Source organism: Streptococcus gingivalis (assembly GCF_035544715.1).
Lineage (GTDB): Bacteria > Bacillota > Bacilli > Lactobacillales > Streptococcaceae > Streptococcus > Streptococcus gingivalis.
The window spans coordinates 173,015-230,685 of sequence record NZ_JAYKTO010000002.1; the positions used below are offsets into that span (position 1 = coordinate 173,015).

Below are 57,671 nucleotides of genomic sequence, written 5' to 3' on the forward strand. Positions count from 1 at the left end.
AATTTCAGGGCACGACCACCAGGTGTGGTTTCAGGGTTCCCAAACATGACCCCAACTTTTTCACGCAATTGGTTGATAAAGATAGCAATGGTCTTGGTCTTGTTAATAGAAGCTCCAAGCTTACGCATCGCTTGGCTCATCATCCGCGCTTGCAAACCAACGTGGCTATCCCCGATATCGCCATCGATTTCTGCGCGTGGGACCAAGGCCGCAACAGAGTCGATAACGACCAAATCAACGGCACCAGAGTCAATCAATTTACCAGCAATTTCAAGTCCTTGTTCTCCTGAGTCTGGTTGAGACAAGAGGAGTTCATCAATATTAACCCCAAGAGCTGCAGCATAAGATGGGTCCAAGGCATGCTCGGCATCGATAAAGGCAGCAATGCCTCCTTCTTTCTGTGCTTGCGCTACTGCATGGAGGGCAACGGTTGTTTTACCAGATGATTCTGGACCATAGATTTCGATGATCCGACCTTTTGGATAACCACCAGCACCCAAGGCAATATCAAGCGCCAAGGAACCAGAGCTCATGACTTGAACTTTTTGCTCTGCGCGTTCACCCAAACGCATGATGGATCCTTTACCAAAGTCTTTTTCGATTAACTTCAGGGCATCGTTGAGCGCTTTTTCACGCTCGTCTCCAAATTTCTTAGAGATATCATCTAATTTTTTCTGTTTTTTCGCCATTCTTTTCTCCTATGTTTTTGCTATACAGGAAATACATGCAACTCACTGACGTTTTCCGTCCTTTGAAAGGCACATTTCCTATCCATCTTTAGAATTATTCTTCATTTGGCACAAGCTTCATTATACCAAATTTTCACCATTTAATACAGCCAAGCGCACCAAATTAAAGGCATGAAGGACTGCAATTTCGCGGACATCAGCTCGGCTACGTCCGGCGATATTGACTTGGACACTATCCACTCCATTTGGAGTCGCAAGTCCGATAAAGACGGTCCCTGCTGGGTGCCCTTCTAGACTATCTGGCCCCGCAACTCCGGTCAGGCTAACACCATAATCGGATCCTGTTAACTTACGGGCCTGTGAAGCCATGGCTTGAGCTGTAAAATGAGACACCACTCCATGTTGCTCTAACTCTTGAGCTGGAATAGACAACATCTTGCTTTTTTCTTCCAAACTATAGGTGACAAAACCACCCGCGAAGATGCTGGACGCCCCTGAAAAATCTGCCAAAGTCGCTTGGAACAGGCCAGCCGTCAGGCTTTCTGCAGCTGTAATGGTCTTACCAGTCCCTTTCAAGAGATCAAAGGCAACCTTGGCCATCGAATTGTCATCTCCATAACCGTAAAACAACTCTTGCAAGGGTTGATGATCCAGAGTATGACGGGATAAGATTTCCTTTTCTAAGACATCGAGCTTCGCATCCGCTGAGGCTTGATCCTTCGCCTTTGTAGATAGACGCAAGGTTACTTCTCCCGTCTTGGCATAAGGGGCAACCGTCGGATCACTCTGCTTTTCAATGATATCTGCTAGGATCGTAACTAGCTGGCTTTCCCCAATCCCAAAGAAGCGCAAGACTCTTGAAAAAAGCTCTTCCCCTGTTGTCAAATGAGGCACCAATTGTTCATTGACCATGGGTTTTAACTCACTTGGTGGACCAGGTAGAACGACATAGGTCACACCATTGACTTCAATCAAACCTCCAACCGCGAGACCTGTACGGTTTTGAAGGGGGATTGAACCGGCAATCAATTGTGCTTGTCGCTCATTATTGGGCGTCCGGACATAATCAGGGCGACTGGCAAAGAAGGTGTCGAGTTTGGCAAGCGCTGTTGGATCAAAAACCAGTTCTTTCCCTAAGAACTTAGCAAGGGTTTGCTTGGTCAAATCATCCTCTGTTGGCCCAAGTCCACCACATAAAATCACCAAATCACTGCGTTTTGAAGCTGTCTCAATGGTCGAGAAGAGACGACCTTCATTGTCTCCTACCGCCACATGATAATAGACATCAATCCCTAAACTAGCCAATTTTTCAGACAAGAGCTGAGCATTGGTGTTGACAATTTGTCCTGTTAGAATTTCCGTTCCAACTGCAATAATTTCCGCCTTCATGGTGCCTCCTACTTATACTATTCGTAATTTTCATTTCATTTTAACACAATTTCCTAAATTATTAAAAAAACAGATTGAAGATAAAGTCCATTTTGGACAACTTTCTTCAATCCTTTTCTTTTAGTGTATAAAGTAAAAACTCTTAGAAATACCATTACATCAGCATTCCTAAGAATTTTAACTATGTGGCAATCAACTTCTAAAGGGCTATTTCTATTGTTGATAGAGCTTATCCATATTCTGAAGCAACCATATCGAGTGGTTGCTTTTTTACTACTTTCTTGATCTGAAAGCCTTCTTCTGACTCTAATTCTTGTTGTTTCCCCTCATCTTTTGTGATACAATAGCATCAATTTTTTCTAGGAGGATGAGATATGGTTTCTACTATTGGTATTATAAGTTTATCTAGTGGGATTATCAGAGAGGACTTTGTCAAGCACGAAGTGGACTTGGGGGTCCAACGACTCAAAGACCTCGGACTCAATCCTATCTTTTTACCTCATTCACTAAAAGGCTTAGACTTTATCAAAGAACATCCTGAAGCTCGTGCAGAGGATTTGATTCAGGCCTTTTCCGATGATAGCATCGACATGATCTTATGCGCCATCGGTGGAAACGATACCTATCGCTTGCTACCTTATCTTTTTGAAAATGACCAACTACAAAAGGTTATCAAGCAAAAGATTTTTCTTGGCTTCTCGGATACGACCATGAACCATCTCATGTTGCATAAACTAGGAATCAAGACTTTTTATGGGCAATCCTTTTTTGCAGACATTTGTGAGTTAGACAAAGAAATGTTGCCATATAGCTGCCACTACTTTAAAGAATTGATTGAGACTGGTAGAATCTCAGAAATTCGCCCTAGTAACGTTTGGTATGAGGAACGGACTGATTTTAGTCCCGAGGCTCTGGGAACACCTCGTGTCAGCCATGAAAATACAGGTTTTGACTTGTTACAAGGCAATGCTCAGTTTGAGGGAGAAATCCTCGGTGGTTGTCTTGAGTCTCTCTATGATATTTTTGACAACTCTCTACACGCGGATAGCATAGACCTCTGCCAAAAATACAAACTTTTCCCTGACTTATCCGACTGGGAAGGAAAAATCCTCTTGCTAGAAACCAGCCAAGAAAAGCCTAATCCTGAAGACTTCAAAAAGATGTTGAGGACTTTAAAGGAAACTGGTATATTCGAGGTCATCAGTGGACTCTTGGTCGGAAAACCTATGGATGAAACTTTCTATGACGACTATAAAGAAGCACTATTGGATATCATTGATAGCAATATCCCAATTGTCTATAATCTGAATGTTGGACACGCAACTCCAAGAGCAATTGTCCCCTTCGGAGTCCATGCCCATGTAGATGCAACGGAGCAAGTCATTCGCTTTGACTATAACAAATAAGAGGCTGGGACAAAAGTCCTAGCCTCTTATTTATCTTTGGATTGTCGAGCAAGACGCAGTGGTTGAGTGGGCTCTACTACGCTGATTTCATCAGCTTTTACAGCCCTACTCAACTGTGCGGAGGTGGGACGACGAAATCGAATTCTAACGAATTACCGATTTCTGTCCCACTCTCTTTTTCTATATTCTCTGATGTTCTAGTCATCTAAAGTTACTTATTTCCACTTTTCCATTCACAATCATTCTCATGGTCATCAACCAATCCTGCTGCTTGTAGGTAGGATAAAACTGCGACTGGTCCGGTGAACTTAAAACCACGCTTTTTGAGGTCCTTGGCTAGCTTCTCAGAAAGAGCTGTCTTCGCTGGTGCTTGACTGTAATCTGGAACATCATTGACGATGGTTTTCCCATCGACAAAAGACCAAAGATAGGCATCAAAGGTGCCAAATTCTGCCTGGACTTGTAAAAAGGCCTGAGCATTGGCCCGTGTCGCAAAGATCTTGGCACGATTTCGGATGATGGCTGGATTGTCTAACAAAGTTTCCAACTCCTCATCCGACATCTCTGCAACAGCTTGAAGGTGGTAACCATGAAAAGATTCTCGGAAAGCCTGCCGTTTATTGAGCACCGTTTCCCAAGATAGACCGGCCTGATAAGTCTCCATACAAAGCAACTCAAAAAGGGCCTGGTCATCATGGAGGGGTCGTCCCCATTCTTCATCATGGTAGGCTACATAGAGAGGGTTGCTCATTTTGACCCAGCCACAGCGTTTTGGCATAGACTTCTCCTATTTCACCAACATCTTAAGGGCAGACTTGATGTAGTTTTCAGCAGTATCAGAAGTTCCTTCAAAGAATTTCTTAATTTTCTTAAGTTCCGTTGCCTTGTAGCCCAATGCCAACATGGCTTCCATAGCTTCTTCAAGGGCTTGGTTTTCTTCTGCAACTTTGGCTTTGGACTGAGCCGGTGCATCTTCTAGATCAAGATTGATCTTACCTTCCAGATCCAAGACCATCTGTTGGGCTGTTTTCTTGCCGATCTTTGGAAACTTGGTCAAGTAGGTAATGTTCTTGCTTTCGATGGCTTGGACAAGGCCTGCATTATCGTCTGCAGCAATGATGGCCAAAGCTGAGACAGGTCCAATCCCAGAGACTGAGATCAAGTTCAAAAAGAGCTTTTTCTCTTCTTCTGTCGCAAAGCCATAGAGCAGGTGAGCGTCTTCACGGACTACTTGATGGAGATAGACTTGCACCTCTTGATTCATTTTACCAGAGTAGGCATAGGGATTGGCCACATGCAAGAGATAGCCCATCCCAGCTGTTTCTACCACAATGTATTTAGCGGTGATTTTCGTTAAAATTCCTTTAATGTATTCGTACATAATCTTCCTTTATTGTTTGATTAATATTTGCCCAATTCCCGTAAACTGGTGTGATTTTCCTGAATGCGTCGGAACATCTTTTCCATATCTGACTTGGTAAAGTTAACCAAGACCGGACGGCCATGAGGGCAGTTATAAGGGTTGTCACATTGGGACAGTTGGTAGATCAGATCCCGTGCAGAGTAATCATCCAGTGTATGATTGGCCTTGATAGAGCGTTTGCAGGACATCATGATGGCCAACTCAGCTCGGTATTTCTTGATGGACACTTCCTTGGTCAAGAGGAGCATGTCACACATCTCATAGATGCCTGACTCGATCTCTTCTTCCTTCATCCAGATCGGATGCTCCCGCAAGATCAACTGGTTAGCTCCGTATTCTTCTAAGTAAACGCCCACTTCTTCTAGAAGGTGCTTGCGCTGTTGCAGGCGGATCAGATCGTCTGTAGGGAACTCAAAGATATAAGGCACCAGCAGTTGTTGCTGACTGCCGTCTACGTCCCCGATGCTCTCCCGGTATTCTTCGTATTTGACCCGCTCTTGGGCCGCGTGCTGGTCAATGATATATAGGCCCCCATTTCCTTGGGCAAAGAGATAGGTTCCATGCATCTGACCAAAATATTCCAATTCTGGGAAGGTCGAATGTTCTTCCCCATCCAACTTATCATAGGCCTTGTCTAGACTAGCCAGATCCAACTCTGGGTGGTCCAGTTCATCATAAACCACAGCCTTTCTTTCCGCAAACTTGATCGCGCTTGTCGGTTTTTCTACTGGGTTTTCTTGGATTCTAGCTTCAGTAGCAGTCTCATCTGCTAGAGGCCGTTGAGGATCTGCCACCTCTGGTCGAAGCTTGAAATCTTGACTCTCTCGGTCATAATAGAGGCGGTTTTCTTTTAAAGGCAGGGTCGTCTGTACTGGCTTTTCTGTTCGACGAATAGTCGACTTGGCTAGATTTTCTAGAGCATCCGGAATCAGGTCCTGCTCTTTCAAAGCGTTCGCAATCGCCTGGGAGATCAAGGCCATTAGTTCTCGTTCTTTGGAGATGCGAACCTCTTGTTTAGTGGGATGAACATTGACATCCGCTAAGTAAGGATCGATCTGGATATTAATGATCGCAAGTGGAAAGCGACCCACCATGAGTTTACTGCCGTAGCCGTCTAAAATAGCTCGATTGAGCAAGAAATTCTTGATGTAACGGCCGTTGATAAAGAGACTGATGTAATTGCGATTTGCACGAGTCAATTCAGGCAAAGACACAAAGCCCGTAACTTCAAAATCTAGGTCGCGATTTTCAATAGCCACCATCTTCTTGGCAGACGCGAGGCCATAGACACCCGCAATCGCTTGCCGGAGATTACCAGTCCCAGCTGTTTTGGTCATTTCTTTTCCATCATTGATCAAGGTAAAGGCAATCTCAGGATGGGCCAAGCTCAAGCGGTTGAGAATATCCACGATATGGGACAACTCTGCCTGCTGGCTCTTTAAATACTTGAGACGAGCAGGGGTATTAAAAAAGAGATCTTCCACTGTGATCTTGGTCCCGACAGGGCTTGTCGCTGGCTCCAATTCCTCAATTTCGCCACCCTTTGCGACCAATTTGGTCCCGTGGGCAGCTCCTTCTTGCGCCGTTAGAAGGGTTAGAATACTGACAGAAGCAATGGAAGGCATGGCCTCACCACGAAAACCAAGCGTTCGAATACGAAAGAGATCCGCTTGACTCTTGATCTTACTGGTCGCATGTCGACGGAGGGCCAAAGCGACCTCATCGTGCGCAATTCCTTCCCCATTGTCTGTGATTCGAATCGACTTCAATCCTGCTTCTTCGATTTCGACAACAATCTGGCTTGCTCCAGCATCGATCGAGTTTTCAACCAATTCCTTGACCACGCTAGCAGGTCGTTCAATCACTTCACCTGCCGCTATCTGATTGGCTAGGACTTCTGGCAATTCAATAATCTGTGACATGTCTGCTCCTTTACCTATTTTTTCACCGATACATGTAGCTCTATTATACCACAGATCCACAAGACTCCCTTTCTTAAAAAATAGAGGCCAGTCCCATCTTCTTCCTAAAAAACCGCATAGGCAAAGAAAATGACCACATAGACAAATCCCCTTGTCTTCCCTTTGGAAAAAGTGTTTAATAGTAGTGTAAAGAAGGGGCCGGGCTAGCAGGCCAACCGACTTTACCCAAAGGAGGGAGAAACGATCTTATGAAAGTTGAAGTACAAATTGATTCCCACTTCCAAGAAGAAGCGGTGATGATCACAGCACCTGCACTGTCTGCGCGTGTAGAGAAAATCCGTGACTTTGTGGAAGAATTGGATCAAAAAGGGCGCTTACGTGCCAAAAAGGATGGGGAAGCTTACCTGATCGAAAGCCAGCTATTCCAACGTTTTTACATTGAAAATCGGCAAGTAATTGGCGAGACTATGACAGATCAATTTATTCTGACTGGGCCACTCTATCAGTTATCTGAAGACTTACCGACCTTCTTTCTCAAAATTTCCCAATCTGAAATTATCAACACAAAAGAAATCGATCACCTGCACTTTACCAGTGGAGGATCAGTGCAAATCTATCTTAAAAACGGGAGTCTGACCTACTCCTCCCGTCGTTACTTGAAAGCCATTAAGGAGAAATTATCATGCTAAAACAATCTTTTTCTGACGCCCTGAAAGGGATTCTCATTGGGCTCATCCTATCCATCTTCTTTTCCTATCTCTTCTCACCTGAGTTGTACCTTCCCTTAAGTCCCAACTCTGCAGTCGGTCGCTGGATGTTCTTGCATCATGTTCACGGCTCACTAGTCATGCTCTATTGTGCCCTCGTTTGGGGTGCAATTGGGGTCCTCTTTAGCTTCGGAAGTCTCCTCTTTCAAAAAGACTGGAGCCTCTTACGGGCTACTCTGAGCCATTACCTACTCATGTTACTTGGTTTTATTCCTCTGGCTACTTTGGCCGGCTGGTTTCCAGCACGACTCGGATTTTACCTCTCACTCGTTGTCGAATTCACCCTCGTTTACGTGATCATCTGGTTGGTCTCCCATCATTTTTATAAAAAACAAGTCCAAGAAATCAACCAAAGCATTGCTAACCACTAAGCAAAAAGATCCTCGCCGTCACGAGGATCTTCTTTTATAATTTCTTTTTCAATTCGGCGACTGCCATCATGACTTCCATGGGAGTCATATTGTAGAGATCCAGATTCTTCAATTCTGTGATCACCGTATTTTCTGTCTCTTCCTCAAAAAGGGACATTTGTTCAGCAACCTGCGAAGACACTTCCTTTTTAGGATTTGCATCCGCAAGCGGTACTTGCTGGGCTTGTCCTTCGAGCTTGGTCAAAATCGCATCCGCCCGCTTCAATAATTCTTCTGGCAAACCAGCGATCTTGGCCACGTGAATCCCATAGGACTTATCTGCTGGGCCGGGTTCAATCTTGTGCAAGAAGGTAACCTGACTATCTCGCTCCAAGGTCGCAACATGAACATTTTCCAAACGGGACAAGGTCTCTGAGAGAGCCGTCAACTCATGGTAATGGGTCGCAAACAAGGTTTTGGCACCGGTTCGATCGTGAATGTATTCGATGATGGATTGGGCGAGAGCCATCCCATCATAGGTCGCCGTTCCCCGTCCCAACTCATCAAACAAAATCAAGGACTGGGTCGTTGCCTTGCGAATGGCGTGATTGGCCTCCATCATTTCCACCATGAAGGTAGACTGCCCCGATACCAGGTCATCAGCAGCTCCGATTCGGGTATAAATCGCATCAAAGATTGGCAACTCGGCCTTTTGCGCGGGTACATAGGAGCCAATTTGGGCAAGAATCACAATGATCGCCAATTGGCGCATATAGGTAGACTTCCCGCTCATATTTGGTCCCGTAATCAGCTGAATATCCCGTTCTTCATCCATAAAGATGCTATTAGGAATATAGGACTGGGCTCCCATCACTTTCTCAACAACCGGATGGCGGCCTTTGTCGATTGCGATTCGTCGTTCTTCATGAAAAAGGGGACGATTCAACCGTTGCGACTCAGCGACACTGGCTAAACTTTGTAAAACATCAACCGTTGCAATCGCCTGAGCTAATTGTTGCAGACGTTGGATATACTTGCCAACTTCTTCCCGAATCCGCATAAAAATCGTATATTCCAGATTAGCAGACTTCTCACGCGCCTCTAGCATATCTCCTTCGATGCGAGCCAATTCCTCCGTACCAAAGCGTTCTGAATTTTTCAAGGTCGCCTTGCGGAAAAAGTGAGCAGGAACGTGACTCAATTGAGAATTGGTGACATGGAAATAGTAGCCATCCTTCTTGTTGTAATCGATTTTTAGACCTGTAATGCCGCTGGCTTCGCGCTCCTTGGCCTCAATCTCAGCAATCCAACCAGTACCATCCCGAAGAACGACACGGTACTGGTCCAATTGCTCGTCAAACCCAGTTCGGATGATATTTCCCTCCGTAATAACAGCAGACGCTTCCGGAGCAATAGCTGAGGTAATCAAGCGGTGCAACTCAGGAAGTTCATCCAAGCGTGCAATTAAGACATCTAAGACTGGATCACCAATCCCCAGTAGAATCGACTTGATCGTCGGCACATGCCCCAGAGTATCTCCTAGCTGCAAGAGATCCTTAGGGTTGATCTTGCCAAAGGAAACCCGACTCGCTAAGCGTTCAATGTCATAAACCCCTTTGAGGCTGTCGGTCAAATCGCTCCGTTCAAAGAAATGATCCATAAAGACCTGAATGATGTCCTGTCGCTCTCGAATCCGTTTCAAATCGACTAAGGGCTTCTGAATCCAGGACCGCAACAAACGACCGCCCATGGCCGTCTTGGTTTCATCCAAATACCAATACAAGCTACCATGTTTCTTCCCAGTTCGCGCATTCTCTGTCAAATCAAGACTAGCCTTGGTCGCAAAGTCCATCTGCAAGAAATCGCAAATCTCATAATGATGGGCTTTTTTGAGGTGGCTCAATTCCCGCATTTGTGTCTGGTAGACATACTGGAGAAGTTTTCCAGCCGTTTTCTTTTCGAGCTCACTCAACTGATCCCCTAAGAGTTGAACATCGTCGAGCGCCGTCTCTACATGTGACAACAAGAGATTCATCTGGCTCACAAACACACGCTCTTCCTGTTCTGGCAACTCATAACCCAGGACCACCTCACGCGCACGTAAATTGCGGATTTCTCCACAAACCATGCTAAAGTCATTGAGGGTCGTCACCTGAAACTCCCCTGTCACCAGATCCATATAGGCTAGCCCATACTCATTTCCTGAACGATCCAAAGCAACCAGGAAGTTGTTCTCACTATCTGGCTTGGTCGAATCCACCACTGTACCCGGCGTAATCACCTGTACGACTTCACGCTTAACGACCCCCTTGGCTTCTTTGGGGTCTTCCATTTGTTCTGCAATCGCGACCTTATACCCCTGTTCAATGAGAACATCAATATACTGCTGGGCCGAGTGGTAGGGAACACCCGCCATAGGGATCGGATTCTCTGCATTTTTATTCCGTGAGGTTAAGGAAATCTCTAAAATTTGAGCCGCATTCACTGCATCTTCATAAAATAATTCGTAAAAATCTCCCATTCGAAACAGCAAAAAGGCATCCGGATAATCTTTTTTGATATCTAGATACTGCTGCATTCCAGGGGATATTTTCTCTACTGCCATACTTCTTTATTCCTTACTCTTGCATCATTTTCTGACGCAAGCCCCATAGATGAAAACAGGAGTAGATAGCTCACTATCTTCCTCCTTTTGACATCTTAACAGGGCTTGATTACTGCATCATCCCTAAAATTTCATTTTGAATTTCAATGGCTGCATCTTGGTCACGGCAGACAATCAAGAGGGTATTAGCCCCTGCTACAGTTCCCAAAATACGCTCATCTGACATTTCATCTACACCATTGGCCAAGAGAGCTGCTTCTCCTAGCTCTGTCCGCAAGACCAAGGTGAATTCTGCCCGTGAGACAGACTTGGCGTGGCTGGACAACATAATATAAATCTCTGCCACCTCAGGCTCATTGGGCAAAATATAATACAACTGGTCTTTTCGTTTCACCTTGACTAGACCCAGATCGCGCAAATCTCGTGACAGAGTTGTTTGCGTTACAGCAATTCCTTTTGCTTCTAATCGATCCTGAATCTCTTTTTGAGTCGACAATTTTTCATTTCGAATCATTTGTTGAATCAAAAGGTGACGTTCTGTCTTTTTCATTGGACCTCCACTTTTGAATAAATATACTTTAAATTATACCAAAAAAATTGAAAATTCGCTCAGAATTGTGTTAAAATAATAGTTAAAAGGACTAAGGAGCTAATATGAACAATAAAGAACTCATTGCTAGTGAATTGGCCAAAGTGATTGACTCTCTTGACCAAGATGCTATTTTAAACTTGCTTGAACAACCAAAATCATCTGATCTTGGTGACATTGCTTTTCCAGCCTTCTCACTTGCAAAAGTGGAACGCAAGGCTCCTCAAGCAATCGCTGCAGATATTGCTGAAAAGATCGACCAAAGTGCCTTCGAAAAAGTCGTTGCAACTGGACCTTACGTGAACTTCTTCTTAGACAAATCTAAGATCTCTGATCAAGTAATCAAATCCGTCATCGAAGCAGGTGCAGACTATGGCCAACAAGACGAAGGTAAAGGTCAAAACATTACCATCGACCTTTCAAGCCCAAACATCGCAAAACCTTTCTCAGTTGGTCACTTACGTTCAACCGTTATCGGGGATGCTATTTCAAACATCTATAAAAAAATGGGCTACAATACCATTAAAATCAACCACTTGGGAGACTGGGGTAAACAGTTCGGTCTCTTGATGGTGGCTTACAAAAAATGGGGTAGCAAGGAAGCTGTCGAAGCCAATCCAATCGACGAATTGTTGAAACTTTATGTTCGCATCAATGCCGAAATCGAAAACGATCCTGCTTTGGACGATGAAGGACGTCTCTGGTTCAAGAAATTGGAAGATGGAGATCCAGAAGCAACTGAATTGTGGCAATGGTTCCGTGACGAGAGCTTGGTAGAATTCAACCGTATCTACAAACTCCTCGGTGTTGAATTTGACAGCTTAAACGGAGAAGCCTTCTACAATGACAAGATGGACGAAGCTGTCCAAATCCTTGAAGAAAAAGGCTTGTTGAAAGAGTCTAAGGGGGCTAGCATCGTTGAGTTGGATGATGTCAACCTACCACCAGCTATGATTAAAAAATCAGATGGTGCCACTCTTTATATCACTCGTGATATCGCAACCGCTATCTACCGTGCACGGACTTACAACTTTGTGAAAAACATCTATGTTGTAGGTCAAGAACAATCCAACCACTTCCGTCAGTTAAAAGCTGTTTTGAAGAAGATGGGATTTGAATGGAGCGACGATATGATCCACGTTGACTTTGGTTTGGTCACAAAGAACCGTCAAAAATTGTCAACTCGTAAAGGAAATATCATCCTGCTCGAACCAACTCTTCAAGAAGCTATCTCTCGTGCCAAAGCTCAGATCGAAGAAAAGAATCCTGAACTAGAAAACAAGGAAGAAGTAGCACATGCAGTCGGTGTTGGTGCGGTTAAATTCTACGATTTGAAGACAGACCGTCGAAACGGGTATGACTTTGACCTTGAAGCCATGGTATCCTTCGAAGGAGAAACTGGACCATACGTTCAATACGCTTATGCTCGTATCCAATCTATCCTTCGCAAAGCCAACTTCACACCATCTGCAGATGCGACTTATAGCTTGAGCGATCCTGAAAGCTGGGAAATCATCAAGCTTCTCCAAGACTTCTCTCGTGTTGTCAAACGTGCTGCTGAAAACTATGACCCATCCTTGATTGCTAAATATGCCATCAACTTGGCTCAAGCCTTCAACAAGTACTATGCTCACACTCGTATCTTGGATGAAAGCCCAGAACGTGATAGCCGTCTTGCTCTTAGCTACTCAACAGCAGTTGTTTTGAAAGAAGCACTTCGTCTATTGGGTGTGGATGCGCCTGATAAGATGTAATATCTTTCTTACTTTTTGATAGGAAACCGTCTTTTTTAGGGGTGAGAGGAATAGCTAAATAAGCCTTATTTAGTTCCATCTCACTCCTTTTCTCATGCCCAATGCCCTTCATTCTCTACATTTTCAGTTCCTTTATATACAGGAGAAATCTATGAATCAAACCGTTTACATCTTAATCCTCATCAGTTTAGTGGTTCTCTTTTTATTTAACAAGTACGAAAGAGAAAAACTACAACGGCTCTTACAAGAGCAACTCTTGAAAGATCAAGCTTTCAAAGATAGCATCAAGGAAAAAATCCAAGAGACCGACAATATCAACGATGTCATCCATGCCATCAATAAAGACTATCGATTGGGGCTCCTACTTGCTAAAGAAATCACAGAAAAATTAAAATAAGCCATAGAAGAGGAGTCATATAAAATGTGACTCCTCTTCTATTCAGTCGCAACAAATAAGAGGCTGGGACAAAAGTCCTAGCCTCTCAATTATTTTTGGATTGTCGAGCAAGACGCAGTGGTTGAGTGGCCTCTACTACGCTGATTTCATCAGCTTTTACAGCCCTACTCAACTGTGCGGAGGTGGGACGACGAAATCGAATTCTAACGAATTACCGATTTCTGTCCCACTCTCTTTATTTTAAAGATGATACAAATCTTCTACAATGGCAGCTACTTTTTTAATATCTCCCAACATCCCCCGCATTTCAAAATCGGCTAACATAGGGAAACCAAAGCGTTGGCTGTATTGCTTAGCGGTTAAACAATATTGATTGTTAAAATTCCGATTGCCTGACCCAACCACTCCTAAACACTTGCTGGCGTTGTCTCCGTAAGCAATAAAATCCGCAACATCTGTCGTCAAAATTTCCACATCGCCATTGTCGACACCATTTCCACCCTCCAAATAGGTAGGCAAAAAAGTGATAAAAGGATTGGTCATTTCAAAGAAGGGCTGGCCCTCTTTGACTAGGTCTTTCACATGCACTTTCTCGATTTCAAGTCCGGGATGAGCTTCCAGCAAATAGTCACTTAAGCGACGGACAAAACTCTCTGTATTTCCACTCAGACTAATATAAACAAAGGATACTTTCATCTTTTTTCTCCAATCAAGAAGCTCTCTTATCCTCTAAGAGAGCTCCCTTTAAACTTATCTATTATGCCCTAGCTTGAGCTTTTCTCAAACGCAAGGTTTTATACAAAACAATTCCAAGGAAGAGAAGGGATAAAGCAGTCAAGAGTAACAAAGCAATGGACGAAGATGCCAGATATCGTTGGCGAAGCGCTGAGTTTGAAAAACTAGCTAATAGTGGACGCCCTGCAAAATAATTATAGCAAGAGAAGGCTTGACTTAATAAAATCTGCCCCATATAAGTATAATGAGCTGTTAACAGATCCTGCTTCATAAAGAGGAAATAGAAAGTTGCCAGTAAGGCAATCAGAATCAAGGAAACAAATAAAAAGGTTAGTGGAGACTGATTGAGTTGGGCTGATTTCTCATAATATGTCACATAGTCAGCCTTGTCTTGAGCCGTTGTTAAACCAAGTTGTTTCGCAAAATCATCTGTCAGCTCAAAACTCTTTGAAGCTCCAAAGGTTGAGACAGCTGAAGTCAGGGTTCCAACCGTAGAGAAAAATAACAGGATATAAAGATAGATAGGTTTCTTTTTCATACAAACTCCTTTTCATTTCTTACACCCTATTATATCGCGATACAGATAGAAAGGCAAGCGCCTCAAAACCGTGGAGGCACTTGCCTGATCACTGATACGTTCAAATGAAATTCATTTGGAAAAGTAATGTGTGCAAAAGATGAAAAGCCATCGCAACTGTATCATTGGAATGATTAGAGATATAACGGAGTCCTATAAACTTTCATTCGAACACCACCAGTATACCTCATTCTCTTCTTCTTGTGTCATCCATTTCTATTCTGCTTCATTTCGACACGATTTGGTCTATAAAAGCCATTTCCTCTCCTTATCCAAAAACTATTCTGTTCTATTTCTCAACTATTTGGTCATCACTCCATCAAAAAAGCCAGAAGGACTTGCCTTCTGACTTTCTTTATTTAGATGAATGAACGAAAGAAACAAGAATTAATCTTCTTTTTTCTTGCGTGCAAGACCCAATCCAAGCAATCCAGCCATCGCACCTGCAAGAACAGCTGCAGTTGAGCTTTCTGTACCTGTATTTGGAAGCGCAGGTGTTTGTGGTTGCGCAGGTTGTACAGGCTGTTCCGGAACTTCAGGAGTTGGTTCGGTTGGAACCTCTGGAGTTGGTGGAACGATTGGTGTAGGTGGAACAATTGGTGTTGGTGGGTTGTATGGAGTTGGTGGAGTTGGAGGAACCGGTGTTGGTGGGGTTGGAATATCTGTTTCCGTTACCACTTTATTCTTATGCCATTTCACCTCAGCTGATTGAGGTCCCTCAGTTTTCGGAATTGTTTTGTATTTTGGTTGCTCAGGGGCTTTTGGTTCAATTGGAGAAACTGGAGAAACCGGTGCTACTGGTGTTGGTGGAGTCGGTTCTTTAATTTTTTCAATTTCCTCTTTCACCGGTTTAACTGGTGCCACTGGAGAAACCGGACTCAACGGAGTAGGCAATGTTGGTTTTACTTCATTTAATTTTGGCTCTACTGGGGCAACTGGAGAAACTGGAGCTGGCGGAATGACAAATGAACCTGGATTTTTTGGAAGACCAACATTTGAGTTGATTGCAAACCAATAAACCGTTGGTTGACCAGCCGCATTAGCTCCATTAGCCGTAAAGACTAGGTGACCATCAGACATCTTTAATCCCGCACCACCATAATAGAGATATGGAGAAGATGGATCATCCCAACCACGAAGAGTCGCTGATGATTCCCCATTAAAGACAGCACCATGTTCAATATATTGGTTATCTGTAGGGGAAGTTACTTCTTTAGTAGCCGCATCATAAGAAACACTTGAGTTTGGAATTTGAATGTATTTATTATTTCCAATATTTACAAACTCTTGGTGCTCCACATTTTCAAATTTCTTCTTAGGGGTAAAAGTAATTTGACCTGTAGTTGCATCTACTTTGTATGAACCAAGAACATCATCCTTACCTTCAAAAGTAAATTCTTCTGTACCAATAGAATGAACACTTCCTGAACCCGAAGCATTCACAGTTAACGCATCCGTTACTTCTTCCTTCTCAGGGGTAGTACCAGGAGCCCATTTACCTGTCTCGACTTCTACATAACCATATTTCTGTGTTACAATTTTGAGGGGATTATCTGCTGAAATGGAAACAGTTGCAGTACCGAAGTCTGCTTTTCCTGTTTTAACCTTCACTTCATTGTTTTCAATGCTCATGGATGAACCATCTGCATACGGATCCCAAGTGCCACGTACAGTGTTTCCATTTACATCCTTGGCTTCTACTGTGATAGCACGAGGTTTATCTCCACTATCTACATAAGAAGCACCTGTCCAGTGGTTGAGAGAGTTCAAAGCGACAATCGCATTATGTTGGGTCAAATCAAACTTATTGCCATCGCCATCATAGAATTCAACATCGACAGCAACTTTAACTGGTTTATTTTGGTCTGTTGAAGCACCGACTGTTAGTGTTACAGTTGGATCTGAGCTAACAGCTGCAATTCCTTTACCGTCATTTGATGGAAGACTCAAAATCTCATAGCGGTAAATCACGCGCTTGATTGGATGCATATCCGTATTTTCACGCATGCTGGACTGATTCAAGTTATCATAAGTAACGACAAATTTATCGCCTTCTTTCACTTGAATGTACTCAGTTTCATTATTGGTCCAAGGACTAGTCGCTACAATATCTGAAGCTTCCAATTCATTGGAATCATACTGATGCACATTGCTTTTATTCAAGCGTTTTTGAGCATCACGAGTAAGATAAGTGCTGATGCCGTCAATGGTGTGAGTTGCACCACCTTCACGTTGGAAAGTCAAATCTTGAACAGTTTCAACATCTTTCAAATCTTTGAAACCATTGTCAGTCATATATTTTTCATACGCTTCTTTAGCATTTTTGTATTGAGCCAAAGCGGTTTCAATACTTGCAAGTTTCGCTTGATAAAGTTTTGCATATTGTTCATTCACAGCATCATAACTTGATTTTGCTTTATCATAAGCTGCTTTTACAGCCACAAACTCAATTTCGTTTGAAGCGTACTTAGCTTTTGCTTCCTCAAATGCTTTCTTATCTTCCTCATACTGAGATTTATTATTTTTATATAAGTTTTTTGCAGCTGTTAAATCTTTAGCTTTGTCAGTAAGTTCCTTAGTAGGTTTTCCGTCTTTGTCTTTTTCTACTTCTTTTTCTTCATCTTCTACAATCGTATCACTTTCTACAATATCAACTTTTGCATCTTTGTAGATTGCTTTAATTTCTTCTTTGACATTTTTAAATTTGTTTACTACTGTATCGTATTCAGTTTTAGCTTTAGCATAAGATGTTGCAGCCGTATCATATTCTAATTTATCTTTTGCATATTGTTCTTGTGCTTTTTGATAATCTGATACCGCCTTATTATATTCTTCAGTAGCTTTGTTATATTTTGCCACTTCTGAATCATACTGAGCTTTTGCAATATCATAACTTGATTTTGCTACATCGTATGCTGTTTTAGTTGAATCATAACTAGTCTTGGCTGTTTCATATGATGTTTTCTTATCATTATAATTTTCAGCATCTACATCATATTTTGATTTTGCAGTTTCATATGCTGATTTATCTGCTTCATATTTAGCTTTCAGCGCAGCATATTCCGCCGAATCTGTCCCACCAGTAGATGTCGCAGCGTTATAAGCCTCTAGAGCAGTTTCGTATGCTGTCTTAGCTTCATTATATGCTGCTAGATCTTGTTGGTATTGTTTTTCAGCTACAGTATATTCTTTAGTTTGTTGATCGAATTTTTTCTCAGCAGCTGCTTGAGCAAGTTTATTTTTTTCAAACTCTGCTTTTTTAGATTCGTATGATTCTAATTCCTTATCATATTGAACTTTAGCTTCATTATACTGGGCAAGTGCTGCGTCATAAGAAGTTTTTGCAGTATTGTACGACGCTGTTGCATCCGCAAAACTCAACTTATTATCAGCATATTTTGCTGCATCTGTTTCATATTTAGCTTTACTAGTTTCATAAGTTGCTTTTGCAGCTTCGTATTGCTCCTTAACTAGTTTATAGGCATCAGAGTCTTTACTTGCAGTTGAAGTAGTAGCTGCTTTATATGCTGCTAAAGCTTCTTCATATGCTTTTTGGGATTCTGCGTAAGAAGCTTTTGCTTTTTCATATTCAGCTTTTTGAGCCTGATATGCCAATAAATCATTCTGGTATTCAGTATTAGCTTGATCGTAGTCAGCCTTTGCTTTAGCATTTTCAGCTTCTACTTGCTTTTGTTCAGCTAATTTTGCTTCATACTCAGCTTTGGCCTTTTTGTAGTTTTCAACGACTGTGTTGATTTCAGCTGTTTGGGCTTTGTTATCTGCTTCTGCTGCTACGATAGATGGTTGGACTTTTTCAGCTTCTTCTGTAACGGTCACACCTTCTGTGGCTGCATCAGCTTTTGCTTTTTCAAGTTCTGGTGATTCTACATAAGTCGTCGTAACTGTTTTATTTCCTTCTGTCACAGTTGTAGATGTCAACTTAGAACTTGTTGCAACAGCTGCATCGCTTGTTGCTATATCCGTAGTAGTCACTTCAGTTGCAGGCGCTGTTGCCTCATCTGCTTTCACTTCTGCTCCATAGGTATTAACAGTAGCCAATCCAGCGATGGCCAATGAAACAACACCGACTGATAACTTACGAATTGAAAATTTTTCCTGCTTCGAAACATGTTCACGATAGCTTTTCATTTTCAAAACTCTCCTTTTTTGTTTAAAAAAATCTCACTGTAGAGGCAAAAATATGCTACTTTCAGTTAACTCCATTGTATCACAATCAACCATTTTTATTTATTTGTCAATTTAATTTTTTATTTTACTTTAAATATATAACAACTTGAATCCCCAAACCTTCCTTGCCTTCCCCATCTTTTGGTTGAAAATATATGCAAACACCTTTGAAAAAAACCTTTATTTTCAATGGTTTTTAAGACGCTTTCTCTTTTTATAAATTTCACCGGAAGGCTTTTTTAGGAGAATTATTTTTTTATACCAATAAATTAGATTTGAAGGCTGAAAGAAAAAATTATGTAATTTTTTCCCTTTGGGGGGTTACAAAATTCAAAAAAACAACACTTTTTGCAGACTGTCCATTCCCTAAACTAGCTCCATTTCTTTTCCAAAATAAGAAGTAATGAAAAAGACCAAGGTCTTATGGACCTTGGTCTAACAACTAATGATTAGTTTAAGTGCCAGATATCTTCATTGTACTGAGCGATCGTACGGTCAGATGAGAAGAATCCTGCTTTAGCAATGTTTACGATCACTTGATCCAACCATGCATCACGGTCTTCGTAGTCAGCCAACATGCGTTCTTTGGTTACAATGTAGTCTTCCAAGTCAAGAAGAGTCATGAACCAGTCTTTGTTGATCAATTCCTTGTGAAGACGAGTCAAGCGTTCCTTGTTACCAACTGCAAGAACGGCATCGCTGATAATGAAGTCTACCAATGGTTTGATAGCTTCATGTTCATAGAAGTCCGCTGATTTGTATGCTGATTTCTCATATAGATCGATTACAGTTTCTGAATCTTCACCGAAGATGTAGATGTTGTCACGTCCAACCAATTCAGCGATTTCCACGTTTGCTCCATCCATAGTACCAAGTGTTAACGCACCATTCAACATGAATTTCATGTTACCAGTACCTGAAGCTTCCTTAGAAGCAAGGGAGATTTGCTCAGAAATATCGCTAGCTGGAATCAAGTAGCTTGCAGCAGTCACGTTGTAGTTTTCTACCATAACGACTTGCAAGTGTGGAGCTACTGCTGGATCGTTTGCAATCACTTCAGACAAGCAAAGGATCAAGTGGATAATATCTTGTGCAATGGTGTAGGCAGGAGCTGCTTTACCACCAAAGAGAACAGTGATTGGGCGAGCAGGGATATTTCCAGCTTTGATGTCCAAGTATTTGTGGATCACATACAAAGCGTTCATTTGTTGACGTTTGTATTCGTGGAGACGTTTGATTTGGGTATCAAAGATAGAGTTAGGATTGATTTCCACACCTTGATGGTCTTTCAAGAAACGAGCCAATTTCCGTTTGTTGTGAGACTTGATGTTTTCCAATTTTGCTTTGACTGCATCTTTATCTTCATAAGAAAGAAGGTCTTCCAATTTAGATGCGTCATGGTGCCAGTCACGTCCGAGGATATCATCCAAGTAGTGTGACAAGGTTGGGTTGGCATGCATGAGCCAACGACGGAATGTGATACCGTTTGTTTTGTTGTTGAATTTTTCAGGGTAAATGTCGTAGAAGGCTTTCAACTCAGAATTCTTCAAGATTTCTGTGTGAAGTGCTGCTACCCCGTTTACGCTAAATCCATAGTGGATATCCATGTGCGCCATGTGTACGCGATCATTCTCATCGATGATTTGAACAGCTGGATCTTTGTATTCAGCGCGAACACGGCGGTCCAATTCTTCAATGATTGGAACCAAGTGAGGAACCACTTCTTGCAAAAATTCAAGTGGCCATTTTTCAAGGGCTTCTGCAAGGATTGTGTGGTTAGTGTAAGCCGTCATGCTACGAACGATAGAGATGGCTTCATCCATTCCAATACCACGTTCTGTCAAAAGACGGATCAATTCAGGGATGACCATTGATGGGTGAGTATCGTTGATTTGGACAACAGCATAGTCAGCAAGGTCATGCAAGTTGCTTCCTTTTTCGATGGCTTCGTCGATGATCAATTGTGCACCGTTTGATACCATGAAGTATTGTTGGAAGATACGGAGCAATTCCCCTTGACGGTTACTATCATCTGGGTACAAGAAGAGGGTCAAGTTGCGAGCGATATCTGTCTTGTCAAAGTTAATACCATCTTCAATAATAGATGAATCAACTGAATCCAAGTCGAACAAACGCAAACGGTTCTTGGTTTCAATCTTGTAACCAGGGACATCGATATCATAAAGGGTAGAAGTCAATGTGAAGTGTGCAAATGGCACTTGGTAGCTACGGCTTGAACGAACGAGCCAGCTTTGGTCAGTCAACCATGCATTTGGAATCGTTTCTTGTTGGTTGTTTTTAAGGACTTGTTGGAACAAACCAAAGTGGTAGTTCAAACCAACCCCATCCCCTGTCAAACCAAGGCTTGAGATAGAGTCGATAAAGCAGGCTGCCAAACGTCCCAAACCACCGTTACCAAGTGATGGTTCCAATTCCACTTCTTCGACTTCGATCAAGTCTTTACCAGCATCTGACAATTCTTTTTTAACATCGTCGTAAAGACCCAAGTTGATCAAGTTGTTAGACAAGAGTTTACCTATCAAGAACTCAGCTGAGATGTAGTAAACTTTTTTCTTACCAGTATTTAATTTCTTTTGAGCGCTTGCTTGCTTCGTGTAATTTAGCAAGGCAATGTACAATTCTTCATTTGAACATTCAGCAATTGTTTTTTGATGATGATCAATCACATATTTTTGTAATGATTCCATGTTGGGAGTCTCCTTTGTTTCAACAATTTTAATAGGGGGGAAAGATTATTTTTTTGCTTTCTTAACTTCTTTTTTCAAGTCTTTGTTTTCACGACGATAGATCGTAGTGAAATCAAGCAATTCTTGCTCGACAGCTGGAGTCAATTGATCCGCTGTCATTCGCCATGACCAGTTACCACCGAGAGTAGATGGGAAGTTCATCCGAGCTGAACCATCCAACTCGAGCAAGTCCTGCATAGTAGCAATCGCCATGAAGCTGACGGAAGCAAAGACTGTACGAAGCATCGCATGCGGTACAGATTCGTACTCTTTCCGGTTAGTATAACGAGCAAGGTACTCACGAGTTGGATCGTCGATTTCATTGCGGTACCATCCAAGAACTGTGTTGTTATCATGTGTTCCTGTATACATCACAGAATTGTTTGGTGCCAAGTGAGGGCTATCGATACTTTCATCGTCCGGATTGAAGGCAAATTGAAGAATCTTCATTCCTGGGAAGCCAGTGCTTTCACGAAGTTCGATGACTTCATCTGTCATAAAGCCAAGGTCCTCAGCGATGATGTTCAAATCACCGAGCTCTTCCTTCACAGCTGCAAAGAGTTTGTAGCCAGGACCTTTAACCCATTTACCTGGTGCTGCTGTATCTGATCCAGCAGGGATTTCCCAGTAAGACTCAAAACCACGGAAGTGGTCGATCCGCACGATGTCGTAGATCTTGAAGCTTTCACGCAAGCGTTCAATCCACCATTGGTAGCCATCTTTGTCCATTGCTTCCCAGTCATAGATTGGGTTCCCCCAAAGTTGACCAGTTGCTGAGAATTCATCTGGCGGGCATCCTGCGATGCAAGTCGCTTTCCCGTTTTTATCTGTTTTGAAGAGATGAGGGTTCGCCCACATGTCACTTGAATCTTCCGCTACATAGATTGGCATGTCTCCGACGATTTCAATGTGATGGTCATTGGCATAAGCTTTCAAGGCCAACCATTGTTGGAAGAAGAAGAATTGAGTCACACGATGGTAAGTCAATTGATCCGCCAATTCTTCACGGTATTGAGCCAAAGCTTTTGGTTCACGTGCACGAATAGCTGCATCTGGCCATTCTGTCCAGGCTTTTAAATCAAAGTGTTCTTTGATAGCCATGTATTCTGCAAATAGTTCCAACCAAGAAGCATTGGCTTCGCAAAAGGCTTGGAATTCTTTTTGATCACCTTATTTCAAGAAGTTCGCAACGGCTTTTTCAAGTAGCGGACGACGTTGTTCGAAAACCTTTGCATAATCCACTTGAGTAGGATCTTGACCAAAGTCCACTCCTTTAAGATCTGCTTCTGTCAACAAACCTCGTTCAATCAAAAGATCGAAATCAATAAAATGAGTGTTCCCAGCAAAAGCTGAGAAAGATTGGTATGGAGAATCTCCATAACTAGTTGTACCAAGCGGCAAGATTTGCCAGTAACGTTGCTTGGTCCGAACGAGGAAATCAACAAAATCATATGCTGATTGACCGAATGATCCGATCCCGTATTGTCCAGGAAGGGAAGAAATGTGCATCAAAACACCACTTTGACGTTTTTTCATGGGTTACCACCTTTTTTTATTTCTTTGAAGCCTGCGATTCGGTGCACGGTATGGGTATCGTTGCAGAGTCGTATCCAGCTCTCAAGCGGCTCTACTCTTTGTTAAAAATCGAACAGGCGCAACTCAGTTTACGCAATTTTTGCGAAAACGTTTGCGTACCATGTTATTATAAACTTTTTCCCTATTTTCTGCAAGGGATTTCTTAAAAACTTTATATCTTTTTTAAAAAAGCCCCTTATCACTAGTTTAGTATTTATTATTAGCAATGTCAATGAATTAGCGGTTTTTATAGAAGAAAGTTTAGAATTAAAATATTTTTAAAAAATTTTCTCAAAATCACTTGCAAACGTTTTCGCCTTGTGATATACTTAAGTCGTTTTAGGAAAACGTTTGTCTAAAACGGTTTCTAATTATTATCTTTTTTTATTCTTTAGGAGGAATAAATCATGAAACGTACAATTTTACGTAGTGCTGCTGTACTTGGTACAGTTGGTTTTGCCGGCTTCTTACTTGCTGCTTGTAGCAATAACTCATCAGGTTCTTCTGAGGCAAGTAAAGAAATCAACGTCTATGTAGACAAAGGCTACAAATCTTATGTTGAAGAAGCTGCAAAAGCTTTTGAAAAAGAAAATGGCGTAAAAATTAACATCAAGACTGGTGATGCTCTTGGTGGATTGGATAACCTTTCTCTTGATAACCAATCTAAAAAAGCTCCAGACGTAATGATGGCTCCATACGACCGTGTAGGTGGTCTTGGTAGCGATGGTCAATTGGCTGAAGTGACATTAAACAAAGATAGCCATACAGATAAAACAACTGAAGCTCTTGTAACAAACGGTGGTAAAGTTTACGGTGCACCTGCTGTCATCGAAACATTGGTTCTCTACTATAACAAAGATCTTTTAAGCGAAGCTCCAAAAACATTTGGTGATCTTGAAAATCTTGCAAAAGATAGCAAGTACGACTTCGCTAGCGAACCTGGTAAAACAACTGCCTTCTTAGCTGACTGGACAAACTTCTACTACACTTACGGTTTACTTTCAGGTAACGGCGGTTATGTGTTTGGTAAAGACGGTACAGATCCTAAAGATATTGGATTGAACAACCAAGGTTCTATCGATGGTATCGAATATGCAAAAACTTGGTATGCTAAATGGCCAAAAGGTTTGCAAGATACAAAAGGTGCTGCTAACTTCATCCAAACACAATTCCAAGAAGGTAAAACAGCTGCTATCATCGATGGTCCTTGGAAAGCTGCTTCATTGAAAGAAGCTAAAGTAAACTATGGTGTCGCAACGATTCCAACTCTTCCAAACGGAAAACAATACTCTGCCTTTGGTGGTGGTAAAGCTTGGGTTATCCCTGCAGGTGCGAAAAACCTTGATGGCGCTCAAAAATTCATTGACTTCTTGACAAGTACTGATCAACAAAAAGCTTTGTTTGACAAGACCAATGAAGTTCCTGCCAACACAGAAGCTCGTAAATATGCGGTTAGCAAAAACGATGAATTGACAACTGCCGTTGTTGATCAATTCAAGAACGCTCAACCAATGCCAAATATCTCAGAAATGAGTGCTGTTTGGGATCCAGCTGCTACTATGCTTTTCGATGCTGTAAGTGGTAAAAAATCTGCAAAAGCATCTGCTGACGATGCAGTGAAATTGATTAAAGAAACCATCGAACAAAAATTCGGTAGCAAATAAGACAGTTTTTAGGTGTGAGTAAGAGGTTGGAGACAAAGTCCCAACCTCTTATGTTCAATTTTCAAACACAACTTACTGTCTGACTTGTCTTCTTGCTCTCTAGCAAGGACATTATAAGGAGATTTGAATGACTACAGAACAAAACCCTAAAAAGGCTATGTGGCTCTCTTTGATCCCGGGTCTTGGGCAAATTTATAACAAACAAAAAACCAAAGGCTATATTTTTCTTGCCGTAACTGTTCTCTTTCTCGCCTATTTCCTAGGAATCGGAGCTGGGGAATTAGCGAAATTGGTTACACTTGGAACCGTCCGTGGACAAGATAATTCTCTCTTTATCTTGATTCGTGGCGCCTTCCACTTGATCATTACCATTGTTTACTTCCTATTTTATGCCTTAAATATTAAGGATGCTGGAACCGTTGCAAAACGTATCAACAATGGCATCGCTGTTCCAAAAACTGGAAAAGAAATGGTTCAAGCCATCTATGAAAATGGCTTCCCATATTTATTGATCATTCCTTCATACATTGCTATGACATTTGCGATTATCTTCCCAGTTTTAGTAACTTTGATGATCGCCTTTACCAACTACGACTTCAAACATACCGCTCCAACAACCTTGCTCGATTGGATCGGGTTCCAAAACTTCACTAATATGTGGACCTTGAGTACCTTCCGCTCAGCCTTTACATCTGTTCTTGGCTGGACCTTGATTTGGGCACTCGCAGCTTCTACTCTTCAAATCGTACTCGGTATCTTGACCGCTATTGTTGCAAACCAACCATTCGTAAAAGGAAAACGAATCTTTGGGGTTATCTTCTTGCTCCCATGGGCTGTTCCAGCCTTCATCACTATCTTAACTTTCTCAAATATGTTTAACGATAGTGTCGGTGCTATCAATGCACAAGTTATCCCATTGTTTGCGAAGATTTTCCCATTCTTAGATGGCATTTTGATTCCTTGGAAGACAGATCCTACTTGGACAAAAATTGCTTTGATTATGATGCAAGGTTGGCTCGGCTTCCCTTACATTTACGTCTTGACTTTAGGGATTCTTCAATCTATTCCAAACGATCTTTACGAAGCTGCTTATATTGATGGTGCCAACGGTTGGCAAAAATTCCGCAGCATCACTTTCCCAATGATTATGGCTGTTGCAGCTCCAACTTTGATCAGTCAATATACTTTCAACTTTAATAACTTCTCCATCATTTACTTGTTTAACGATGGAGGACCTGGTTCTGTCGGAGGAAACGCTGGATCTACAGATATCTTGATCTCATGGATCTACAAGTTGACAACCAATTCTTCTCCTCAATATTCAATGGCCGCAGCGGTAACCTTGATTATCTCTGTGATTGTGATCTCAATCTCTATGGTTGCCTTCAAGAAACTACATGCATTTGATATGGAGGATGTATAAAATGAAAAATTCAGTTCAATTTAAACGCCGCCTCAATCATTTCTTGACTTACCTGTACATGGTGGTTCTTTCAATCGTTATCATTTATCCATTGTTGATTACGGTTCTATCAGCCTTCAAATCAGGGAATGTCAGTGCCTTTACACTTGATTTTAGTGGCAATCTTAGTTTTGATAACTTCTCAAAACTTTTCTCTGAAACTCATTATGGCACTTGGTATATGAACACCTTGGTTATCGCCATTATCACCATGATTGTACAAACAAGTATCGTTACCTTTGCAGGTTACGCATACAGCCGTTACAATTTCTTGGCGCGTAAACAAAGTTTGGTCTTCTTCTTGATTATTCAAATGGTCCCAACCATGGCAGCCCTCACAGCCTTCTTCGTTATGGCTTTGATGCTGAATGCCTTGAACCAACCTTGGTTCTTGATCTTCCTTTATGTTGGTGGTGGTATTCCAATGAATGCCTGGTTGATGAAGGGATACTTCGATACTGTTCCAATTTCCCTCGATGAATCTGCGAAATTGGATGGAGCTGGACACTTCCGTCGCTTCTGGCAAATCGTCCTCCCTCTTGTTCGTCCAATGATTGCCGTTCAAGCGCTTTGGGCTTTCATGGGGCCTTTCGGAGACTATATCTTGTCTAAATTCTTGCTTCGTGACGAAGTGAACTATACGGTAGCCGTTGGTCTTCAAACCTTTATCAGTGACCAAAAAAATCAAAAAATCGCCTTCTTTGCAGCCGGTGCTATTTTGATCGCGGTTCCAATCTGTATCTTATTCTTCTTCCTACAAAAGAACTTTGTTTCAGGCTTGACAGCTGGTGGAGATAAAGGATAAAATAGAATCTTATTTCAAGCACATTTTATTTTTAAGTTGAGGGTAGTATGGTGGATGCTTTACTACCCTTCGTTAAGAATAAAATCAATGCAAAGAGATTTCTCTTTGCATTTCTGATACTCTTATATTTAGAAAGGTCATCTTATGCCCTATCCTTTTAATTATTTCGCAAGTATCTTCAATTTCCGCTCTTCTTTTGCAAACCGCAAAAAACTGAGCTGGTTCCAAATGATTTTTACTTCTTTCTTTCTAATCTCTATCACACTATTACCTGTGGCTCTGCAAAATGCTCAACTCAAAACCTATCCTTTGACAACCTTTGTCAGCGATGTGTTTGATCCTTTATCAACAGACGTTATGAAAGATATCCAAGAACACGTCGTGATCAAAGACCAAGAGCTCACCTATACAGGGACTAACCCTGTACACAAGACTTCAAAAGGACAGGTTATCTTAGGCCAAGAGGCAAAGGCTAGTGAAGGCAAGGAGTTAACACTCCATTTTGATCGCAAACAATTGATTATCTCAAAAGAGAATAAAGAACTCGCTACAGTCTCATACCAGGCTATTAATCAAGAGAGCCTTCGGGATAAAAAAAGCTTCACTCAAGCTATCTCTAGCGATTGGTTTCGCGACAATCGACTCCCTGTCAGTCTCTTTCTCGTGATTTTCTCTGGCTTCTTATCGACAGTCAATTATTTGATTCTCATCGTAGGGGCCTCTTTCTTCCTCTACTTGACACGAAAATCTCGACTCTTTTCACTACAAACTTTCAAGGAATGTTTCAACTGTATTCTGAATTGCTTGGGACTCCCTATTTTACTGAGTGTCTTCATCAGTTTACTATTCCATCAAGTATTTACTACGACGATCATGATCCAAAATGTCTTATTTGTACTCTATCTTGCTATGGTATTTTATAAGACCCACTTCCGTGATCCAGACTATCACCGCTAGGAGGTTTTCTCATGCGTGTTACCATCAAAGATGTGGCGAAACTCGCTGGCGTCGCGCCTTCAACTGTCACGCGCGTCATCCAAAACAAATCCACGATTAGTGATGAAACAAAAAAACGTGTCCGTGAGGCCATGGTCGAATTGGACTACCATCCCAATCTTAATGCTCGCAGCCTTGTCAGCCAATCTAGTCAAGTCATTGCTTTGGTCCTACCAATCGACAGTGACGTCTTCTACCAGAATCCTTTCTTCCCAACTGTTTTACGAGGGATTACCCAGATCGCGTCAGACAATGATTATGCCATCCAAATCTGTACGGGGCAAAATGAAGAACGGCGGCTCGACAACCTCAAACAACTGATCTACGGTAACCGTGTAGATGGTTTGATTTTCCTTTATTCCAACCCGAATGATCCCCTCGTTGAATTTGCGATCAAAGACAAGTTCCCCTTCCTCATTCTCGGAAAGGCAGCTTCACCTTTTGTATCGCTAGTGGATAATGATAATATCAAGGCTGCATTTGATGCGACGGATTATTTCATTCAACAAAACTACCGAAAAATTGCTTTTATCGGGGGAAACAAAGAACTGTTCGTATCTCAAGACCGCTACGAAGGTTATAAAGAAGCCCTCCAAAAAGCAGGGATTCCTCTCGATGAAAAACTGGTTCATTTTTCATTTGGTTTTATGTTAGAAGACAATTCTTATCAAATGATGGAAAGCCTTCCCCTAGCAGAGTTAGATGCCATCATGACAACCGATATTCTCGTTGCTGAAGTGGTGCGCCAATACTTACTAGAACACCAGCTGACAATCCCGATTATTTCCTTTGATTCGATCAAGCCACGACTCGATATTGAAGCCTATATTGACATCAATGCGGTGGAACTAGGACGTGAGTCTGTTCGGACAATTCTTCAAATTATCAAGGATCACAAAGAAGGAAAAACTGTTTGCTACCGTCAATTGATTGACCATACCATTACGAAACTTTAGGAGTCTTTATGTCTACATTTACTGCTTATTTAGATGACCAAGACCTGATTCGTATCCAAAAAGGAGAGGAGCATATCCTTCCTTTTTATTTGGAAACAAACCAAGGTCGTCTTTCCTTAATCCCTGTCAAAACGTCAAGTGGAGCGACTGATACAGGAGACTATTTATTAAGCCCTATTCCGCTTGAACTTGGTGAAGAATACACCATCTACGATGCCGCTGGAAATTCTTCTATTCTCCACTATCGTCAAATTGTTCGCAAACCCATTTTTGATCAAACCTTCACCTATAGTGGAGAGGATCTAGGAAGTTTCTACACACCAAGTCAGACACAATTTAAATTCTGGGCACCGATTTCGCAAGATGTGACCCTCCATATCGAAGATCAGGTCTATCCGATGAATCGTACAGAAAACGGTGTCTGGGAACTCGTGCTCAAAGGGGATTGGGAAGGAGCTACCTACCACTATAAGTTTCGTGTCAATGGCCTAGAACGTCGGATTCACGATCCCTATGCTCTATCCTCTTTAGCGAACTCTGGAGATAGCTTGGTCATCGACCGGAAGAAGATCACACGTCCTATCACGCGTGCCACTCGTCAATTAGACCCAACAGAGGCAATCATTTACGAGATGAGCGTTCGTGATTTCTCTGTCCAAAAAGAGGCTGGCTTTAAGCATCCTGGTAAGTTTAAAGGTTTAACAGAATCGCCCCAACTAAATGGCCAGATCCTTGGATTTGATTACCTTCAAAAACTGGGCATTACCCATGTACAGTTACTTCCTGTCTATGATTTCGGTAGTGTCGATGAAGAGGATCAATGGAAAGCCTACAACTGGGGCTATGATCCTGTTCAATACAATGTTCCAGAAGGCAGCTATGCGAGTGATCCTAACGATCCTTATGCACGAATCCTAGAGCTCCAAGACACCATTGACACCTATCACCGCGCCAATCTGAGTGTTATCATGGATGTAGTCTACAATCACGTCTACCAAGCAGACGAATACGCTTTTGAACAGATCGTTCCTGGTTATTTCTACCGTTATAATGCAGAGGGCGAGCGGACCAATGGAACCTTCTGTGGAAATGACGTAGCAAGTGAACGCTCCATGGTGAGACACTATATCAAGCAATCCCTCAAACAATGGGTTTCCCTCTACGGCTTTGATGGTTTCCGCTTTGACTTGATGGGAATCCTAGACATTCAAACCATGACAGAGATTGCAGAAGAACTCCGTGAAATCTATCCTAACATCTATCTCTATGGGGAAGGGTGGAAGATGGATACAGGCCTCTCTGAAGATCAGCTCGCTCACCAATATAACGCGAAACGATTACCAGCCTTTGGCTTTTTCAGTGATAACTTCCGGGATACGATCAAGAGAACACTTGTAGCTGGTCACCGTCGTGAGAGTCAACATTCCGCGAATGATTTTGCTAACATTCTAACGGCGAATGTCGGGAAGCTAGGGCCTGCTCATTTCACCCAACCTCAACAAGCCATTCAGTACGTCGAATGCCACGACAATGCAACTGTTTTTGATTATTTCCAATTTGAAAAGGAAGAGATTCGTCTAGAAGATCGAAAAGCTCTCTCACGATTAGCTCTTCATTTAGTGTTACTAGCTCAAGGAGTGCCGTTTATCCATGCTGGTCAAGAATTTTATCGCACAAAAGGGCTCGAAGACAACACCTATAACTTGCCAGATAGTCTCAACCAATTGGACTGGACATCCCTTCCAAAATGCCAAGAAGAAATTGCTTTTCTTGAAGAATTGATTGCTTATCGGAAATCACAGCCACTCCTTCGTTTGAAAAAAGGGCAAGAGATTCGCGACTACTGTGATGTCAAATGGTTGTCTGATCATCATTTGATCTACACGATTGAGAAAGATCGTGAAAAAATAACGATTCTTGTCAATATCGGTGATCAAGAACAGACCTATCAACATCCGAGCGATAGTCACCTGTTATTTGTCTATCCTCATACCAACCTAAAAACCCCTATTCCTAAAGGAAAGGAACTTTCTATTCCTGCCCATAGTTGGCTCCTTCTCCATGAAACTGAATCAGCAAAATAAAGGTCACCACAATGTGGTGACCTTTATTTTTATTCTTCTGTTTCCACAAAGCGTCCGATGATATGAACGTTTTCTGAAATGGTGATAAAAGCCTGAGGATCAGCTTTTTTCATAATATATTTGAATTCATTAAACTCTGCACGCGTAATAACTGTCAGCAGAACTGCTTTTTCCTGATGGTTATAGGTTCCTTCTGCATTGTGGATAATGGTTGCTCCACGATGCAATTTTTTATGGATCTTTTCAATAATGGCATCTGGCTGGCTCGTTACGATCATTGCCTGCATCCGTTTTTGCTTGGTAAAGACAGCATCCGTTACTCGACTCGATACGAAGATGGTAATCATAGAGTAAAGAGCATACTTCCAACCAAAGGTCAGACCAGCGATCAACATAATGGTCCCATTGACCAAAAAGGAGATGCTGCCGACATTCTTTCCTGTCCGTTTTCGAATCGTCAAACTGACAATATCCGTTCCTCCACTGGAAATGTTGTTCCGAAGAGCAAAACCAATCCCTGTTCCCATGACAACCCCACCAAATAGGGCATTCATGATCGGATCGTTGGTCAACGTAATCACTGGCACGAACTGAATAAAGAGGGAACTCATCGAAACCGTAATAAAGGTAAAGATGGTAAATTTATGGCCAATTTGATACCAAGCCACAATCATCAAAGGGATATTGATGGCATAAAAAGTCAAGGAAACGGGAATCGTAAAGCCAATAAAGCGTTGGCTCAGAACAGATAAAATCTGAGCTAGACCTGTTGCACCGCTGGAGTATACATGTCCTGGTTGAAAGAAGAAGTTGACGGCAATCGCTGATAGAAAACCATACAGCAAGGAAGCTGACACTTTTTCATCGTATTTCTCACGGGAGATGCTCTTCAGCACGCGCAATAATTTAATGTTATAAGCTAGTCGCCGCACATGATAGCGAAATAGCTTATAAAAGCGAATTTTTTTCATTTTCAATCCATCGATTAGAAGAAAAGGAAAATCTTAGAGCAACTGATTCCTAGACTCTCCCTTTTCTCTCTTGTCCTATTCTTGCTCTGCTACTTCTACTTGAAGATTTAACTCATCCAATTGCTTTTCAGAAACGACAGAAGGAGCTTGTGTCATTGGATCTGTCGCCTTGTTATTCTTAGGAAAGGCAATGACTTCCCGAATATTATCTTCACCTGCAAGAAGCATCACGAAGCGGTCCAAACCAATCGCCAATCCTCCATGTGGTGGGAAACCATAATCCATTGCTTCCAACAAGAAACCAAATTGTTCATTGGCAGCTTCTTTTGTAAATCCAAGTGCCTTAAACATCCGTTCTTGTAAATCTTTATGATTAATCCGTAGGCTTCCTCCACCTAATTCATAGCCATTTAAGACGATATCATAGGCAATTGCTCGAACTTTTGAAAGATCGCCTTCCAATTCATGCTCTGTTTCAGCTTGTGGGAGTGTAAATGGATGGTGAGCAGACATATAACGGCCTTCTTCTTCAGACCATTCAAACATTGGCCAATCCACTACCCAAAGGAAGTTGTATTGATTGTTGTCAATCAAGTCAAGCTCTTTCGCAAGACGAACACGCAAAGCACCAAGCGTTGCATTGGCTACTTCAAGAGTATCTGCTACAAAGAGAACTAGATCTTTGTCTTCTAACTGTAAAGCAACTGTCAAGTCACTTGTCAACTCTGTCAAGAACTTCGCAACAGGACCGTTCAAAGTACCCTCAGCATATTTCACCCAAGCAAGACCTTTTGCACCGTATTGCTTCGCAACTTCTGTCAATTTATCGATGTCTTTACGAGAGTAATGATCCGCTGCACCTTTGACAACAATCGCCTTAACTGCTGGAGCTTCTGAGAAGACTTTGAAGTCTACACCCTTGACAAGCTCTGTCAAGTCTTGGAGCAACATTTCAAAACGTGTATCTGGTTTATCTGAACCATACAAGGCCATAGCCTCATCATAATTCATCCGTGGGAATGGGAGTGTTACTTCAATTCCCTTGGTTTCTTTCATGACACGTGAAATCAAGCCTTCTGTGATATCCTGGATTTCTTGATCACTCAAGAAAGAAGTTTCCAAGTCGACTTGTGTAAACTCAGGTTGACGGTCTCCCCGTAAATCCTCATCACGGAAACACTTCACGATTTGATAATAGCGGTCAAATCCAGCATTCATCAACAATTGTTTTGTAATCTGAGGACTTTGTGGAAGGGCATAGAAATGGCCTTTGTTGACACGGGAAGGAACCAAGTAGTCACGTGCTCCTTCTGGAGTTGACTTAGAAAGGAACGGAGTTTCCACATCAATAAACTCTAATTCATCTAAGTAATTGCGGATTGAATGAGTTACTTTTGCACGGAGTTTGAGGTTTTCCAACATCTCAGGACGACGAAGGTCTAAGTAGCGGTAACGAAGACGAGTATCATCATTGGCTTCAATTCCGTCCTTGATTTCAAATGGCGTTGTTTTGGCAGTATTAAGAACCGTAATAGTCTCTACCTTGAGTTCTACTGCTCCAGTTGGCAAGTTCGGATTCGCTTGTTCACGAGCTTCCACAAGACCTGTCACTTCTACAACATATTCACTGCGGATGCTTTCAGCTGTGGCCATCACTTCTGCACTAACTGTTTCTGGATTGATCACCAATTGCATGATTCCTTCGCGGTCGCGTAAATCAATAAAGATCAAACCACCCAAGTCACGACGACGGCTAACCCATCCTTTCAAGGTAATATGAGTTCCAATGTGTTCTTCACGAACACGTCCAGCATACATTGAACGTTTCATTTCTAATTAATCTCCAAACTAATATTCTTCCTTCTATTTTACCATAAAGACCAGCAGAAAGTGGCCTTTAGCTCAACTTTTTCAGTTACCAACTTCTTTAGTTATCGTGGCCAACTTCTTCCTTCTTTTTGGGATCATCGTAGAGAGTGGGGGCTATCACCTTCATTAAAGTCGCTGTCCCAAATCTCAAGACAGCTGCTGCTAGTCCAAAAATAGGGGATAAGTAACGGAAAAAGAAATCTCCCCTAAGTGCGTAGGTCATGCCACCCACAATAAAAAAGATAACAATCCCCTGAACAATTGCGTAAAACCAAATTTTTTTCACACTATTTCTCCTTTTCACATGCTAGCTGACTTATCCACTATTTTTCATCACTTATCCACAAAAATGTGGATAACTTTTACCTATTTCCCCCTTAAAAGAGGAAGATTCATCAGCATCAGGACTTGTTTTCATCCATTTACAAGCAAGTTTCCCACAGCCTGTGGATAACTATCTTGCTTACTTGTGACTTTCCGTCCCTTTCCTCACAAATCAAGGAGCCAGGATTCGATCCTGCCCCCTTTGATCAAGCATTATTTAAATTCGTCTGGTGTTCCTTTATATTGGGCCCAATCTTTACTGAAGAAGCGATCATTTAGATGGTAAGTTGGTGCTTTTTCAGCCTTTGTGACAAAGGGATTGACCGCTTTATCAAAGGCTAGCCAACCATTCCATCCCATATGAATCGTATCTTCCATAAAGTAGGGCTGATCACCATCTTTAGAAAAGTCAGCAATATTGGTGAATCCTTGACTTTCCAATTGGTAACGAATCTTTTGAACAGCCTGTTCATACTTTTCTTGGCTCAAGCCTGTGTATTTCATCCATTTGGCATTGACTGGAGGAATCACAAAGATGACATTGGTCCGAGATTTAGCAAACTGGTCTAAAACCAACTGCAAGTCATTGTACTCCGGAGATTGAACATAGGATTTGTTTTTTTGGAAACCTTTTAGTTTCTTCAACTTCATTTTTAAACGAGTGTTGTAAAAATGATTGCTGATTCCAAGGTCGTTATTATTGGTTTTGACTTTTGCTTCAGCCGTTGCAATTTCCTCCAATTTTTCATATGAGAATTGGTCTGGCAAATCTTGTAGACGTTTTTTTACCTTCTTATCATAATTCCCGTTTGTACGAGTAGCGAGATTACTAAATAAGGCATCTTCGCGCTGAACCAGATGGGAAACAAACTGGTTCAAAGACTGATCAAATCCGGAAATTTTCTTTCCTTGAGAAATTTTCGTTACAACACTTTGAAAGGCGACGTTTGGATACTGTTGTAATAGACGCTTTGCAGCATACTGGGATGCAGCATCCTGTTGGTGATTGGCAATAAAGCTATTCAACTGATCGCTATTAAAGAATTGTTGAAAGGCAGAGGAATCATAGCCCTTCTTGGTGAACCATTGCGGAGAAACTACATAAACAGCTGTATTGTCCTTGAGTTCTGGCAAAATCTGTTGCATCCCAAAATATTGGTTCAAAGAAGCCGCACCACGTTCTCCTAAAAAGTAGGGTCTGTAATTGCGGTCATATTTTTCAGCCAAAACTGCTGGATGCACCACATCAAAGCGCAACCACTCACTGGAGCCGAAATAAGGAACAAAGCGATGCTGTGGATCAGAAAGTGCTTCTTGTTTCTTTGTACGACTCTTGAATCCTTCTGCATTCAGACTAACCGCAGCTTTTTTCTCTTCGGTATAGTTGTGCTTATGATTGATTGGATAAAAGAATAATAAAGCTGTTACCATGAGGAGCGCGCAAAATACGGGCCCTAAAATCAGCCACAAACGCTTAAGCATTCTGAAGCTCCGTTACACCTTCTACGATCTTGTTAGCAGTATTCCAATCATCACGTCCAAATTCAGATACAGGAACACGGATGCCAAAGCGATTTTCCAGTTCTACAATCAATTCGACTGTTCCCATACTATCAAGGACACCCGCATCAAAGAGATCCTCATCCATCATGTCTGAGACATCTTCCATAAACAATTCGTCAATAATTTCAATTACTTGTGATTTTACATCCATTTTTCTATTCTCCTTTTATTTCAATTTTGGAAACCATTGTTGATCCAAGAATCCTGAGAAAATCAGGAAGGACAGCATCACTGTGTTAAAGGTGATAAAGATCCCTAAAGCTTTGGTCCAACGATTGTCCGGTATAGGATCCAATCCTTTTGCTTTTCTTTCTTTATTGATGGTCTTTTTCTTACGAATCCAAGCATCATTGATAACCAGTCCAAGCCCATGGAAGAGCCCATAAGCGATGTAGTACCAGGTCACCCCGTGCCAGAAGCCCATGACCAACATATTGATAATATAGGCAACATTTGAGGTGGTAATTCGGCTCTTGAATACTTTATTGCGCATCAATACCATCACGAGACGCATAAAGACAAAATCACGGAACCAGAAAGACAAACTCATATGCCAACGATTCCAGAATTCCTTTAAGTCACGTGATTTAAAGGGACGATCAAAGTTGATTGGACTTTTAATTCCCATCAAATTTGAAGCTGCTAAAGCAAACATCGAATAGCCCGCAAAGTCAAAGAAGAGGTCAAAGCCATAAACATACATGACTCCCAGCGTTCCGATATTGAAGAATCCACCTTGAGACAAGGCATAGGTCTGCACATGACCTAATAATAAGTGACCAAAAATATGAGCTAGGATAAATTTATAAAGGAAGCCATACATGATATACTTAACAGCTTGCTCCAACATATCCAATAATTCTTCACGCTCAGGAATAGCGTTATAATCCTCATTAAAACGCTTGAAACGATCAATCGGCCCACTTGAGAAGGTCGGCATAAAGAGCATAAAGCGTAAGAATTCCCAAAGTGTGAATTCTTTCAAGACACCATCTCGCATTTCGATGATCATTCCGACAGCCCGGAAGGTTAAATACGAAATCCCTAAAAATCCAAACAAGGATTGGTGCCCATTCTTGATTGCTGGCTCTACCTTAACAAAGATCAGGGGCAAGACAGACAAGAAGGAATGAAGATAGAAAATCCACTTATTGTCCGCTTTCTGACGATAGATCTTGTAGGAATACACAATCAAGATTTGCCAGACTACGTAAAAGAGCAGGGCATAAATTTGCTTGAGATTCGAACCTGTCAGCATCAAAATGATAAAGATCAGACTCACCAGTCCTTCATAGACCGGAAATCTCTTTTTGAAAAAGAGGCCCACAAAAATCGGCAAAAAAGCTAGAATGAGGTAGATAAAATAGATCGGTGTTCCATAGTGTTCTAAATGAGGGAGCTGTTTCAAAAACTCGATCATCGGTTGTTAACCTCGCTAATCAACCCTTTGATGTCGATTTTCCCGTTTGGTGTTAATGGCAGGCTGTCACGATAGAGGAATTTTGAAGGCATCATATAAGACATCATGATGTTTTCTAAATCTTCCTTAATGGCTTTCGTGATATCAATTTCGCGCTCAAATTGTTCTTTGACACCCTCTTTTAAGATGACATAGGCCAAGAGATTTTGCACCTTGTGATCTTTATTATAACGCGGTACCGCGACTGCTGAGTCAATATACTTCGATTTGTTCAAGTTTTGAGAGACATCCTCTAGCTCGATACGGTAACCGTTAAACTTGATTTGGAAGTCCATCCGTCCACCATAGAGAAGAAGACCTTCATCTGTCATGGTTCCGACATCTCCTGTATGGTAGGCTGGAAGACCTTCAAATTCGAAGAAGGCTTCTGCTGTTTTCTCTGGATTATTCATATAACCTTTTGAAACGGCTGGTCCAGACACGATGATTTCCCCTTGCTCACCATTTGGCAATTTGTTGCCTGCCTCATCAATGATGAAGGTTGGAGAATCTTCTTTGGTATAACCAATTGGCAGACGTTTCAAAGTCGCTAACATCTCATCTGTTACGGCTACAGCCGAAAGAGCTACAGTTGCTTCTGTTGGGCCGTAGGCATTGATGATACGTGCATTTGGGAAACGCTCGCGCAATTTCTGAGCAGTCTTGACTGTCAACTCTTCCCCATCAAAGTAGAAATGGGTGATCCCTGGCATTTTTTCAGCATTGAAATCTTCAGACAACATGGCCATATCTGCAAAAGATGGTGTTGAAGTCCAGATAGCAATCGGAAGAGAAAAGATGGTCGCAAAGAGTTGTTTGAAGTCTTGAGTAATGGCTGATGGAAGAGCAAAAAGCGTTCCTCCAAGAGCCAAGGTCGGTGCCCAGTACATGACAGACAAGTCAAAGGAATAGGGCGGTTGCGCCAACATTTGCGGACGCTCTGGCGTTGCAAATTCCTTGTCCGTAATCATCCAGTTGGTAAAGCTGAGCAAGTTATCGTGCGAAATTTGCACCCCTTTTGGTTTCCCAGTTGTCCCTGAGGTAAAGATGATGTAGTAGTTATCATCCCCTTTGACCGGATGTTGCAAGTCATAGGCATGCTGAGCCGCATAAGCTTCACGCACTTGCTCCAAGGACATGATTGGAGCAGCTGGGTTTTCCAATGGAAATTCATTGATAGCAATAATCAAGCTTGGCTCTGCTACTTCAACAATGGCAGACACGCGCTCCAAGGCAGAGTGGCTATCAATTGGGATATAGGCATGGCCAGATTTGGTCAAGGCCACAAAGGTTGCTAACATTTCATATTCTTGTCCACCAAAGACCACTACAGGTGACTTTTCGGGAAGTCCCATTTGGTCAATATGAGCAGCCAAGCTATCTGAATCAGCCTTCAATTGGCCATAGGTATGCTCCTCACCAAGGACATTGTAAACCGGATAGTCTGGTTGTAGTTGCGCATAACGTTCAATTGTCTCGATCATATCAGTAATTGGTTGGTTTGACACGGCTAGGAGTCTCCTTTTCTAAAATTCGTTGTAGATAAAGCCACCCTGACCTTGACCAAGGTAACTAAAGAAATAAAGTAGGGCTAGGAAAATGGCGAAATACAAGACCGTCTGCCCGATAAATTTATAAAGTGTTTTATGTTTCATAAGTTTCACTCTTCATTTTGATTGTTACTCACTATTTTACCATTTTTTATACCAAGTAAGCAATTTTAAACATAGTGAGAATGTCGTAGAAAACGTTATCATTTCAGATCATTCAAGTCGTTTAACGAAAGCATTTTTCTTTAATCAGTTTTCTGGTTGAAATCCTATTCTATTTCACAGTCCCCTGATGAATCAACTCCAGACACTTGTCCAGATCCACATCTCTCTCGAAATGGCTAGGTGTCCAAGGAATCTCTATATCGGGTAGAACACCTTGATCCGTCATTCCTTTACCTTGATCTACGCATAGACAACGAGAAGTAGGAAACATCAATTGATAATCGCCATAATCAACGGTACAACAATTGGAATAGTCTAAAATTCCGAGAGTCGGTCTACCTACCACCGTTACCTTCTTAAACTGCTTCATCATCTGAACAAAGTTATCGCCAGAAGAACCGCAATAGATATCTGATAAGACAAAGATCCGTTCAGGATAGTGGCCACCTTTAACCTCTGGGAAGAATTCCTCGCTTTCTTGCTGATACAGTACATAACCTTTGCCTCGATGGCGGAGCAAATCCTTTTTCATATCTTCAAGCAGCTTAACTGTTTCAGGACTAATTTCTTCCTGTTGCATCCAGTCCTCAAAATCTTTCAAGCGCAGATCAACATTGCGTTCCGTATAGAGAATTTCCATACCATCATCGTCCCCGTCAAGCGAATCATAGCCCTGATCCTTTTCTAAACCTAGATGTAATAGAGGGATATATAAAGAATCTGTCCCTCCGCCGTTCTGTCGGACATCAATGAGAAGAAACTTGACCTCCGTCATCATCGGTAAACACTCTTGATATACCCGACCAATGGCTCCTTCATCCATAAAATTATCCAGACGAAGATAAAGAATCTCATCGTCTAATCGTTTCCAAAAAATCTGATCTTGGATTGGTTCTCGACTGGGCACTACTTCAATGGTCTTTTCTACCCCTTCCCGAAGCAGGGTGACCCTTGTGGACTGAGAGACCAAATCCGCCCATTCTCGGTAGTGTCTTTCAGGGGTCTTACTGATAAAATAGTCCTTATGAAGAGACGCTACCTGCTCCAAGTCACTTCCATCCAAAGCTAAGATCTGATCTCCTACTTGAAGTCCCGTATCTTCATTTGCCCCTTCTACAAAGAGACCGTCGTCTGTCGAGCGCAACAAAAAACCTTTGTTGGGGGCCTTTTTCTTTCCAAAGGAAACATGCCCGATCACCCCAAAACTAGCTAGGTAGGACCTGACTTGATAAAGAAAGGCATCATCTGTCATATCATCTGTAATTTTTTCTCGAAAAGGCTCGGGATCGCACCCTCTTTGGTCTTTGATGGTAGATGAATCGTGAGTCATAATAGAGACGACATCTTCAAAAATAGCTCTTTTTCTCATGCAGGACTCCTTCAATTTTTTAGAAACAGTATACCACTTTTCCTTAAAAAGTTCTTAAAAGCCTAAAAAGCTATCCTAAAGGAGGATAGTGTTAGAATGGAAACAAACTATTGTTTTACATAAAACAGTTAGATGATTACCAAAAAATGACTTTTATTTTTTAGTTATTTAAGAAGATCAAAAAACTTCCGCTGTGAGAAAAGTGCCTGAAACACAAATGTTTCAGGCACTCGGAATTATTGAGACCTTAGGCTCAATAATTAGTCATGGAACTTTGAAGAAGTTCGCTGACGTCCGTACTCACCTAAGGAAAGTTTTTCAAAGACTTTATCTTCAATCTGAAGCTATCCTAAAAGAGGATAGCGTCTATAAATTCTTTCTTTTCTTAGCCTTCTTGGTCAAGGAGACATCGCAATGATAAATTTCTTCTGTTAGGAGGGTCGTCATGGCAAAATCGTCAACTTCTGGTCTCAGATCTACTTCATAATCCAAGGTAATCTGTTCCCCATTTTGGCTTGTATTGACCGAAATCAAGTCGACTTCTGTACAATTGCGATCCAGCAGACGGCTGATCTTGTCGGCAATCCGTTCTTGATTTTCTACTTGAATCGTCAGGTGACGGCGCCGTTGGTGGTCAGTCTTACTTTGCTTGGTTTCGAGCAAGAGCCAGATAGCTAACAGAAAGGCCGTAAACAAAACCGCCAATAAGAGGTAACCCGATCCCGCCGCCAAACCAATGATCATGGCTAGGAAAATCGCGATCAATTCTCTCGATCCGCTGGTAGCAGACCTGAAACGAATCAAGCTAAAGGTCCCTGCTACTGCGATCGAGGTCCCCAGACTCCCGTTCACCAGGAAAATCACCAGGGTCATCATGCAGGGAAGCAAGGTGAGACTGACGATAAATTCACGCGTATAGAGGGTACGGTATTTGTAGGTCCAAGACAGGGCCATCCCGAGCACCAGGCTGACGACTAAGGCCAGCATCAGGCGCACCGGATCTACGGTTGCCGTAGCATTGTTAAAAATAGAATCAAATAGATTAGACATAGGCAGCACCCGTCCTTTCTTGAATTGGCGTTGGTGCATAATCTAAGCCTTGTGACTTATGGTAGGCACAACTGTATTTCGAAAATTTCTGTTTGACCAGTCCGTACTTATCCAGAATGTCCTTCAGCCACTGAGGTTCTTCACCTGGGGCCTTGATTTCCATAATGATGGTATTTTCTTCTAATAAAGGCTCTCCAGCTTTCCCACGAAGGAGACTGACCTGCTGATCACGATAGACCAAGTTTTGATCCAGGGTGACCCGAATCTTATTGTAAGGATAGCCTTGGATGCTCTTCTTTTCTTTTAAGGACAAACGATCATAATAGATGTACATCTGAGGCTGTAGTCGGTGATCATAGCGCTGACGCAGAGCTTGGATTTTTTGCACCAAGTCCAGATCCTGAATGGTCTGATCCACTAGTCCATCCGTCATGAGGCGGGTAATAGAGGAGGGGTTCGAGACCAGGACCAATTCCTTCTGCATCCTTTGATTTTACTTCTAGAAAAGCCGGACTATCTACTGTTGGATGCTCTATATAGGTCCGCATCCGGATCTTTTCACGACGGTTCTGTTTAGCAAGGGCATCTTGGATCACATCGAAGTCTTCGGTATCAAAATAGACATTCGAAATCGTGGAGATGGGATAATCATCTTCAACCACATATTTCTTCAAATCTTTCAATAAGTCATCCAAGTCTTCTTTATTCACCACATATTTGGTTTCAATCCGCTTGAAGCTTGTCTCTACCGTTTTTTTCATGTTTTTCTCCTTTTGTTCTATAATAAGCTGTCATTTTCTTTATCGTTTTTGTTGCAAAGCCACAAGTCGCTTTACTTGTTCCTTAGTTTAGTGGCCTTTTCTTAAGCTTTCATTAAGCCAAACTTAAAGAAAACCAAAGTTAAGGTTCCTTTCAGAAAAACTTTAGGAAACTTTCAGCTAGCAACTTTAGACTAGGAGCATATCAATTGAACGAGAGGAAAAGCTCATGAAATCAAACAAATGGAAATTTTTATTAACGGGGGCCGCAACCCTCACCTTACTGACAGCTTGTACCCAGGCGTCATCACAATCAGCTACAAAAAGCAATACTGCACAAACAACCACTACCTCTACTTCAAAAAATAAAACAAACAATTCCAACTATTTTACAGATAAGGACAAGGACAGCTCTTATGATGAAAGCAAAGCCTCTACTGTAAAACTGTCTGGTTCGTCTGCAAATGTATCAGGTGACGGCGTAGCTGTATCTGGATCAACTGTGACCATCTCAAAGGCTGGAACCTATGTCATCTCTGGTGAATCCGATGGGGTTCAAATCAAGGTCGAAGCGGGTGACTCAGATGATGTTCACATCGTCCTGAAAGGCGTTACCATGACCAACACCAACGCGCCAATTTCTGCTACGAAAGCAGGTCATGTCTACCTCACTCTAGCAGACGGCACGACCAATACCTTGTCTGATTCAAGTTCAAACAATGATGAAGACGCCGATGCAGTGATCTTCTCTAAAGGCGACCTCACCATCAATGGTTCAGGTACGCTCAACATTGACGCTAAGAAGAATAACGGGATCAAGGCCAATGACACTCTCCATATCACAGGTGGAACCTATAAGATCACGGCTGTAGGAGATGCCTTCAACGTCAATGATGAACTCAATATCACTGGCACGACCATGACCATCGATGCAGATGAAGATGCAGTCAAGGTGGATAATGATGAAGATACTTCGGTCGGAACCATGTATCTTTCAGATAACAAAATGACCATCACCGCAGGAGACGACGGAATCCATGCTTCTGGTGATCTGATCATCGATAGCGGAACCTATGAGGTAACAGAGTCTGTCGAAGGTCTCGAAGGAAAATCGATCACCATCAACGGTGGAGATATCACCATCTATGCAACCGATGACGGTGTCAATGCAGCCAATGCTAATGCTAACCAAGATGAAATTTTCTTCACTATGAATGGTGGAACCCTCAACGTTGAAGTTGGCCAAGGCGATACTGATCCAATTGATTCGAATGGAAATATCACTGTTACCGGAGGAACCATTAAATTAACGGGACAATCTGGATTCGACTTTGATGGTACTGCTACCTACACTGGCGGAGACATCTATATCAACGGTGAAAAACAAACGGAAATTGTCAACTCCATGCCTGGAGACGGTGGGGCTCCAGGCGGTAGCGGACCTCAAGGCGGCGGTCATTAATAATAACAAATAAAGGCAGGATTTCTTCCTGACCTTTTTTTGTTGCCTTTTTTATGATAGAATAGAAAATCAATTAGCTTATCGAAAGGAACATGATGAAAAAACAGACACTCCCTCTTTTCTTCACACTCTTGCTGTCTCTTCTTTTTCTATCAGCCTGTGTGCCGGACCTTAAGATCAACTTTAAAAAAGTACCCACTGCTACCAGCTCAAAAAAGAAAACCTTTAAAAAAAGTAGCTCGAGTCGTTCTAGCCTCCCGAGTCGCTCAACCAGTTCAAATAGCTCAAGCAACTCCTCTAGCTCTCCCTCAACTACTACGGAAACCACTTCTGACATCGTCACAACCGAAGGACTCCCTAGAAATGCTCAAGAAGCACCCAAAGATAAAATTTATGCAACAGGGAACTTAAAAGTAGCCTACTCTAGAAATGACGATAAAATTTTTGCACAGACGCCGGATTATGAAGGATATACCACTGCCCTTGTCCAAAAGATCCTTGGGAATCCAGAGAAACAAATAACAGACCCTGCTTATATTGCTGAATCTTTTGAAAATACCGAATTAGAAAATATTAAAGGGCTCTACCACGAGGGGAAAATCACAGGGGAACAAGCTCACGCCTTTTTGATGGGAGCTGTTGATCTCAAACAAGCTTCTAAATCCGGAGTAGACTATACCATTTACACCTATAAAAACAACACCATCCAACTGGTCTTTGAAAACGACCAACTTCTCTATATTACTCCAAATCCTGATGTCGTCTTCTTTAAATAATAAACATTCTCGCTTAAACAAGCGAGAATTTTTGTTTCACATGAAATAAAAAACTCCCAACACATTCTGTTGGGAGTTCCTGAAGATTAGTCCTCTTCATATTTTTTTGGATTATAGAACCACATTCCGAGTCCTGCAAAAAGGACAATAGTCATCAGAAGGAAGGCCACTTGATTTCCAATTTCTCCTGTCATCGAAATCGTTTGACGAAGACCAGAAACGGTATAACTCATTGGCAAGAATGGATGAATGGCTTGGAAAAAGCCATTTGTCAAAGCAAGAGGATAGGTTCCTGCACTAGAAGCCAATTGCAAGAGCAAGAGGATCAAGGAAAGGAAAGCACCGATCTTTCTTTGCCATGTTGTCAAAGCAGTCACGATAGACATGAAGGCCACACTACCAATCACACAAAGGAAGAGAGTAGCCATCTCATGATTAGCTGATAAACCAATCAAGTGAACGGCACCATAGACCAAGACTCCTGCAATCACCGCAATCGTTCCGTTGACCTCAAAGCGAGATTTAAACCATGCCCAGCGACTTTCAGGATGACTGCCGGATGGTAGTTTTGCAAAGATCATGTTGGTTGACAAGGCACAAACAAAGAGAGCTACCGAGATCATATAAGGAGCCATTCCGACACCATTCACAGGGGTATTGTCATGGTCTGTTTTAGACAAAGTGACAGGATCTGCTAAGGTTTTAGCGTTTTCTTTTTCAGTTGTAGCCACATTCAATTGTCCCTTAGCATCGTTTAATCCTTGACTCAAGGTTTGGCTTCCTGTTGCTAATTCACCTAAACCATTTGTCAATGTTTGGCCACCTGCTGCTAATTTGCTGGACCCATCTGAGATTTGATTTGCACCGTCGGCTAGTTTATCAGCACCAGTCACCAATTGACCTGATTTTTCTGTCAACTGATTGACACCAGTGACAAGTTTGTTGACACCACCTGCCAACTCTGGAGTCTTGCTGTTCAATTGTCCTACACCGTCAGCTAATTTTCCAGCACCAGCAACCAATTCACCCGACTTACCTGTTAATTGGGTCGCTCCTGAAGCCAGTTGATTCATGCCTGATGTCAAGGCAGGCATCTTCCCATTTAACTCACCTAGACCAGAAGCCAATTGATTGCTTCCTGCAAGTAATTCTGATGATTTACTATCTAGTTGACCAACACCTGCTGCTAACTGACTAGCCCCATTTGTTAAAGTACTGCTATTCGTCTGAAGTTGGGTTGCTCCATTAGCGATTTTATCGACACCAGCTGTATAAGCGCTGATCCCTTGACTGATGGTTTGACTAGCTGGCAACAATTGTCCACTAACTGCGGATTGGATCTTAGACAAGCCACTTGACAAGTCTGTCAAGGTAGAAGAAGCTGTCGGTAAAACTTGATTGGCTGCCGTTTGCAGTTGTGTCAAGCTATTTCCTGTATTCAAACTACCTTGGATCGTTTGAATCGTAGTCAAGATTCCTTGAGCCGCCGTTTCACTCGAGCTTGGGCTCGATGAGATTGCCGCATTGATTTCCGCTTGTTGGTCAGCTGTCATTGCTTGATAGGCTGCTGTTCCTTGCACACTTGCAAGGGCATTTGCACGATCCGCTTGGGCTGAAGCAAGGATTGATTGAGCTGAATTCGCAATACTCGTCAATCCAGACGAAAGTTGACTGGTATCTACTGTAGCATTTTGAATCGCTGCATTTAATTGGTTTAAACCAGCTGCCAATTGATCAATCTGAGCAGATTGACTTGTAGAAGCTTGTAGCTGGCTTGATAATGTTTGAATACCTGATTCTAATTGAGAAACCCCATTTCGAAGGGTAGCAGATTGACTACTTAATTGACCCGCTCCTTCTGATAAAGTAGCGACTCCATTTGTATAGGTTGCTAAACCATTTGAAAAGTTAGATAGGCCCGAATTCAATTGACGCACGCCATTGGTATAATTCCCAAGACCATCATTGAGGGTCCCCATACCGCTGGTTAATTGACCAACTCCTGAGGCCAACTGAGGGGTTTGACTCGCCATTTGATTGAGACCATTTCCTAATTGATCCACTCCGGTAGCGTAAGCCATCAAGCCTGTATTAAAAGTACCAAACCCATTATTTAATTGATTGACACCAGATACCAAGTTTGGAAGTTGACCAGCCATTTGATTGAGACCATTTCCTAATTGACCAACACCATCTGTATAGGCTGCTAGACCTGTACGAAGAGTGGTTGCACCATCTGAAAATGCTAAGCTTGAACGAGCCAATGTATTCAAATTAGTAGACAGTGTTTGACCACCATCTTCCAATTTACTTGCACCATCTGCTAATTTAGCACTTCCATCTGCCGCTGTCCCCATACCAGTTTTAAGCGATCCCATTTTAGAAAATAAAGCTGTTGTATAAGTATTGGTCACTTTTTCAGCCACTGACTGCTTCATTTTTGTCATCGCAGTGTCACTCATTTTTCCTGCGATAAAACTATGACCACTGGACGTTTGGTAATCAATGGTCATCTGTTCCGGATGATTGGTTAAGATGGAGCTAGCTTTTTTTGAAAGATCCTCAGGCAGGGTTACAATCATATAATAATCGCCATTTTTGAGACCATCTTTCGCAGCTTTCTCATCTACAAAATGAAAATCAAGTGAGTCATTGTCCTTCAAATTGGACACCATGTCTTTTCCAATTTCCATCTTTTGTCCATTATATGTAGCAGATTGATCCTTATTGACAACCGCTACAGGAAGATCCGAAACCTTTCCATATGGATCCCACATGGAAGATAGAAAAATAATATTATAAAGAGCTGGAATCAACGCAACTCCAATCATGACAATGATAAATGTTGGCTTTTTAAGAACAGCCTTCCATTCTTTCATCATATTTTTTGTCTCCTTTTTATACACATTGTCTAAATTTCTGATATAATAGATTATACAGTTTTTAGAAATTTTCACAAGTAGAAAATCTTATTTTTAGACACTGTGTACAATTTTGTGCAAAAAGGATTAACAGATGACTGAGAGCAATAAACGATTAAAAACAAAACGAAATATCGAGGAGGCGATGGTTCGACTACTCGAAAAGGAATCATTCGACCAAATCACGACGGTTGAGTTAGCACAAGAATCCGGCATTAGTCGCTCTAGCTTTTATACCCACTATCGAGACAAGTATGACATGATCGAGCGCTACCAACAAGCACTCTTTCACAAGCTTGAATATATCTTTGATAAACACCAAGACGACAAGCGCCAAGCGATTACAGAAGTGTTCGAATTTCTAACCAAGGAGCCACTCTTCGCGGTTCTTCTGACAGAGAATGGAACCAAGGAGATCCAGACCTTCTTACGACATAAATTACAGATTCTTCTGGTTGATAGTTTGCAAGAGCGCTATAGTCATAAATCATTAACAGATATTGAAAGAGTCTACAGTTCTGTCTATCTGACCAATGCCTTCTTCGGAGTCTGTCAAATGTGGGTTTCTCGCGGAAAAAAAGAAAGCCCTCAACAAATGGCTGAATTTTTAATGAAAATGTTACGGTAACAGTCTCTCCTGATCGATCTAGATCAGGAGTTTTTTTATTAGCAGGTTTAGGTTTTAAGAAAACAAAAAACTGTCTCATTTAATGAAACAGTTTTAGAAAATTTGTAACTGAACAAAGCCAGAAATCAACCCTTTAAGACAAAACAAAAAGCCCACTGTTGTAGGCTTTCTGTAAGGTATATCTTAAAATTAAAGCATTTTGTTGTAGAATTCAACGACAAGTGCTTCGTTGATTTCTGGGTTGATTTCATCGCGTTCTGGAAGGCGAGTCAATGAACCTTCAAGTTTGTCAGCATCGAATGATACAAATGCTGGACGTCCAACTGTAGCTTCAACAGCTTCAAGGATAGCTGGAACTTTAGCTGATTTTTCGCGAACTGAGATCACTTGACCTGGAGTTACACGGTATGAAGGGATATCAACGCGTTTTCCGTCAACAAGGATGTGACCGTGGTTAACGAATTGACGAGCTTGACGACGAGTAGTCGCAAGTCCAAGACGGTAAACAACGTTATCCAAACGACGTTCCAAAAGAAGCATGAAGTTGAAACCGACAGTTCCTTCTTTAACTTTAGTAGCTTGTACGAACAAGTTACGGAATTGTTTTTCACCAAGTCCGTAAGAGAAACGAAGTTTTTGTTTTTCAGCTAATTGCAAACCGTATTCTGACAATTTTGAACGGTTGTTTGGTCCATGTTGACCTGGTACGTAGTTACGACGTGCCAATTCTTTACCTGTACCTGTAAGTGACAAGCCAAGACGGCGAGATTGTTTCCAAGATGGTCCTGTATAACGTGACATTTGAAATGTCCTCCTATAAAAATAATTTTTGTAGGAAATAACGTTTTAGACAAACCTGATTCGTTCAGAAAGCCTTCGCCCAAACAGCAAAGGTTACTTTTCTAGCTGACTTCCTGTTGACGAGCTTCATTTTGTCCTGCTGTCATTTCGCACAAATTCTATTCTATCACGGAATAGAAACTTTGTAAAGTCCTTCAAAACAATTTCAATGAAATTCAGACAATAATTCTATGATTCGTTTTTTATATTGCAATTGTTGCCAGTCTCTATCCGTTGCTGGATCCCATTTTAAAGGAAGATCTGCAATAATTTCACCGGGATTATGATTTAAGATATAGATCCGGTCACTCAATGTCAAAGCTTCTTCGATACTATGAGTGATCACTAGAGTGGTGAGACCAAGACGTTCCTTACTGTCTAGATACCAGTGATAAAGATCCTGCCTTGTCAATTCATCTAAGGCACTAAAAGCTTCATCTAATAGGAAGACAGAATGACCCAGAAGATAGGTTCTCAATAGCGCCACCCGTTGCCGCATCCCCCCACTCAGGGCATTGGGATAAAGGTTGGCAATACTTCCCAATTTAAATTCATCTAACAATTTTAGAGCTGTAGATGTTGCCTCTTCCTTAGGAATCTTTTTTAATTGAAGGGGAAGAATAATATTTCCCAATACTGTCTTATGTTCTAACAAAAGATCCTTTTGTAGCATATAGCTGACTTTTCCAAAGGAGATCGGGGCATCATCTACTTCTATAGCGCCCTTTTGTAAGGGAAAGATCCCAGCAATTAAATTAAACAAGGTTGATTTCCCTACCCCACTTGGACCTAGAATAGAGACGATTTCTCCTTTTTGCACTTCTAGTGATACATTGTTTAAAACTGCTTTATCTCCAAAAGAGAAACTTACATCTTTTACGGTTAAAATATCAGTCACCTACCAATTCATTTGTAAAACCTTTGTCTTCTAAGTCATTTGAAACCAATCCTTGCTCTTTTGCCCAAGCATAAAAAGCATTCCAACGCTTGGAGTCAAACTGCCCCCATTTATCCTTGTCTGAAGCATATTGACTGGAAAGATATTTTTGAGAAGCGAGTACAAAATCACGCTGGTTAGCCAAAGCAGGGGCCTGTTTAATCAAGATATCTGCTGCTTCTTCTGGATGCTCTATAGCATATTGGTAGCCTTTTTTCACCGCTTGAATGAATTTCTTTGCTTCCTCTTTATGAGACTTCAAATAGTCATTGTTAGCAATAATAACAGGCGAATAGTAGTCAAATGCAGGAACAAAATCTTTCATATAGAAGAAATTGGTCTTCATTCCCTTTTGCTCAGCCAAAATTCCATCCCAACCGTGATAAATCCAAGCAGCATCAAAGACCTTATTTTCAATCGGAGTAATGGAATTTGAATCACTATTTGGAACCAATTTTACTTGATTAAAATCAGCCCCCTCTTTTTTCATCATCGATTTGATCATTTCCAACTCAATCGGATCATTCCAGGTACCATACTTCTTACCAACCAAATCTTTTGGACTTGTGATCGCTGCATCTTTTCTTGAAATAATCCCTGACGTATTGTGTTCGACGATAGCTGCAACAGCGGTAATCCCCGCACCTTTATCCAATTTCTTGGCCATAGAATCTTGGAAATAAATACCAAATGGAGCTTTCCCATTAATAATCAAATCAGAACTACTGTCTTCCGGCGGAAGTTTTATATCTACATCCAGTCCTGCATCTTTAAAATACCCTTTTTCCTTTGCTACATAGAGACCCGTATGATTGGTATTCGGGGTCCAATCTAGAATAAAATCAATCTTTTTCAAACCACTTGACGATTGCTTGACAGAATTTTGACAAGCACTCAAGAAAACAAATCCCAATATTATTGAGAAAAATAAACCTATTGACTTTTTCATTAGCTATACCTCTTTTACATTTTTGTCAATTTAATTTTTACACCATTTACAAGTTTGTCAATCCTTTTTCCATTTTAGAATGGTTCGTTCTAATTGGTCAACGAGAAACATACCGAGTAAACTAATAGCAGAAATCAATACAATGATCGCAAACATCGTATCATACTGAAATAACTTCTTCGATTGGATCATATAGACCCCCAATCCATCAAAACCTCCTAACCATTCTGAAACTACCGTACTGATAAAAGCATAGGAAACGCTCACACGTAAACCTGCAAAAAAATAAGGAAGCGCTGCAGGAATTTTATAATGAGCTAAGGTCTGAAAGCGATTGGCTTGCATAATCTGAAACAATCTCAGAATATCTTGATCGCAATGCCGAAAACCATCTAACAGACTGACTACGATGGGAAATACCACCGTAATAATGATCAAAACCAGTTTTGGAAGCATACCATAACCAAACCAAAGAACCAGGATAGGGGCCAAGGCAATCGTCGGAATGGTTTGAATAACAACCATAAAAGGATAGACCAGATCATTCACCCATTGAAAACTATCCATGAGAATCGCAAATCCAGCAGCAAGAAGAACCCCTATAACAAGTCCAATCAAGGCCACTTGAAGGGTAGACAAACTGTGATGAATCAGGAGAGCTCGATCTCGTACAAAGGCATTCCCAATTTCAAGTGGCGTTGGTAATACAAATTTGGGGAGGATATTTAAAAATCCTGCTAACTGCCATAAGACAAGAAGACTGCTAAAACCTGCAAATCCTATCAATTGTTTTGAATATCTTTTTACAAGAGACATCGTAACCTCCTTTCTCACAAATAAAAAACGCCTCCAAAATAGGAGACGGATTGCACAAGGTCACTCATAACGAAAAATACATTTCATTTGTTTCCTACGCTGGCATTACCCAGATCAGGTGCGGTCGAAGCTTACACTTCCTCTCAGACTGTACACAGACTCCCATATGTATTTATTATAATAACTGATTTAGACGATAAAAGCAAGAAATTAATCCAAATAACGAATTAAATTCTTCTCTGTTAAAATATCTGAATAGGTGTAAGACTCCACGTATGTATTGGCTGGTTCACCTGGTAAGCTGTTGTCGTTCGTATACTCGATAATAAATAAAGAAGGATAGACCTCAATCAAGCGTCCAAATTTATTTTTTTGACGTTTCCGTCCATTTTCAAGCGTCATTTCAACCACTTGTCCTTCATGAGCCTTGATCTCTTCTTTAATTTTTTTCATTTTTGCAACATCTGTAAATGCATCACTCATCTTATTGATCCTCTCTCTTTGAAATACTTGAGAATTTATTGTATTCCTTTTGGAATATTAATTCGACTGTCCCACGCGCACCTGAACGGTTTTTCTCGATAATCACTTCAACCGTATTATTAGGCATTCCATCTTCTTCCTCTTCACCAGCTCGATCATAATAATCATCACGGTACAAGAAAGCAACAATATCCGCATCCTGCTCAATCGATCCAGATTCACGAATATCAGAAAGAACCGGACGTTTATCTTGGCGCTGTTCCACGCCACGTGACAGCTGACTCAAAGCAATGACGGGAACTTTTAGTTCCTTAGCCAAAATTTTTAACTGACGAGAAATTTCTGAAACTTCCTGTTGACGGTTTTCTCTTCCAGTCCCTGTAATCAGCTGCAGGTAGTCAATCAGAATAAGACCGAGATTCCCTGTTTCCTGCGCTAATTTTCTTGCTCTCGAACGAATCTCAGTGATCCGAATTCCCGGGGTATCATCGATGTAAATACTCGCATTGGCCAAATTTCCTTGAGCAATGGCATATTTTCGCCACTCTTCATCCGTCAATTGACCTGTACGAATCGAATGGGATTCAATCAAGCCTTCAGCAGCTAGCATCCGGTCTACCAAACTTTCAGCACCCATTTCTAATGAGAAAATAGCCACTGTCTTATCCAACTTTGTCCCGATATTTTGAGCAATATTGAGAGCAAAGGCTGTTTTCCCTACTGCAGGACGAGCCGCTAAAATAATCAACTCTTCCTCATGTAGCCCCGTCGTCATATGGTCCAAATCGCGATAGCCTGTCGCAATACCCGTAATATCAGAGGTTTGAAGCGAACGAGCTTCTAAGCTACCAAAATTTATATTCAAGATGTCTCGAATATTTTTAAATCCACTACGATTTGCGTTTTCACTAACATCAATCAGAGCTTTTTCAGCACCCGCAATGATTTCATCTGAAGGACTTGCGCCATCATAAGCTTGATTAATACTTTCCGTTAATCGAGAGATCAATCGACGTAAGACAGCTTTTTCGGCAACAATCTTCGCGTAATACTCCGCGTTAGCTGAAGTTGGTACCGAATTAATGACTTCTACCAAATAGGAGAGACCGCCAATATTTTGGAGATCCCCCTGACTATCTAAAATATTTCGAACAGTCGTCGCATCAATCGCATCCCCGCGGTCAGCTAGATCGATCATGGCTTTAAAAATCAAACGGTGCGAGTACTTAAAGAAATCGCCAGGCTCGATATATTCACGAACAAAGACCAATTTCCCCTCATCAATAAAGATGGCTCCCAACACTGATTGCTCCGCTTGGATATCTTGAGGTTGTGTTCGTAATTCCTCTATCTCAGCCATAAAAAAACCTTTCTATCGATCGTGTTTACCCTTCGTTTACACGAATATTAATCACACCTGTAACATCTTGATAAATTTTTACAGGGACGTCAATCAAACCTGTTGAACGAATTGGAGAGGAAACTTGGATATGACGTTTATCAATTTTAATGCCAAATTGTTTCTCAAGCTCTTCTGCAATCTTTTTATTGGTAATAGAGCCGAAAGTACGGCCATCTGGCCCAATTTTTTCCGTGAATTGAACAACAGTTGCTTCTTCTTCTAATTTTGCTTTAATCTTTTGCGCTTCCGCTAATAATTCAGCATGCGCTTTTTCTTCTGACTTTTGCTTTCCACGAAGTTCACCGATTGCTTGGGCATTGGCTTCTTTCGCAAGATTTTTCTTGATCAAAAAGTTTTGTGCATAACCAGTAGACACTTCTTTAATTTCGCCTTTTTTACCTTTACCTTTTACATCCGCTAAGAAAATAACTTTCATTCTACATTCTCCTTTTCAATAGTTACTTCGTTTTCAATAGTCTCAATCAGTTGTTGACGAATACTCATCAAATCTTGACCCTCAATTTGAGAGGCTGCCGAATTGAAATGACCTCCCCCGCCAAGCTGTTCCATGATACGCTGTACATTGACTTTGCTTCGACTTCGTGCAGAAATCGAGACAGTTCCACTTTGATTACAAGCAATGACAAAGGTTGCTTCCACCTCAGACATGGCCAGCATACTATCAGCAGCCTTACTAATGGTTACTGAATCATAGGCTTTAGTCGTATTGGCACAAGCTACGATGATATGCGGCAAAATCTTTTCACCAGTCAAGATCAGTTCGTTCACTTCGCGGTACTCGTCAAACTGAATTGCAGAGATCTCCTGGATGGCTACACTATCACTACCTCTTGAACGAAGGTAACTCGCCACATCAAAGGTCCGACTTGTAACACGTGTGGAGAAGTTCTTAGTATCCAGCATGATCCCAGCCATCAAGACACTAGCTTGAATCTTCGTTAACCGATTTTTCTTCGACTTCTGGAACTGAATAAGCTCACTAACCAATTCGCTCGCACTACTTGCTCCACTTTCAATATAGGTGATCAGAACATTTTCAGGGAAATCATCGTCCCGACGGTGATGGTCAATGACAATAATCTGTTGAAATTCCTGATAAAATTCTTTAGAAAGGGTCAAAGCTGTCTTAGAATGGTCAACCATAATTAACAAAGAGCGATCCGTCACCATTTGCATGGCTTCCTCTAGGGGAAGGATTTTCGTTACCTGCTCTTCTTCTAGTTTCGCAATCGCTCTTGAAATATCACTAGCCATTGCATGCGGGTCATAGACCACATAAGAGGAGGCCAAAATATTGCTAGAGAAAAACTGCATTCCCACAGACGCTCCTAAAGCATCCATATCCAAGTTTCTATGTCCAACAATGAAGACTTGATCAACGGATTTAATCTTATCTGAAATAGCTGTCATCATAGCGCGTGTGCGAGTCCGAGTCCGCTTCACAGCCGAAGCTGTTCCCCCACCAAAGAAAATAGGGTTTTTCTGTTCATCATTTTCCTTGACAACCGCTTGATCCCCACCACGAACTTCTGCAAGGTTTAGGTTCAAGAGAGCCCCTTTACCAATCTCATCATGCTTCCCGTCACCGTACGAGAATCCCATACTTAAGGTAATAGGTAGCTCACGATTTTTAGCTTCTTCACGGAATTGATCGATGACAGAAAATTTTGATTCCATCAACTGTTCTAAGACCGTGTAGTCTGTAAACAAATAGAAACGATCCATCCCCACACGTCTGTAAAACATATGGTAATGAGCTGTAAACTCTTCTACAAAGTTGGCAATAAAACTATTGATATTGCTAATATCAGAGTCTGAAATGACATCTTCTAGATCATCATAGTTATCAACAGAAATAATACCGATAACAGGACGAGTTGTCACCAATCCCACAGTTGCTTCATATTCACTTGAAACATCAAAAAAGTAAACAACACTAGACGTCTGATCAAAGTAAACAGAATATTTCTTATCGGCTACAGTGACATAATGACCTTTATCCTCAAACAGAGTATTGAGTAACTTTTTCAAGGATTCAACATCAAAGTCCCCATCATCTGTTGAAAAAATCAATTCAGCATAAGGGTTGAACCACTCTACTTCATTTGTCTCTTCATTAATTTTGATAACTCCAACAGGCATTTTATCAAGGAGGGATGCTAATCCGCTTTCTGCCTGATGGTTAACGTATTGTATTTGTTCTAATTCATCTAACTCTGAAATTTGTAACTGGTATTCAAATAAAGCAATCAATCCAGCTAAGACTAAAAAAATTGCAATAAGAGTTACATAGCCTTTGCCAAAGATTCTTAAAAAAATTGCTAAAATTGCAAATGAAATAAAACCAATTAACACATAATGGATGAACGATAAACGAAATTTTTTCATCATAAACCTCTTCTCGGAATTATACCATAAATAGAGGTAAAAAGCGAGGTTTCTCTCTATATTACAGAGAAGATTGACCCGTAAAAAGCTTTTCCTCGGTTTCACTACTTTGTAAACAAGGTTTACAACTGTGTAAACAGTAACAACAGATTTCAATCCATAAAATTGAGGCTGAAACATCATCTCAGCCTCATTTGATTAGTGGTTTGCTTTGTTTTTGGAGATACTCCGAGATTTACCTTCCAAGTAAACCATTAAAATAGAGATATCCGCTGGATTGACACCTGAGATACGACTTGCTTGACCAATCGTTTCTGGATTAATTAATTTAAATTTTTGACGAGCTTCGGTTGCGATGGAGTCAATATCATCCCAGTCAATATTCGCAGGAATTCTTTTTTCTTCCATACGCTTCATTTTTTCGACTTGGTCCATTGCTTTTGAAATATAGCCTTCGTATTTAATTTCAGTTTCAATCAATTCAATGATTTTATTATCCAGTTCTTCAGCTGCAGGACCGATAAATTCTACCACATCTTGGTAAGAGACTTCTGGTCTTCGCAAGAATTCTTTAGCAGTGACAGCATCTGTCAAAGGTTTAAAGCCTAGTGCTGCAACCTTCTCGTTCGTTTCCTTTACAGGCTTTAACTTAATGCTATCCAAACGCTTCATCTCGTTTTCAAACTGATACTTCTTGGTTTCGAAACGTTGCCAACGTTCATCATCTACCAATCCAATTGCTCGTCCCATTTCTGTCAAGCGCATATCGGCATTATCATGACGCAAAATCAGACGGTATTCTGCACGGCTTGTTAACAAACGATACGGTTCGATCGTTCCCTTTGTTACCAAGTCATCGATCATGACCCCAATATAACCATCACTGCGTTTCAAAATGAGTTCCGGTTTTCCTTGGATTTTTAGAGCCGCATTGATCCCTGCAATAATCCCTTGACCAGCAGCCTCCTCATAGCCAGACGTTCCATTGGTTTGGCCAGCTGTAAAGAGACCTGAAATTTTCTTAGTTTCCAAAGTTGCGCGCAATTGATGAGGCAACACCATATCATACTCAATTGCATAACCCGTTCGCATCATTTCTGCCTTCTCAAGTCCCTTAATAGAATGGACGAGATCCCGTTGAACATCCTCTGGTAAACTCGTTGACAGCCCTTGAACATAGACTTCTTCTGTATTTCGCCCCTCAGGTTCTAAGAATAGTTGATGACGCTCTTTGTCAGCAAAACGGACAATTTTATCCTCAATGGACGGACAATAGCGAGGACCTACTCCCTTTACAACCCCTGTAAACATAGGTGCCCGGTGTAAATTATTTTGGATAATCTCATGGCTATGCCCATTCGTATAAGTTAACCAACAAGGAACCTGATCCTTTACATAATCTTCATCACGCGATGTATAAGAAAAATGATTTGGAGCTTTATCTCCGGGTTGAATTTCCGTTTCGTCATAATTAATTGACGACGCCTTTACACGAGGTGGCGTCCCTGTTTTGAAACGTCCAATTTCTAATCCTAGCTGTTTGAGATTATCGGCCAAATTGATAGAAGCTAGACTATGATTAGGTCCTGACGAATACTTGAGATCTCCAATGATAATTTCTCCGCGTAAAGCTGTCCCAGTAGTGACAATAACAGCCTTTGCTCCATATTCTTGGTGAGTTGCAGTCCTTACACCAACAACCTTACCATTCTCCACCAAAATCTCATCAATCATAGTTTGGCGAAGAGTTAAATTTTCTTGATTTTCAACCGTTTTCCGCATTTCTTTTGAGTAAAGTTCTTTGTCTGCTTGAGCCCGAAGTGCACGAACCGCAGGACCTTTACCAGTATTGAGCATTTTCATTTGGATGTAGGTCTTGTCGATATTCTT

General features: G+C 41.5%; 45 protein-coding genes and 2 pseudogenes (2 of these 47 running past the window's edge). 14 read left to right on the top strand and 33 right to left on the bottom strand.

Annotated elements, in window-relative coordinates; all coding sequences use genetic code 11:
- Positions 1-689: the 5' portion of a recombinase RecA gene (gene recA / locus SM122_RS07100; protein WP_024054712.1), read on the bottom strand. 457 nt of this gene lie to the left of the window's left edge; 689 of the gene's 1,146 nt are visible here — the first part of the coding sequence; the start codon lies at positions 687-689; its stop codon lies beyond the left edge, outside the window.
- Between the two features lie 120 nt (positions 690-809).
- Complete coding sequence (locus SM122_RS07105; RefSeq protein ID WP_070594637.1) at positions 810-2,078, bottom strand: competence/damage-inducible protein A; 1,269 nt, start codon at positions 2,076-2,078, stop codon at positions 810-812.
- A 374-nt stretch (positions 2,079-2,452) separates the two neighbouring features.
- On the opposite strand from SM122_RS07105, the gene SM122_RS07110 reads away from it, so the two are divergent.
- Entirely contained in the window at positions 2,453-3,484 is a 1,032-nt protein-coding gene (locus SM122_RS07110) for a S66 family peptidase (protein WP_155170406.1), read from the top strand.
- A 211-nt stretch (positions 3,485-3,695) separates the two neighbouring features.
- Here SM122_RS07110 and SM122_RS07115 read toward each other — a convergent pair whose 3' ends face one another.
- Genes SM122_RS07115 through mutL form a run of 3 tightly spaced genes read right to left on the bottom strand, consistent with a single transcriptional unit; the run spans position 3,696 to position 6,829 of the window.
- Positions 3,696-4,262: a DNA-3-methyladenine glycosylase I gene (locus SM122_RS07115; RefSeq protein WP_155170404.1), complete on the bottom strand. Its 567-nt coding sequence runs from the start codon at positions 4,260-4,262 to the stop codon at positions 3,696-3,698.
- A gap of 9 nt (positions 4,263-4,271) precedes the next feature.
- Positions 4,272-4,865 carry a Holliday junction branch migration protein RuvA gene (ruvA, locus tag SM122_RS07120; RefSeq protein WP_155170402.1) on the bottom strand — a complete coding sequence of 198 codons (594 nt, stop codon included), beginning with the start codon at positions 4,863-4,865 and terminating at the stop codon, positions 4,272-4,274.
- Positions 4,866-4,885: 20 nt separating this feature from the next.
- Positions 4,886-6,829, bottom strand: coding sequence for a DNA mismatch repair endonuclease MutL (mutL, locus tag SM122_RS07125; RefSeq protein WP_061604440.1), 1,944 nt, complete (start codon positions 6,827-6,829; stop codon positions 4,886-4,888).
- A gap of 248 nt (positions 6,830-7,077) precedes the next feature.
- Between mutL and SM122_RS07130 the strand changes: the two genes are divergently transcribed.
- Together SM122_RS07130 and SM122_RS07135 are read left to right on the top strand one after the other, a co-directional pair.
- Positions 7,078-7,518: a LytTR family DNA-binding domain-containing protein gene (locus SM122_RS07130; protein WP_155170400.1), complete on the top strand. Its 441-nt coding sequence runs from the start codon at positions 7,078-7,080 to the stop codon at positions 7,516-7,518.
- Complete coding sequence (locus tag SM122_RS07135) at positions 7,512-7,967, top strand: DUF3021 domain-containing protein (RefSeq protein WP_024054970.1); 456 nt, start codon at positions 7,512-7,514, stop codon at positions 7,965-7,967. The genes SM122_RS07130 and SM122_RS07135 overlap by 7 nt, the downstream gene beginning before the upstream one ends.
- A 34-nt stretch (positions 7,968-8,001) precedes the next feature.
- On the opposite strand, the gene mutS is transcribed toward SM122_RS07135, so the two are convergent.
- Entirely contained in the window at positions 8,002-10,551 is a 2,550-nt protein-coding gene (gene mutS, locus SM122_RS07140; RefSeq protein WP_195327030.1) for a DNA mismatch repair protein MutS, read from the bottom strand.
- A gap of 109 nt (positions 10,552-10,660) precedes the next feature.
- Positions 10,661-11,101 carry an arginine repressor gene (gene argR / locus SM122_RS07145; protein WP_003009125.1) on the bottom strand — a complete coding sequence of 147 codons (441 nt, stop codon included), beginning with the start codon at positions 11,099-11,101 and terminating at the stop codon, positions 10,661-10,663.
- A gap of 104 nt (positions 11,102-11,205) precedes the next feature.
- On the opposite strand from argR, the gene argS reads away from it, so the two are divergent.
- Positions 11,206-12,894: an arginine--tRNA ligase gene (argS, locus tag SM122_RS07150; RefSeq protein WP_195327031.1), complete on the top strand. Its 1,689-nt coding sequence runs from the start codon at positions 11,206-11,208 to the stop codon at positions 12,892-12,894.
- Between the two features lie 151 nt (positions 12,895-13,045).
- Entirely contained in the window at positions 13,046-13,291 is a 246-nt protein-coding gene (locus SM122_RS07155) for a hypothetical protein (RefSeq protein ID WP_023919916.1), read from the top strand.
- A gap of 240 nt (positions 13,292-13,531) precedes the next feature.
- Here SM122_RS07155 and nrdI read toward each other — a convergent pair whose 3' ends face one another.
- From nrdI to malQ, 5 genes and pseudogenes are all read right to left on the bottom strand, one after another.
- Positions 13,532-13,987 carry a class Ib ribonucleoside-diphosphate reductase assembly flavoprotein NrdI gene (gene nrdI / locus SM122_RS07160; RefSeq protein WP_045760033.1) on the bottom strand — a complete coding sequence of 152 codons (456 nt, stop codon included), beginning with the start codon at positions 13,985-13,987 and terminating at the stop codon, positions 13,532-13,534.
- A gap of 61 nt (positions 13,988-14,048) precedes the next feature.
- Positions 14,049-14,564 (bottom strand): ABC transporter permease, encoded by a 516-nt coding sequence (locus SM122_RS07165; RefSeq protein ID WP_024055259.1) that lies wholly within the window; start codon positions 14,562-14,564, stop codon positions 14,049-14,051.
- Between the two features lie 426 nt (positions 14,565-14,990).
- Positions 14,991-18,752 carry a GbpC/Spa domain-containing protein gene (locus tag SM122_RS07170; RefSeq protein ID WP_324737922.1) on the bottom strand — a complete coding sequence of 1,254 codons (3,762 nt, stop codon included), beginning with the start codon at positions 18,750-18,752 and terminating at the stop codon, positions 14,991-14,993.
- Positions 18,753-19,240: 488 nt separating this feature from the next.
- Positions 19,241-21,499: a glycogen/starch/alpha-glucan family phosphorylase gene (gene glgP, locus SM122_RS07175; RefSeq protein ID WP_155125187.1), complete on the bottom strand. Its 2,259-nt coding sequence runs from the start codon at positions 21,497-21,499 to the stop codon at positions 19,241-19,243.
- Between the two features lie 45 nt (positions 21,500-21,544).
- A pseudogene (gene malQ / locus SM122_RS07180) lies at positions 21,545-23,074 on the bottom strand (4-alpha-glucanotransferase).
- Between the two features lie 446 nt (positions 23,075-23,520).
- On the opposite strand from malQ, the gene SM122_RS07185 reads away from it, so the two are divergent.
- The 6 genes from SM122_RS07185 (at position 23,521) to pulA (ending at position 31,080) form a co-directional block, all read left to right on the top strand.
- On the top strand, positions 23,521-24,777 hold the full coding sequence (locus tag SM122_RS07185; protein ID WP_003009142.1) for an extracellular solute-binding protein: 1,257 nt from the start codon (positions 23,521-23,523) through the stop codon (positions 24,775-24,777).
- A gap of 127 nt (positions 24,778-24,904) precedes the next feature.
- Positions 24,905-26,200 (top strand): sugar ABC transporter permease, encoded by a 1,296-nt coding sequence (locus SM122_RS07190; RefSeq protein WP_195327034.1) that lies wholly within the window; start codon positions 24,905-24,907, stop codon positions 26,198-26,200.
- A 1-nt stretch (position 26,201) separates the two neighbouring features.
- Positions 26,202-27,044 carry a sugar ABC transporter permease gene (locus tag SM122_RS07195; protein ID WP_021154117.1) on the top strand — a complete coding sequence of 281 codons (843 nt, stop codon included), beginning with the start codon at positions 26,202-26,204 and terminating at the stop codon, positions 27,042-27,044.
- A gap of 144 nt (positions 27,045-27,188) precedes the next feature.
- Positions 27,189-28,001 (top strand): DUF1189 family protein, encoded by an 813-nt coding sequence (locus SM122_RS07200; RefSeq protein WP_021154118.1) that lies wholly within the window; start codon positions 27,189-27,191, stop codon positions 27,999-28,001.
- 11 nt (positions 28,002-28,012) lie between these two features.
- The gene (locus SM122_RS07205) at positions 28,013-28,996 is read left to right on the top strand and encodes a LacI family DNA-binding transcriptional regulator (RefSeq protein ID WP_324737923.1); all 984 of its coding nucleotides are present in this window, start codon (positions 28,013-28,015) and stop codon (positions 28,994-28,996) included.
- An 8-nt stretch (positions 28,997-29,004) separates the two neighbouring features.
- Complete coding sequence (gene pulA, locus SM122_RS07210; protein WP_195327035.1) at positions 29,005-31,080, top strand: type I pullulanase; 2,076 nt, start codon at positions 29,005-29,007, stop codon at positions 31,078-31,080.
- A gap of 29 nt (positions 31,081-31,109) precedes the next feature.
- Here the strand turns inward: pulA and SM122_RS07215 are convergent, their stop codons facing one another.
- From SM122_RS07215 to SM122_RS07265, 11 genes and pseudogenes are all read right to left on the bottom strand, one after another.
- Positions 31,110-32,051, bottom strand: a complete 942-nt coding sequence (locus SM122_RS07215) for a YitT family protein (protein WP_155170390.1) — start codon at positions 32,049-32,051, stop codon at positions 31,110-31,112.
- A gap of 75 nt (positions 32,052-32,126) precedes the next feature.
- Positions 32,127-33,881, bottom strand: a complete 1,755-nt coding sequence (gene aspS, locus SM122_RS07220) for an aspartate--tRNA ligase (RefSeq protein WP_195327036.1) — start codon at positions 33,879-33,881, stop codon at positions 32,127-32,129.
- Between the two features lie 97 nt (positions 33,882-33,978).
- Positions 33,979-34,206: a hypothetical protein gene (locus SM122_RS07225; protein WP_045760041.1), complete on the bottom strand. Its 228-nt coding sequence runs from the start codon at positions 34,204-34,206 to the stop codon at positions 33,979-33,981.
- 251 nt (positions 34,207-34,457) lie between these two features.
- Positions 34,458-35,726, bottom strand: coding sequence for a D-alanyl-lipoteichoic acid biosynthesis protein DltD (dltD, locus tag SM122_RS07230; protein ID WP_195327037.1), 1,269 nt, complete (start codon positions 35,724-35,726; stop codon positions 34,458-34,460).
- Positions 35,719-35,958 (bottom strand): D-alanine--poly(phosphoribitol) ligase subunit DltC, encoded by a 240-nt coding sequence (gene dltC / locus SM122_RS07235; RefSeq protein WP_003002265.1) that lies wholly within the window; start codon positions 35,956-35,958, stop codon positions 35,719-35,721. The genes dltD and dltC overlap by 8 nt, the downstream gene beginning before the upstream one ends.
- Positions 35,959-35,973: 15 nt before the next feature.
- Positions 35,974-37,227, bottom strand: coding sequence for a D-alanyl-lipoteichoic acid biosynthesis protein DltB (dltB, locus tag SM122_RS07240; protein ID WP_049492700.1), 1,254 nt, complete (start codon positions 37,225-37,227; stop codon positions 35,974-35,976).
- Positions 37,224-38,774 (bottom strand): D-alanine--poly(phosphoribitol) ligase subunit DltA, encoded by a 1,551-nt coding sequence (gene dltA, locus SM122_RS07245; RefSeq protein ID WP_195327038.1) that lies wholly within the window; start codon positions 38,772-38,774, stop codon positions 37,224-37,226. The genes dltB and dltA overlap by 4 nt, the downstream gene beginning before the upstream one ends.
- Before the next feature lie 18 nt (positions 38,775-38,792).
- Positions 38,793-38,921 carry a teichoic acid D-Ala incorporation-associated protein DltX gene (locus SM122_RS07250; protein WP_003002102.1) on the bottom strand — a complete coding sequence of 43 codons (129 nt, stop codon included), beginning with the start codon at positions 38,919-38,921 and terminating at the stop codon, positions 38,793-38,795.
- 169 nt (positions 38,922-39,090) lie between these two features.
- Positions 39,091-40,350: a S41 family peptidase gene (locus tag SM122_RS07255; protein ID WP_195327039.1), complete on the bottom strand. Its 1,260-nt coding sequence runs from the start codon at positions 40,348-40,350 to the stop codon at positions 39,091-39,093.
- 366 nt (positions 40,351-40,716) lie between these two features.
- The gene (locus tag SM122_RS07260; protein ID WP_195327040.1) at positions 40,717-41,400 is read right to left on the bottom strand and encodes a DUF4956 domain-containing protein; all 684 of its coding nucleotides are present in this window, start codon (positions 41,398-41,400) and stop codon (positions 40,717-40,719) included.
- Positions 41,393-42,161: pseudogene (locus SM122_RS07265) on the bottom strand (polyphosphate polymerase domain-containing protein). Before SM122_RS07265 ends, SM122_RS07260 begins: the two are co-directional and overlap by 8 nt.
- Before the next feature lie 226 nt (positions 42,162-42,387).
- Between SM122_RS07265 and SM122_RS07270 the strand changes: the two are divergent.
- On the top strand, positions 42,388-43,620 hold the full coding sequence (locus SM122_RS07270; RefSeq protein ID WP_195327041.1) for a carbohydrate-binding domain-containing protein: 1,233 nt from the start codon (positions 42,388-42,390) through the stop codon (positions 43,618-43,620).
- Positions 43,621-43,712: 92 nt separating this feature from the next.
- Complete coding sequence (locus tag SM122_RS07275; RefSeq protein ID WP_051740885.1) at positions 43,713-44,396, top strand: DUF4947 domain-containing protein; 684 nt, start codon at positions 43,713-43,715, stop codon at positions 44,394-44,396.
- A gap of 86 nt (positions 44,397-44,482) precedes the next feature.
- On the opposite strand, the gene SM122_RS07280 is transcribed toward SM122_RS07275, so the two are convergent.
- The gene (locus SM122_RS07280) at positions 44,483-47,278 is read right to left on the bottom strand and encodes a YhgE/Pip domain-containing protein (protein WP_195327042.1); all 2,796 of its coding nucleotides are present in this window, start codon (positions 47,276-47,278) and stop codon (positions 44,483-44,485) included.
- A gap of 133 nt (positions 47,279-47,411) precedes the next feature.
- Here SM122_RS07280 and SM122_RS07285 point away from each other — a divergent pair, with 133 nt between their 5' ends.
- Positions 47,412-47,945: a TetR/AcrR family transcriptional regulator gene (locus SM122_RS07285; RefSeq protein WP_003001962.1), complete on the top strand. Its 534-nt coding sequence runs from the start codon at positions 47,412-47,414 to the stop codon at positions 47,943-47,945.
- A gap of 189 nt (positions 47,946-48,134) precedes the next feature.
- On the opposite strand, the gene rpsD is transcribed toward SM122_RS07285, so the two are convergent.
- From rpsD to mnmG, 9 genes are all read right to left on the bottom strand, one after another.
- Complete coding sequence (rpsD, locus tag SM122_RS07290) at positions 48,135-48,746, bottom strand: 30S ribosomal protein S4 (protein WP_003002210.1); 612 nt, start codon at positions 48,744-48,746, stop codon at positions 48,135-48,137.
- 205 nt (positions 48,747-48,951) lie between these two features.
- Positions 48,952-49,683 carry an ABC transporter ATP-binding protein gene (locus tag SM122_RS07295; protein ID WP_070505976.1) on the bottom strand — a complete coding sequence of 244 codons (732 nt, stop codon included), beginning with the start codon at positions 49,681-49,683 and terminating at the stop codon, positions 48,952-48,954.
- Positions 49,676-50,671: an ABC transporter substrate-binding protein gene (locus SM122_RS07300; RefSeq protein ID WP_049506426.1), complete on the bottom strand. Its 996-nt coding sequence runs from the start codon at positions 50,669-50,671 to the stop codon at positions 49,676-49,678. Before SM122_RS07300 ends, SM122_RS07295 begins: the two co-directional genes overlap by 8 nt.
- Positions 50,672-50,728: 57 nt before the next feature.
- On the bottom strand, positions 50,729-51,487 hold the full coding sequence (locus tag SM122_RS07305) for an ABC transporter permease (protein WP_021154138.1): 759 nt from the start codon (positions 51,485-51,487) through the stop codon (positions 50,729-50,731).
- 210 nt (positions 51,488-51,697) lie between these two features.
- The gene (locus tag SM122_RS07310) at positions 51,698-51,970 is read right to left on the bottom strand and encodes a Veg family protein (RefSeq protein WP_003009183.1); all 273 of its coding nucleotides are present in this window, start codon (positions 51,968-51,970) and stop codon (positions 51,698-51,700) included.
- A gap of 1 nt (position 51,971) precedes the next feature.
- Positions 51,972-53,330 (bottom strand): replicative DNA helicase, encoded by a 1,359-nt coding sequence (gene dnaB / locus SM122_RS07315; RefSeq protein WP_014714093.1) that lies wholly within the window; start codon positions 53,328-53,330, stop codon positions 51,972-51,974.
- A 25-nt stretch (positions 53,331-53,355) separates the two neighbouring features.
- The gene (rplI, locus tag SM122_RS07320; RefSeq protein ID WP_195327043.1) at positions 53,356-53,808 is read right to left on the bottom strand and encodes a 50S ribosomal protein L9; all 453 of its coding nucleotides are present in this window, start codon (positions 53,806-53,808) and stop codon (positions 53,356-53,358) included.
- On the bottom strand, positions 53,805-55,781 hold the full coding sequence (locus SM122_RS07325; protein WP_456115231.1) for a GGDEF domain-containing protein: 1,977 nt from the start codon (positions 55,779-55,781) through the stop codon (positions 53,805-53,807). Before SM122_RS07325 ends, rplI begins: the two co-directional genes overlap by 4 nt.
- Positions 55,782-55,979: 198 nt before the next feature.
- Positions 55,980-57,671, bottom strand: the 3' portion of a protein-coding gene (gene mnmG, locus SM122_RS07330; RefSeq protein ID WP_195327045.1) for a tRNA uridine-5-carboxymethylaminomethyl(34) synthesis enzyme MnmG. Its footprint extends 219 nt past the window's final position; 1,692 of the gene's 1,911 nt are visible here — the last part of the coding sequence; its start codon lies off the right edge, out of view; its stop codon occupies positions 55,980-55,982.

Bases quoted from the DNA above. Each gene is read 5' to 3' on its own strand.
- mutS (WP_195327030.1), bottom strand. From the start codon at position 10,551: ATGGCAGTAGAGAAAATATCCCCTGGAATGCAGCAGTATCTAGATATC.
- SM122_RS07115 (WP_155170404.1), bottom strand. From the start codon at position 4,262: ATGCCAAAACGCTGTGGCTGGGTCAAAATGAGCAACCCTCTCTATGTA.
- SM122_RS07165 (WP_024055259.1), bottom strand. From the start codon at position 14,564: ATGAAAAAGAAACCTATCTATCTTTATATCCTGTTATTTTTCTCTACG.
- SM122_RS07270 (WP_195327041.1), top strand. From the start codon at position 42,388: ATGAAATCAAACAAATGGAAATTTTTATTAACGGGGGCCGCAACCCTC.
- rpsD (WP_003002210.1), bottom strand. From the start codon at position 48,746: ATGTCACGTTATACAGGACCATCTTGGAAACAATCTCGCCGTCTTGGC.
- argR (WP_003009125.1), bottom strand. From the start codon at position 11,101: ATGAAAAAGACAGAACGTCACCTTTTGATTCAACAAATGATTCGAAAT.
- rplI (WP_195327043.1), bottom strand. From the start codon at position 53,808: ATGAAAGTTATTTTCTTAGCGGATGTAAAAGGTAAAGGTAAAAAAGGC.
- SM122_RS07280 (WP_195327042.1), bottom strand. From the start codon at position 47,278: ATGATGAAAGAATGGAAGGCTGTTCTTAAAAAGCCAACATTTATCATT.
- aspS (WP_195327036.1), bottom strand. From the start codon at position 33,881: ATGAAACGTTCAATGTATGCTGGACGTGTTCGTGAAGAACACATTGGA.
- SM122_RS07185 (WP_003009142.1), top strand. From the start codon at position 23,521: ATGAAACGTACAATTTTACGTAGTGCTGCTGTACTTGGTACAGTTGGT.
- SM122_RS07205 (WP_324737923.1), top strand. From the start codon at position 28,013: ATGCGTGTTACCATCAAAGATGTGGCGAAACTCGCTGGCGTCGCGCCT.
- SM122_RS07275 (WP_051740885.1), top strand. From the start codon at position 43,713: ATGATGAAAAAACAGACACTCCCTCTTTTCTTCACACTCTTGCTGTCT.
- dltB (WP_049492700.1), bottom strand. From the start codon at position 37,227: ATGATCGAGTTTTTGAAACAGCTCCCTCATTTAGAACACTATGGAACA.
- SM122_RS07325 (WP_456115231.1), bottom strand. From the start codon at position 55,781: ATGAAAAAATTTCGTTTATCGTTCATCCATTATGTGTTAATTGGTTTT.
- nrdI (WP_045760033.1), bottom strand. From the start codon at position 13,987: ATGAAAGTATCCTTTGTTTATATTAGTCTGAGTGGAAATACAGAGAGT.
- SM122_RS07155 (WP_023919916.1), top strand. From the start codon at position 13,046: ATGAATCAAACCGTTTACATCTTAATCCTCATCAGTTTAGTGGTTCTC.
- SM122_RS07135 (WP_024054970.1), top strand. From the start codon at position 7,512: ATGCTAAAACAATCTTTTTCTGACGCCCTGAAAGGGATTCTCATTGGG.
- SM122_RS07310 (WP_003009183.1), bottom strand. From the start codon at position 51,970: ATGAGTGATGCATTTACAGATGTTGCAAAAATGAAAAAAATTAAAGAA.
- SM122_RS07105 (WP_070594637.1), bottom strand. From the start codon at position 2,078: ATGAAGGCGGAAATTATTGCAGTTGGAACGGAAATTCTAACAGGACAA.
- SM122_RS07285 (WP_003001962.1), top strand. From the start codon at position 47,412: ATGACTGAGAGCAATAAACGATTAAAAACAAAACGAAATATCGAGGAG.
- SM122_RS07250 (WP_003002102.1), bottom strand. From the start codon at position 38,921: ATGAAACATAAAACACTTTATAAATTTATCGGGCAGACGGTCTTGTAT.
- dltD (WP_195327037.1), bottom strand. From the start codon at position 35,726: ATGCTTAAGCGTTTGTGGCTGATTTTAGGGCCCGTATTTTGCGCGCTC.
- SM122_RS07200 (WP_021154118.1), top strand. From the start codon at position 27,189: ATGCCCTATCCTTTTAATTATTTCGCAAGTATCTTCAATTTCCGCTCT.
- glgP (WP_155125187.1), bottom strand. From the start codon at position 21,499: ATGGAATCATTACAAAAATATGTGATTGATCATCATCAAAAAACAATT.
- SM122_RS07170 (WP_324737922.1), bottom strand. From the start codon at position 18,752: ATGAAAAGCTATCGTGAACATGTTTCGAAGCAGGAAAAATTTTCAATT.
- SM122_RS07215 (WP_155170390.1), bottom strand. From the start codon at position 32,051: ATGAAAAAAATTCGCTTTTATAAGCTATTTCGCTATCATGTGCGGCGA.
- ruvA (WP_155170402.1), bottom strand. From the start codon at position 4,865: ATGTACGAATACATTAAAGGAATTTTAACGAAAATCACCGCTAAATAC.
- pulA (WP_195327035.1), top strand. From the start codon at position 29,005: ATGTCTACATTTACTGCTTATTTAGATGACCAAGACCTGATTCGTATC.
- argS (WP_195327031.1), top strand. From the start codon at position 11,206: ATGAACAATAAAGAACTCATTGCTAGTGAATTGGCCAAAGTGATTGAC.
- SM122_RS07195 (WP_021154117.1), top strand. From the start codon at position 26,202: ATGAAAAATTCAGTTCAATTTAAACGCCGCCTCAATCATTTCTTGACT.
- mutL (WP_061604440.1), bottom strand. From the start codon at position 6,829: ATGTCACAGATTATTGAATTGCCAGAAGTCCTAGCCAATCAGATAGCG.
- SM122_RS07130 (WP_155170400.1), top strand. From the start codon at position 7,078: ATGAAAGTTGAAGTACAAATTGATTCCCACTTCCAAGAAGAAGCGGTG.
- SM122_RS07305 (WP_021154138.1), bottom strand. From the start codon at position 51,487: ATGTCTCTTGTAAAAAGATATTCAAAACAATTGATAGGATTTGCAGGT.
- SM122_RS07190 (WP_195327034.1), top strand. From the start codon at position 24,905: ATGACTACAGAACAAAACCCTAAAAAGGCTATGTGGCTCTCTTTGATC.
- dltC (WP_003002265.1), bottom strand. From the start codon at position 35,958: ATGGATGTAAAATCACAAGTAATTGAAATTATTGACGAATTGTTTATG.
- dnaB (WP_014714093.1), bottom strand. From the start codon at position 53,330: ATGGCTGAGATAGAGGAATTACGAACACAACCTCAAGATATCCAAGCG.
- SM122_RS07260 (WP_195327040.1), bottom strand. From the start codon at position 41,400: ATGTCTAATCTATTTGATTCTATTTTTAACAATGCTACGGCAACCGTA.
- SM122_RS07300 (WP_049506426.1), bottom strand. From the start codon at position 50,671: ATGAAAAAGTCAATAGGTTTATTTTTCTCAATAATATTGGGATTTGTT.
- SM122_RS07110 (WP_155170406.1), top strand. From the start codon at position 2,453: ATGGTTTCTACTATTGGTATTATAAGTTTATCTAGTGGGATTATCAGA.
- SM122_RS07255 (WP_195327039.1), bottom strand. From the start codon at position 40,350: ATGAGAAAAAGAGCTATTTTTGAAGATGTCGTCTCTATTATGACTCAC.